Here is a 57,318-nt window from a genome sequence, read left to right on the forward strand (position 1 = left end):
ACCGGTCAACTTGCACACAACTACAGACCACCAACCCGAGAGGAAACCCGGTGAGCACCGACCTCGACAACGCGCCGCCACCGCACGCCGAGGCCGCGCCCCGGCATCGCGGCACCGACCCCCTGGCGCAGGGTTCCGACGGTTCGGATGACAGCCCGTCGAGCGGCGGCCAGTCCGTGGCCGAACTGCTGGCGCGGCTGCAGGTCGAGCCCTCCGGCGGCGGTCGCCGCCGTCGCCGCGACGGTTGAGCTGGGACCTTCCTCACATTGGGCCGCAACTAAGAATCGACTAAAGTCTTAGTGACCGTCCGGTACCCAGTGGGACTGGAACGAACCAAGAAAGCTATGAGGTCGTCTGCGATGGAGCAGCTCGACGGACTGCGCCCGGCGCGGCTCAAGGTGGGGATCATCTCCGCCGGCCGCGTGGGCTCCGCCCTCGGTGTCGCGCTGGAGCGCGCCGACCACGTCGTCGTGTCGTGCAGCGCCGTCTCGCACGCGTCGCGCCAGCGGGCGCACCACCGGTTGCCCGACACCCCGGTGGCGTCGCCGCCGGACGTGGCCGCCAACGCCGAGCTGCTGCTGTTGGCGGTTCCCGACAGCGAACTCGCCGGCCTGGTGTCCGGGCTGGCGGCCACCGCGGCCGTCCGCCCCGGCACGATCGTGGCGCACACGTCCGGCGCCAACGGGGTCGGCATCCTGGCGCCGCTGAGCCACGACGGCTGCATCCCGCTGGCGATCCACCCGGCGATGACCTTCACCGGCTCCGACGAGGACATCAGCCGGCTGCCCGACACCTGCTTCGGGATCACCGCGGCCGACGAGGTCGGGTACGCCATCGCGCAATCGCTGGTGCTCGAGATGGGCGGCGAGCCCTTTTGCGTCCCCGAGGACGCCCGCGTCCTCTACCACGCCGCGCTGGCGCACGCGGGCAACCACCTCGTGACGGTGGTCGCCGACGCGGTCGAGGCGTTGCGGGCCGCGCTGCGCGGCAGCGAACTGCTGGGGCAACAGACGGTCGACGACCAGCCGGGCGGCCTCGCCGAACGCATCGTCGGGCCGCTGGCCCGGGCGGCGCTGGAGAACACCCTGCGTCGTGGGCAGGCCGCCCTCACCGGGCCGGTCGCCCGCGGCGACGCCGCCGCCGTCGCCGAACACCTGGCCGCCCTGGCCGAGGTCGAGCCGGACCTGGCCCAGGCGTACCGGGTCAACGCCTTGCGGACCGCCCAGCGCGCACACGCCCCCGCCGACGTCCTCGAGGTGCTGGCGCGATGACCCCCAAATTCAATCCGGGCGAACTCAACGTCTACTCGGCGCCGCGCGACGTCACCGACGTCAGCCGGGCGCTGCGCCACACCGGCCGCCGCGTGATGCTGGTGCCCACCATGGGCGCCCTGCACGACGGGCACCTCGCCCTCGTCCGGGCCGCCAAGCGGGTCCCCGGCTCGGTGGTCGTGGTCTCGATCTTCGTCAACCCCCTGCAATTCGGGGCCGGGGAAGACCTCGACGCCTACCCCCGGACCCTCGACGAGGACGTGGCGCTGCTGCGCGGTGAGGACGTCGAGATCGTGTTCGCGCCCACCGCGGCGGCGATGTATCCCGACGGCCTGCGCACCACCGTGCACCCCGGCCCGCTGGCCGGCGAACTCGAGGGCGGCGCGAGGCCGACCCACTTCGCCGGCGTGCTGACCGTGGTGTGCAAGCTGCTGCAGATCGTGCGCCCCGATCGGGTGTTCTTCGGCGAGAAGGACTACCAGCAGCTGGTCCTGATCCGTCAGATGGTGGCCGACCTCAACCTCGACGTAGCGGTGGTCGGCGTTCCCACCGTGCGCGAACACGACGGCCTGGCGATGTCGTCGCGCAACCGCTACCTGGACCCGGCGCAACGCGAACTGGCCGTGGCGCTTTCGGCGGCGCTGACGGCCGGGGCGCACGCCGCGACCCACGGTGCCCGGGCCGCGCTGGACGCGGCTCGCGCGGTGCTCGAAGCGACGGCCGGCCTGGTGGTCGACTACCTCGAGCTGCGCGACGTCGACCTGGGGCCGTTGCGCGATAACGGATCCGGCCGGCTGCTGGTCGCGGCCAGGCTCGGCAGCACCAGGCTGCTCGACAACGTGTCAATCCAGATCGGAAACCTCGCCGGCACCGCTGGGCCGGACGAACTCGCCCAATCACATTGGAGGAATTGATGTTACGGACCATGCTGAAGTCGAAGATCCACCGCGCCACCGTGACGCAGGCCGACCTGCACTACGTCGGCTCGGTGACCATCGACGCCGACCTGATGGACGCGGCGGACCTGCTCGAGGGCGAACAGGTGACCATCGTGGACATCGACAACGGCGCCCGCCTGGTCACCTACGCGATCACCGGCGAACGCGGCAGCGGAGTCATCGGAATCAACGGCGCCGCAGCGCATCTGGTCCACCCGGGCGACCTGGTGATCCTGATCGCCTACGGGACGATGGAAGACGCCGAGGCGCGCGCCTACCGGCCGCGGATCGTGTTCGTCGACGCCGACAACAAGCCGATCGACCTCGGCGACGACCCGGCGTTCGTGCCCGACGGCGTCGACGAATTGCTCGATCCCCGGATCGGCGCGAGGTAGCCGTGCTGCTGGCCATCGACGTCCGCAACACGCACACCGTCGTCGGACTGCTGTCGGGATCCAAGGAGCACGCAAAGGTCGTGCAGCAGTGGCGGATTCGCACCGAATCCGAGGTCACCGCGGACGAACTGGCGCTCACCATCGACGGCCTGATCGGCGACGATTCCGAGCGCCTCACCGGCGCCGCCGCGCTGTCGACCGTCCCGTCGGTGCTGCACGAGGTGCGGGTCATGCTCGACCAGTACTGGCCGTCGGTGCCCAACGTGCTCATCGAGCCGGGGGTGCGCACCGGGATCCCGCTGCTGGTCGACAATCCGAAAGAGGTGGGCGCCGACCGGATCGTCAACTGCCTGGCGGCCTTTCACAAGTACCGCAAGGCCGCTGTCGTCGTCGATTTCGGTTCCTCGATCTGCGTGGACGTGGTGTCGGCCAAGGGCGAGTTCCTCGGCGGTGCCATCGCCCCGGGTGTGCAGGTTTCCTCCGATGCCGCCGCCGCCCGCTCCGCGGCGCTGCGCCGCGTCGAGCTGACCCGGCCCCGATCGGTGGTCGGCAAAAACACTGTCGAATGCATGCAGGCCGGCGCGGTGTTCGGCTTCGCCGGCCTGGTCGACGGTTTGGTCCGGCGCATCCGCGAGGACGTCGACGGTTTCGCCGGTGATGACGTGGCCGTCGTGGCGACCGGCCATACCGCGCCGCTGCTGCTGCCCGAACTGCACACCGTCAACCACTACGACCAGCACCTGACGTTGCATGGCCTGCAGCTGGTCTTCGAACGCAACCGCGACGCCGAGCGCGGCCGGCTGAAGACGGCGCGCTAAGGCGGGGCATTCGGCATCGAGTCTGCGTACAGCGCGGCTCCCCAGCCCAATTTCACGCTCTGAGCGCAGGGCCGAAGTCGTCATTTAAGCTGGCACGTCGTGAGCTCCGACGCCCCCGACCTTCCCGAGCAGTTCCGGATCCGCCGGGACAAGCGCGCTCGCCTGTTGGCCGAGGGCACCGACCCCTACCCCGTCGCCATCGAGCGCACCCACACCCTGGCCGAGGTGCGCGCCGCCCACGGCGACCTGCCGACCGACACCGCCACCGACGACGTCGTCGGGGTCGCGGGCCGGGTCATCTTCGCGCGCAATTCCGGAAAACTGTGCTTTGCGACACTCCAGGACGGCGACGGCGCCACCCTGCAGGTGATGATCAGCCTCGACAAGGTCGGCGCCGACGCGCTCGACGCGTGGAAGGCCGACGTCGACCTCGGCGACATCGTCTACGTGCACGGCAACGTGATCAGCTCGCGGCGCGGCGAATTGTCCGTGCTGGCCGACTCCTGGCGGATGGCGGCCAAGTCGCTGCGCCCGCTGCCCGTCGCGCACAAGGAGATGAGCGAGGAGTCGCGGGTCCGGCAGCGCTACGTCGACCTGATCGTTCGTCCGCAGGCCCGCACCGTGGCCCGGCAGCGAATCGCCGTGATTCGGGCGATCCGCAACGCGCTGGAACGGCGCGGGTTTCTCGAAGTCGAAACCCCTATGTTGCAGACGCTGGCCGGCGGCGCCGCGGCCCGGCCGTTCATCACGCATTCCAATGCGCTCGACATCGATCTCTACCTGCGCATCGCGCCGGAACTGTTCCTCAAGCGCTGCATCGTCGGCGGATTCGACAAGGTCTTCGAGTTAAATCGCGTGTTCCGAAACGAAGGGGCCGATTCGACGCATTCTCCAGAATTTTCCATGTTGGAGACCTACCAGACCTACGGAACCTATGACGATTCCGCGATCGTCACGCGTGAGCTTATTCAAGAGGTGGCCGACGAGGCGATCGGAACCCGACAACTGCCGTTCCCGGACGGCAGCGTGTACGACATAGACGGAGAATGGGCGTCAATACAAATGTATCCGTCGCTGTCGGCGGCGCTCGGTGAGGAGATCACCCCCGACACGACGGTCGATCGCCTGCGGGCCATCGCCGATCGGCTCGGTGTGGAGATCCCCGACGACCGCGGCTACGGGCACGGCAAACTCGTCGAGGAGCTGTGGGAGCACACCGTCGGCAATTCCCTGACCGCGCCCACCTTCGTCAAGGATTTCCCAGTGGAGACAACACCTTTGACGCGGCAGCACCGCAGCATTGCCGGCGTGACCGAGAAGTGGGACCTCTACCTTCGCGGGGTCGAACTGGCCACCGGGTATTCCGAATTGAACGATCCCGTCGTGCAGCGCGAGCGGTTCGCCGCGCAGGTCCGCGCCGCGGCCGCGGGCGACGCCGAGGCCATGGCGCTCGACGAAGATTTTCTCGCTGCGCTCGAGTATGGGATGCCGCCGTGCACCGGAACCGGAATGGGTATCGATCGGTTGTTGATGTCATTGACCGGCCTGTCAATTAGAGAGACAGTTTTGTTCCCGATTGTTCGGCCGCACTCCAGTTGAGTTAGCCGTTGCGTCTGGATTGAGTATCCCGCCTGGTTATGGCAGATTGGTGACTTGGGGAGTGAATCCAAACTGCTCAGCAACTGCTCAGGACGAAACGCGAGGGTAAGCTAATGGCGAAAAAAGTGACCGTCACCTTGGTCGATGATTTCGACGGTGCGGGCGCGGCCGACGAAACGGTTGAATTCGGGCTTGACGGGGTGACCTACGAGATTGACCTTTCGTCCAAGAATGCTGCGAAACTGCGCAACGATTTGAAGCAATGGGTCGCGGCGGGCCGTCGGGTCGGTGGCCGCCGGCGCGGGCGTTCGGGCTCGGGACGTGGCCGGGGTGCCATCGACCGCGAGCAAAGCGCCGCCATCCGGGAATGGGCCCGCCGCAACGGGCACAACGTGTCGACGCGTGGCCGCATCCCGGCGGACGTCATCGACGCGTTCCACGCGGCGACCTAAGCGAAGCGCTTACCGGCGCCCGGGTCCCTACGGCCCGGGCGCCGGTTGTTTTCAATTTCGCTGGCGGCGGAACGCTCGCCGGCTCCCGCGGAAACGCTTTGGTGTTTTTCCTCGTTTACCTGTTACGGCCGTGCGCCAACTGGGGTGTGCGGCCGGGACGGCCAGCAACCGCAACGTTAGGAACCGCGGCGGGCCGACCATTACAGTGGAGAGCAGGTACGCGGTTCCGGCCCCTAGGGGCCGGCAATTGGCCATCAAGAGGTCTGTACCGATGGCGAGGGAGAGCAGGTAAGCACCGATGTTCGAAAGATTTACCGACCGTGCCCGCAGGGTCGTCGTCCTGGCGCAAGAAGAGGCCCGGATGCTCAACCACAACTACATCGGCACCGAGCACATCCTGTTGGGTTTGATTCACGAGGGCGAGGGCGTCGCGGCGAAGTCGCTGGAGTCGCTGGGCATCTCGCTCGAGGGCGTTCGCAGCCAGGTCGAGGAGATCATCGGCCAGGGCCAGCAGGCGCCGTCGGGGCACATCCCGTTCACCCCGCGCGCCAAGAAGGTTCTCGAGCTGAGCCTGCGCGAGGCGCTGCAGCTGGGCCACAACTACATCGGCACCGAGCACATTCTGCTCGGCCTGATCCGCGAGGGTGAGGGCGTTGCCGCCCAGGTGCTGGTCAAGCTGGGCGCCGAGCTGACCCGGGTGCGCCAGCAGGTGATCCAGCTGCTGAGCGGCTACCAGGGCAAGGAAGCCGCGGAAGCCGGCACCGGCGGTCGCGGCGGCGAGTCCGGCAGCCCCTCCACGTCGCTGGTGCTCGACCAGTTCGGCCGCAACCTGACGGCCGCCGCGATGGAAGGCAAGCTCGACCCGGTCATCGGCCGCGAGAAGGAAATCGAGCGGGTGATGCAGGTGCTCTCCCGCCGCACCAAGAACAACCCGGTGCTGATCGGCGAGCCCGGCGTCGGCAAGACGGCCGTCGTCGAGGGCCTGGCGCAGGCCATCGTGCACGGCCAGGTGCCGGAGACGCTGAAGGACAAGCAGCTGTACACGCTTGACCTGGGTTCGCTGGTGGCCGGCTCGCGCTACCGCGGTGACTTCGAGGAACGCCTCAAGAAGGTGCTCAAGGAGATCAACACCCGCGGCGACATCATCCTGTTCATCGACGAGCTGCACACGCTCGTCGGTGCCGGCGCCGCCGAGGGCGCGATCGACGCGGCGAGCATCCTCAAGCCCAAGCTGGCCCGCGGCGAACTGCAGACGATCGGCGCGACCACCCTCGACGAGTACCGCAAGTACATCGAGAAGGACGCCGCCCTGGAGCGCCGCTTCCAGCCCGTCCAGGTGGGTGAGCCGACGGTGGCCCACACCATCGAGATCCTCAAGGGATTGCGGGACCGGTACGAGGCCCACCACCGGGTGTCGATCAGCGACTCCGCGATCGTGGCCGCGGCCACCCTGGCCGACCGCTACATCAACGACCGGTTCCTGCCTGACAAGGCCATCGACCTGATCGACGAGGCCGGCGCCCGCATGCGGATCCGCCGGATGACCGCGCCGCCAGACCTGCGTGAGTTCGACGAGAAGATCGCCGACGCCCGCCGCGAGAAGGAATCGGCGATCGACGCCCAGGACTTCGAGAAAGCCGCCAGCCTGCGGGACCGGGAGAAGCAACTGGTCGCCCAGCGGGCCGAGCGCGAAAAGCAGTGGCGCTCAGGCGACATGGACGTTGTCGCCGAGGTGGACGACAACGAGATCGCCGAGGTGCTGGGAAACTGGACCGGCATCCCGGTGTTCAAGCTCACCGAGGCCGAAACCACCCGGCTGCTGCGCATGGAGGACGAGCTGCACAAGCGGATCATCGGCCAGGTCGATGCCGTCAAGGCCGTCTCCAAGGCGATCCGCCGCACCCGCGCCGGGCTGAAAGACCCCAAGCGACCCTCGGGCTCGTTCATCTTCGCCGGCCCGTCCGGTGTCGGTAAGACCGAGCTGTCCAAGGCGCTGGCCAACTTCCTGTTCGGCGACGACGACGCGCTCATCCAAATCGACATGGGCGAGTTCCACGACCGCTTCACCGCGTCGCGGCTGTTCGGTGCCCCGCCGGGATACGTCGGCTACGAGGAGGGCGGCCAGCTCACCGAGAAGGTGCGCCGCAAGCCGTTCAGCGTGGTGCTGTTCGACGAGATCGAGAAGGCGCACCAGGAGATCTACAACAGCCTGCTGCAGGTCCTCGAGGACGGCCGGCTCACCGACGGTCAGGGGCGCACGGTCGACTTCAAGAACACCGTGCTGATCTTCACGTCCAACCTCGGCACGTCCGACATCTCCAAGCCGGTGGGCCTGGGCTTCACCCAGGGCGGCGGCGACAACAACTACGAGCGGATGAAGCAGAAGGTCAACGACGAGCTGAAGAAGCACTTCCGCCCGGAGTTCCTCAACCGCATCGACGACATCATCGTCTTCCACCAGCTGACGCGCGACGAGATCATCCAGATGGTCGACCTGATGATCGAGCGGGTCGGCAAGCAGCTCAAGGCCAAAGACATGTCGATGGAGCTGACCGACAAGGCCAAGGCTCTGCTGGCCAAGCGTGGCTTCGACCCGGTGCTGGGCGCGCGTCCGTTGCGGCGCACCATCCAGCGCGAGATCGAGGACCAGCTCTCCGAGAAGATCCTCTTCGAGGAGGTCGGGCCCGGACAGATCGTCACCGTCGACGTGGACAACTGGGACGGGGAAAGCGCCGGCGAGGAAGCGGTGTTCACGTTCACCGGGACCCGCAAGCCGCCGGCCGAGCCGGATCTGGCCAAGGCCGGAGCGCACAGCGCACCCGAAACGCAGTAGTAGCGGTTAGCGGAAACGGGCGGTTAGTCTCTCACGGGGCTACCGCCCGTTTCTGCTGTGCTCCGGAAGAAGTGTCGGCCTGAGCTCGCGAAATGCGTTCTCCCAGACGGGCGCCGGCTTCAAGGCGATGTTCGGCGGCGAGCTGCAGGGGATGCAAAGAATCCAGGCGGTGCCGGTCACCGAGGGCGCCAAGTACACCGCGGGCCAGCTTGGCTACGGCGCCGCGGCGCCCCAACATTGACGCGCGGTCTACACTGACACCTGTCCTGACGGACCACGGAATCTGGTGAAATTCCAGAACGGTCGCGCCACTGTCGAAAGTCAGACCCGTAGCCCGTCATCCGCAGCGGGGACGCGCAATCCCCGGAAGGAGTGCTCGTGGCAAATCTCGAGAAGGCTGGCGCCCGTACCCGGTCGGTCGATCTGTCGGCGGCAAGCGCCGCGCTCTGGTTGGCGGCGACCACCTTCCTGGCGCTCTTGGCGCTGTACTTCGTCGGGGCCGATCAGGGCGCGGTGTCGCTGTTCGGCAGCGACTCCCACGTGCACGAGTTTGTCCACGACGCGCGCCACCTGCTCGGCTTCCCCTGCCACTGACCCACGGCGTGGAGAAGCGGCTGATCGCCCGCGGTCTCCTGGCGGGGGCCGTCGGCGCGGTGCTGTCATTCCTGTTCGCCCGCGTCTGCGCCGAGCCGGTCATCGCCCGCGCGATCGCTTTTGAGGACGGGCGAAGCGACGTCCTGGACGCTCACGGCGTGCACGAGCACGGCGCCGAGTTGTTCACCCGCGGCGTGCAGGCCAACGCCGGCTTGGGTTTCGGCGTGCTGATTTTCGGCGTCGCCATGGGAGCGCTGTTTTCCGTACTGTTCTGCGTGGTCTCGGTGCGCGCGAGAGCCGTTGGCCCGCGGCGGCTTTCGGTGCTCCTGGCGGCGGGCGCGTTCGTCGCGGCGTACCTCGTGCCGTTCCTGAAGTACCCGCCGAATCCGCCCGCGGTCGGCCAGGCGGACACGATCGGGGCCCGCACCGGCTGGTACCTGGCGATGGTGCTGGCCTCGGTGGCGCTGGCGATCGCCGCCGTGTGGCTGGCCCGACGGCTCGCCGCCCGGTTCGGCGCGTGGAACGGAGGCCTGGTCGCGGCGGCCACCTACGCGCTCGCGGTCGCCGCGGTGGCGGTGCCGCTACCGACGGTCGACGAGACACCACCTCCGATGCGCGACGCCTCGGGCGCGATCGTCTATCCCGGGTTTCCCGCCGATGTGCTCTACGAGTTCAGGCTGCTTTCCCTCGGCGCGCAACTGGTGTTGTGGGCGGCCATCGGCCTGGTGTTCGCGACGCTGGCGGGCCGGCTGCTGGAGGAGCGGGTCCCCGCGTGACCGAGGTGGTCCGCCTGACCCTGGTGTCGCACGCGATGACCGACGCCATGGCGGACGGACGCTTCCCCGCCGACGAGCCGCTCAACGGCATCGGCCTTCGGCAGGCCAAAAAGGCTGGGCGCCTTGACATCGACCGCGCAACGAGGCAACTCACGGGCCCCGAGCGGCGCGCCCGCCAAACCGCGCAACTGCTGGGCCTGCACGCCACGGTCGAGCCGCGGCTGGCCGACCTCAGTTGCGACGGGTGGTGCGGGCAGACCCTGCGCGCCGTCGGCCCCGCGGACCTCGAGACGTGGCTGACCGATCCGGCGCGGGCACCGCACGGCGGTGAGTCGATCGTCGACCTGATGGGACGCGTGGCCGGCTGGCTCGAGAGTTTGACCGGCGAAGCGACGCCCGCGGTGGCGGTGACGCATCCCGCGGTGATCCGGGCGGCCATTCTCGACGCTCTCGGCATGCCGCCGAACTCCTTCTGGCGCATCGACATCGCGCCGGTCGGTCGCGTCGTGATGCACTTTCGCGCGGGCCGCTGGACGCTGCGGTTGTGAGTTCCCAGCGGCTCTCCGGACCATGAGGCTCGCGTCAAAGTTGATAGCGCATACGCTATCGAATTCGTAAGTCATCTATGCCGGCCTGATCTCCACGCCCGGCAGTTCGCGCAGCCACGCGGTGGAGACCGTGGACCACTCCCCGACGCCGACATAGGAGCTGAATCGGGTCGTCGAGATCTTAGGGTGGGCCAGCAGCAATCCCGCGGGCGACAGGTGCACGGCATCCCAGTGCTGTCCGATCGCCGGCCAGTCCGGGTACATACAACCGCCGGCCGTCGCTGAATGCGCGTCGATCAGTTCGGCCCAGTCGCGGGCCGAATCGATCCTTGCCACGCGAACGCGCGTGACGTCGAAACGCAGCTCCCAGCGCGGCATTTCGCGTCTCAGGTTCTCGCCGCAGAGGGTCCACGAGTCCTCGTCCTCGGTGATCGGCGTGGAGGTCCAGAACGCGCCATTTGGTAATGCGCTCAACGGCTCCCGATTGCGAACACTCGGCGCGCGCAGCTCGCTCAAGATCCCCTGATGGATCTGTGGCGAGCCGAACGAGGGTAGTCCCGACAGCGCCGCGCGGCCCCAGCTGTCGTACTTGCGCAGCTCCGGATCGTCCACGTCGAGGTGCGCGACCTCTAGATAACGATCGGAGTAAAGGTAGCCGCCGACGGCCGACACCCCGGCCCCGATCAGCCTCTCGGGTATGGCCAGGCCGCCCGATCGCCGCATGTCCTCGATGAACAGGCGCCCCGGAAAGGTATCCAGCAGCGATTCGCGGGCGCTCACCCGGCTACTTGGGGCCGATCAGCGCGAAGGCCTGCCTGGCGACCTGCAGCATCCAGCCGGTCACCCGGGGGCCATGGTCGCGGGGCCAGTTGAGCTGAAAGCTGACCACCCACGGCTGCTGGTTCTTGTCGACGGCGTACCAGCTGAACGTCAAATCGCCCGGCAGCCCACCGGCTTTCGCGCCGATGTACGGCCACACATTGCGGTCCAGCTGGATGCCGGCCACCGCCGAAAGGATCTGCCGGACCGGCGCCGCGGGCCCCACCGCGTCGGCCTGCAGCGCCGCGTGCACCCGGCAGATGTCCTCGGCGCTGCCGTACCACTCCGCGCCGTAGGCCGACGCGGGGGTGTGGGCATGGGCCGGATCGGGTTGGTAGGGCGTCGAATCCGCCTGCGCCAGCAACTGGGCGCGCACCTGCCTGGACCCCTGCTTCCACTGGTCGCGCAGGTCCGGTTTGCCCCAGCCGACCGAGAACAGCTCATACATCGTGGGGAACGGCGTCATGCTGGCCGGATCGTGATGGCCCGCCGTGGCGAGGGCCTCCTCGATGGCGTGCGTTCCCAACCTTCCGATCAGCAGGTCGGTGGCCATGTTGTCGCTGGTGGCGATCATCTTCTCGGCGGCCGTGCGAACCGAAACATGCGCTCCCACGGGCAGTTCCAGGCCCGACGAGCCGACCGCCCGGCCCTTGTCGGTGACGGTGAGCTGATCGTCCCAGGAGACCGTGCCGTTTCGGACGGCACCGGCGACCGCGTGTAGCACGTACAACTTGAAAATCGATGCCAGGGGCAGTGATTCGCCGGTGTTGGTGCCGGCCACCGGGTCGCAGTGACCGTTGTCGACCTTGGCGGCCTGGTAGGAATAGCGAGCGCCGGTCTTGCTCAGCACCGCGTCGACGTCGCGCCAGGAGTTGATCTTCGGCGGCTGCGTGTCGACGTCGAACCGGTCGACCCGGCCCTCGTCGTCGGTGTGCAGCCGGATGTCTTGTCGCGCGCCATACGACGTGACCAGGTGCAGCGTGGCCGCGCTGGCGCCGAGGTCGACGGCGTTGAGGGTGAAGGGGCGATCCCACCAGAGCCCCTCCATGGTGGTTTCGACCGACTCGACCTTGTCGGGCGCGGCCAGGGTGCCGACCCCGACCGGGCCGATCGGCCAGTCCGAGTTCAGCATGTCCAAGGTCTGCTGCGCGCGGATGCCGGGAGGCGTCCGGGTGTCGATCTGCCGGCCCGGGTTCGCCGCGTTCGCCTGCGGGGAGGGCGAGGGGGCGCAACCCGGCGCCAGCGTCACCACCAGCGCCGCCGCGGCACCCAACGCCGCGACGCGGCGCCGAGCCGAGCGGTCGCTAACTACCCTGCTTGCTGCCGGCAACGTCCATCACGACCTCGAATTCCAGCAACGATGCCCCGGTCGCCACGGGGTTGGCCCGCTCGCCGGCATGGGCTTCGATGGCGGGTCCCTTCGCCCAGGCCTGGAAGGCGTCTTCGGACTCCCAATGCGTCACCACGAAGTAGCGGTTTTCACCCTTGATCGGGCGCAGCAACTGGAAGCCGAGGAAACCGGGCTGGTTGTCCACCGCGTGTGCGCGGTGGGCGAACCGCTTCTCCAGCTCGGGGCCGGCGTCGGCGGGCACCTCGATTGCATTGATCTTGACCACTTGCGGCATTCCGCAAGGCTACCGCGCCGCCCGGCTTGCCCGACTCGCGGGCGGGCCACGCAAGATGGTGATATGTCCAGCGACCTGTTGGCCTGCCGCGGCGGCCAGGGCGAGCCATTGGTGCTGGTGCACGGCCTAATGGGCCGCGGCACCACCTGGTCGCGCCAGCTGCCCTGGTTGGCCCGGTTGGGCACCGTCTACACCTACGACGCCCCCTGGCACCGGGGCCGCGACATCGACGACCCGCACCCGATCAGCACCGAGCGCTTCGTGGCCGATTTGGCCGACGCGGTCGGCGCCCTGGGAATTCCGGCCAGGCTGGTCGGGCATTCGATGGGGGCCCTGCACTCGTGGTGCCTCGCCGCGGAGCGCCCGGATCTGGTTTCGGCGCTGGTGATCGAGGACATGGCGCCGGACTTCCGGGGCCGCACCACCGGGCCGTGGGAGCCCTGGCTGCACGCCCTTCCGGTCGAATTCGACTCGGCCGAGCAGGTGTTCGACGAGTTCGGGCCCGTCGCCGGGCAGTATTTCCTGGACGCGTTCGACCGCACCGAACGCGGCTGGCGGCTGCACGGGCACACGCCGCGCTGGATCGAGATCGCGGCCGAATGGGGCACCCGGGATTACTGGGCGCAGTGGGCGGCGGTGCGGGCGCCGGCGCTGCTCATCGAGGCCGGCAACTCGGTGACCCCGCCGGGCCAGATGCGTAAGATGGCCGAAACGCCCTCCCCGACAACGTATTTGCATGTTCCGCGTGCCGGTCACCTGATCCACGACGAAGCGCCGCAGGTGTTCCGCGAGGCCGTCGAATCCTTCCTGGCGGTCACCGCCGCCCGGTGATCCCGCGCGCGGTGCGCAGCGCCACCGCCATGAGCGTGTTGGTCGGATTCTGGCAGCCCGAGGTGACGAACACGCTGCCGTCGGCGACGAAGACGTTGTCCATCTGATGCATTCGCCCGTTGGGGTCGACGACGCTCGTCGCCGGGGACACGCCCATCTGCATCCCGCCCATCACGTGCTTGGTGTTCGGTGGGGTGCCGCCCCCGAGCTTTCGCTCCAGGCCGTCCGGGACGGCGGCGAACAGCTGCGCGCCGGCCGCCGCCATCATCGCGGTGATGGGCACCAGGTAGAACGTCTGGGCGACCGCCTCGTGCCTGCCGGGCGCCCAGGTCACGCGGGCCACCGGCTGGCCGTTGAGGTCCGTGACCGTCGGGTCGAGGGTGACGTTGTTGGTCAGGTATGGCAGGTCGGTGCCGATGAAGTTCACGCCGGCGAGCCGGTCGCGCAGCAGCGAGGCGCGCATCAGGTCCTTGAACGGGCTGCCGAACAGCTGCACGCCGGGCAGGAATCCGAGGATCTCCTGGTAGAACTTGCCCTCCGTGATCGGGTCCTGGCTGCCGCCCAGCTCGCACAGGCCGCCGCGGATGTAGGGCAGCCCGGCCAGCTTTGCCGCGAGCCGGGCGCCGGGGAAGTTGGGGTCGCAGAAATCCTCCATGCACTGCGTGATCGAGCGGCCGCGGTAGGCGTGCACCCGCTGGTCGAGGTAGATGCCGAACCCGTCGACGAAGTTGTGAAACATCAGCCGGGCGCCGATGCGTCCGCTGGCGTCGGGCAGACCGGACAGCAGCGCCAGGCGCGCGGTCTCGATCGCCGAGGCGGCCAGCACCACCAGGTCGGCGCTCTCCCCGCCGGGATTGCCCAGCGGGTCGAGATAGGACACGCCGGTGGCCCGCCGGCCGGTGAAATTGACCTTGGTGACGGTGGTTTCGGGATGTAGCTGCGCGCGGCCGGTCCGCAGCGCCAGCCGCAGCGGCGCGAGCGCGCCCACCCGGGCCGAGATCGGGCAGCCGTAGTTGCTGCAGAACCCGCAGTTGTTGCACGCGGGGCGGCCGTCGTATTCAACGGAATTGATCGCGGTCGGAAACGGATACGGGTGGAGCCCGATTCGCTTGGCCCCCTTGGCGATCAGCGTCGACGAACGCTGCTGCGGCCCGGGCGGCATCGGGTATTGCCGCGAGCGCGGCGCGTGCTTCAGCGAGAGGGCGGGAATCGTCGCGACGTCGCCCTGCGTCCCGAGCAGCACCTCGATCACGTCGTAATACGGGGCGATCTCGCTGTATTCGAACGGCCAGTCCTGCACGTCCGCGCCCGGCTGCGGGCCCAGCATCGAGAGCCCCTTGAAATCGATGTCCCAGAACCGCGGCACCTTCGCGTCCCAGTGCACGGTTCCGCCGCCGACGGTCACCGGCAGCTCGTTGACCGGGCCGACGTAGCCGGCGGCCTGGGTGGCGTGGGGCCGGAACGTGCGTGGGTAGGCGAGCGGATCGGGCTGCTCGAAGTAGCGATAGAGCGACTTGAGCTCGTCGTTGGCGAATGTCGTGCCGAGCGGGCCGGTGCCCTCCAGGTTGGTGAAGTAGTTCGATCCCTTCTCGAATATCACTACGTCCCAGCCATTTTGGGCAAGCTCCATCGCCACCGTCGACGCGCCGGCGCCGGAGCCGACGATGACCGCCTTAGGCACTCACGCCGCCCCTTCCGCCCAACTTGGAGATGACCTGTTCCCAGCCCCCGCGGCGTAGCCGGTTGATGATGTCGCTGAGGACGACCACATCCCACTGGACCGCCTCCACCTCGGCGGGGGTATATCCGCGCGGCTGCGAGTCGCCGGGGTACTTGATGTCCTTCCAGCCGACCAGGTTCGCGTTGCCGCCGTACTCCGGGACGCTGTACATCGCCTCGATGGTGTGACCGAACAGCACGCCGGCGAAGGTCGCCGCCGGGCCGTGCGCCAGGACGAGGTCCTGCTTCACGCCCGGGATCGCGGTGAAGTCGCCGCCGGCCTGCTGGTCGAGCAGCGCGACGCCACTGGTGTATTGGTTCCGCAGCTGCGTCAGGCGCTGTTGCCATGCGTAGGCCTGGGCCCGGTTGAGCGGGACGAAGGTGGCCATGTAGTCCTGCGAGCCGCCGGCGCGGTTGCTCCACGGGCCGCCGGCGTGGATGTCGGCGGGAGTGACGTCGAAGACAGACAGCATCCGGTCCAGGTAGTTGACCACGTTCGCCTCGTGCGCGCCCGGACCGAACTCGGTCGGGCAGTCCTGCGGACCGGGGATCAGGCGACGAGTGGCGGCGTCGAGCACCGCGGCCTGGTGCGCCGTCAGGAATCGGTAGCCCGGGTCGGCCGACGCGGCGGGCAGGGCGCCGCGCGTGGCGGCGGCCAGCGGCAGCAGGCTGAGGCCGCCGAGTACCGCGCGCCGGGACACCGGCGGCAAGCGGGATCCCTGGCCGGCCTCCTCGCTGGGCACATCGGCAGGGTATGACGCGGATATGAGTCTCACGTGGAACGCGTGCCAGGCGGCGTGTCGGGTTGCGCGGGAACGGGCTTTTGCGGTACCGCCCGGCTATTCCTCGCCGGCCAACGCAAACCGGCCGTCGACGGTCCGGGTCACCAGACCGTCGGCAAGCAGCGAGTCCAGCGCCCGGTCGCGCTGCTGCGTATCGGTCAACCAGGCCACGTCCAGCTCCGCCCGGGTGGCGGGAGAATCCTTGGCGCGCAACACGTCCAGCAATCTCCCTCGCACCTGCCGATCGGTCCCCGCATAGGTCTGCACGCGCTTGGGCGGCCCTTGGGCAGGCGGGTAACCGGCATGCCGCCAGGCGCACTCCCGTAGCGGACACAACCCGCATCGCGGCGCCCGCGCGGTGCACACGATCGCGCCCAATTCCATCAGCGCCACCGAAAACGTCGGCGCCCGTTCGTCATCGGGCAGCAACGCCGAGACGTCGGCGTTGTCGCGGGCCGCGGACGGCGCCGCGGAGTCGGCGAGGCCGTGCACGGCGCGGGCCACCACCCGCCGCACGTTGGTGTCGACCACCGGCACGGGGCGGCGGTAGGCGAAGCAGGCGACGGCGCGCGCGGTGTAGCTGCCGACGCCGGGCAGCGTCAGCAGGGTGTCGACGTCGTCGGGGACCACGTCGCCGTGGTCGCGCGCGATGACGGTGGCGCACTCGTGCAAGTGCTTGGCGCGCCTCGGGTAGCCGAGCTTCCCCCACGCGCGCAGCACGTCGGCCGCACTCGCCGCGGCTGTCGCCGACGCGGTCGGCCAGCGCCGCACCCAATCCGGCCAGATCGACAGGACCCGCGTCACCGGCGTCTGCTGCAGCATGAACTCGCTGACCAGGATCTGCCACGCGGTGACATCCGGCTCCCGCCAAGGCAAGTCACGGCGGGAACACTCATACCAATCTATGAGCTCGCTCGGGCTGACGTTCATGTGCGGGTGCGGCATGATATGGGCCATGCCGAACACCAGCCCGATAACCGCTTGGAAAGCACTCAAAGAGGGTAACGAGCGATTCGTTGCCGGCCAGCCGCAGCACCCCAGCCAAAGCGTCGATCACCGGGCCAGTCTGGCCGCGGGCCAGAACCCGACCGCGATCATCTTCGGCTGTGCGGACAGCCGGGTGGCCGCCGAGCTGATCTTCGACCAGGGTCTGGGTGACGTGTTCGTGGTTCGCACCGCCGGGCAGGCCATCGACTCGGCCGTGCTGGGCTCGATCGAGTATGGGGTGACGGCCCTCAACGTGCCGCTCATCGTCGTTCTCGGTCACAGTAGCTGCGGCGCCGTCAAGGCAACGATCAGCGCGATCGACGAAGGCGCGATACCGGGTGGCTTCGTGCGCGACGTGGTGGAACGCGTCACCCCGTCGATCCTGGCGGGCCGTCGCGAGGGCCTGACCCGCGTCGACGAGTTCGAGGCACGGCACGTGAGCGAGACGCTGCGGCAACTCGTGTCGCGCTCCTCGGCCATTGCCGACCGGGTGGAGGCAGGGACGCTGGCGCTGGCTGGGGTCACCTACAAGCTGGCCGAAGGGAAGGCGGAGCTGGTCGACCACATCGGCGACATCGGCGAATAACGGCTCCGCTTTAACACGGCGGTCCGCCAGCAAACATCGCGACACGCCGGGGCGGATATAACAATTCCGCGTGACCTGGGCCTACGGTGTGATCGTGCTGGATCTGGAACCGCGTGGCCCGCTACCTACCGAGATCTATTGGCGGCGCAGGGGCCTGGCCCTGGGCATCGCGGTCGTCGTGATCGGGGTCGTGGTCGCCACGATCATCGCCTTCATGAGCCACAGCACCGGCGCAAAACCCGCCACCGTGGGCAAGCCCGGCACCGCAGAAAGCAAGCCGGCCGCGCCCCCGGCGGCCCAGGCCCCTCCCCAGGCCGGACCGGAGGGCGTCACCCCGGTGGCGCCGCCGGGGCAGAACCCGGAGTCGCCCACGCCCACCGCCGCGGTGCAGCCGCCGCCGGTGCTGAAGGAGGGCGATGACTGCCCCGATTCGACGCTGGCCGTCAAGGGCCTGACCAACGCGCCCCAGTACTTCATCGGCGACCAGCCGAAGTTCACCATGGTCGTCACCAACATCGGCCTGGTGTCCTGTAAGCGCGACGTCGGGGCCGCGGTGCTCGCCGCCTACGTCTACTCGCTGGACAACAAGCGGCTGTGGTCGAACCTCGACTGCGCGCCGTCCAACGAGACCCTGGTGAAGACCTTCACGCCGGGCGAGCAGGTGACGACGGCGGTGACGTGGACCGGAATGGGGTCGGCGCCGCACTGCCCGCTGCCGCGGCCGGCGATCGGGGCGGGCACCTACAACCTGGTCGTGCAGCTGGGCAACCTGCGCTCGATGCCGGTGCCGTTCATCCTGAATCAGCCGCCACCGCCGCCGGGGCCGGTACCCGGGCAGCCGGGTCAGCCGGCCATGGCGCCGCCGCCGGAGGCGCCGCCCGGGGTCGCCCCGGGCCCGTCGCCCGCCGGCTGACCGAGCTCAGGTGAGCGGATCGGCGATCGTTGACTCCGCCAGTTGCGACAACCCCTCCCGCACGTGGCGCGCCCACATCGTGCCGATGCCGTCGACCGATTGCAGGTCGTTGGCGCTGGCCGCCAGCAGGCCCTGCAGCGTCCCGAAGGTCCGGACCAACAGGTCCGCGTGGGCGAACTGCAGCCGCGGGATGCCGGCCATCGCGCGGTAGCCGCGCGGGCTCAGCGCCGAGTCCTGCGCCTCGGTTGTCGTCGGATACCCGAAAACCTTTGCCAGCGAGGTGAAGTCGAGCAGTTCGGTATCCGACAGCGCGTCCAGTTCGTCCAGGGTTGCGGTCATCTGCGCTTCGGACAACGGCTCGGGGCTGGCGTGGTAGTCGCGCACGATCAGCTCGCGGGCAAGGTCGTTGCCGCCCAACAGCTCCTCGAGCTGCAGCCGCAGCTGCCGACCGTCAGTGCCGAGCTCGACGCAGTCGTAGTCGATCACCAGGCCGATGCGCCGGACCAGCTCGAGCCGCTGCACCACCGTCATCACGTCGCGCAGGGTGACGAAGTCCTCGATCTCCATCCGGGACAGCTGCCTGCTGACCTCGTCGAGCCGGGTCTTGTACCGCTCCAGCGTCGCGATGGCCTGGTTGGCCCGCGACAGGATGGTCGCGGAATCGGCCACCACGTGGCGCTCGCCGTCGACGTAGACGGTGACGATGTTCATCGAGTGGCTGACCGAGATCACCGGGTAGCCGGTCTGGATCGCGGCCCGCTCCGCCGAACGGTGCCGGGTTCCCGATTCGTCGGTCGGTATCGACGGATCCGGAACGAGCTGCACGTTGGCCCGGACGATGCGGCTGCCGTCGGTGGACAGCACGACGGCGCCGTCCATCTTGGACAGCTCGCGCAGCCGCGTCGGCGCGTACCGGACGTCGAGGGCGAAGCCGCCGTCGCAGATGGCCTCGACGTTGTCGTCGTTGCCCAGCACGATCAGCGCCCCGGTGCGGCCGCGCAGGATGCGCTCCAGGCCGTCCCGCAGCCCGGTGCCCGGTGCCAGGCGGGCGACGGTCTCACGCAGTGTCGGACGGGTCACAGCGTGTCATTCTGCGGCCCCACTGCGTTATGCGTCCAGCCATTACCACGCTCGGCGATGGCTTTCATGTGTCGCAGCGCCGCGTCGATGGTCGGCGCGCGCAGCGCTCGCATCCCGCCCGGCACTATCTCGCGGCGGGGATCGTCGCCGTCCGGGATGAGCGCGATGCTGAATCCCTGACGCATCGCCTCACCCAGCCGTCGTTCCATGCCGCTGACCCGCCGCAGGTCGCCCGCCAGCCCCACCTCACCGATCATGACCGCCGTCGTCGGCAACGGCAGATCGGAGTACGCCGAGGCCAGCGCCATCGCCACGGCGAGATCCGAGGAGGGATCGGTCAACCGCATGCCGCCCACGGTGGACAGGTAGATGTCGTTCATGGCGACGGCCAGCCTGCCGTGCTTCTCCAGCACGGCGGTGATCATCGCGGCCCGGGAGTGGTCGATCCCGCTGACGGCTCGGCGCGGCGAGCCGCCCCCCGGCGTCGCCAGCAGCGCCTGCACCTCGCCGATCAGCGGTCGCTTGCCGTCCAGCGTCACGGTGATCGCGGTGCCGGGGACCGGCGCCGGCCGCTGATCCAGGAAGAGGTGCGACGGGTCGGAGACGCCCTCGATCCCGTTGTCGTGCAGCGTGAAGCACCCGACCTCGTCGGCCGCGCCGAACCGGTTCTTGATGCCGCGGACCATCCGCAGCGTGCCGTTGCGGTCGCCCTCGAAGTGCAGCACCACGTCGACGAGGTGTTCCAGGGAGCGCGGTCCGGCGATGGCGCCGTCCTTGGTGACGTGGCCGACCAGGATCATCGCGACGCCGTTGGCCTTGGCGGCCGCGGTGAGCGCGGCGGTGACCGCGCGCACCTGCGTGACGCCGCCGGGGACGCCGTCGGCCTCGGTGGTGGACATGGTCTGCACCGAGTCCACGATCACCAGCGCGGGCCGGACCGTGGCGATGTGTTCGAGCACCGTGTGCACGTCGGATTCGGCGGCGAGGTAGACCTCGTCGCCGCCGCAGTCGATCCGGTCGGCGCGCAGCCGGATCTGGCCGGCGGACTCCTCGCCGGAGATGTACAGGGCGCGGCGGCCCGTCTGGGCCCAGCGGTGCGCGACCTTGAGCAACAGCGTCGACTTGCCCACGCCGGGATCGCCGGCCAGCAGCGTGACCGAGCCGGGGACCACGCCGCCCCCGAGCACGCGGTCGAGTTCCCCTATGCCCGTCGTGCGGTGTTGGCTGGCGGTCGGCTCGATGGAGCTGATCGGGACGGCCCGCGACGCCGTCGCGGCGGGACGGCGGCCGCGTCCGCCCACCGCGGCGAGCGCGGGCACCTCGTCAACCGTGCCCCAGGTGCCGCATTCCAGGCACCGCCCCACCCATTTGGCGGTGACGTGTTGGCATTCCGAGCAGCGGAATTGCGAGCGCGCATTTGCCACGCCACGACCGTATCCGGCGGGTACGACAAAACCCGGCGTGACAGGCCGGTCAGGCGGGCTGCGTGCTCAGCCCCGCCGAAATCGGGACCAGCAAGGTGGCCTGGCCGGCCTTCTCGAAGTTGAAGGTGAAGCTGTAGGTCAGGCCGTTGCTGATGGGCTTGGCCAGCGCCACCGTTGCCTTGACCGCGTTGTTGGCCTCGATCGGCCCCGGCGCCACCTTCGGGCCGTCGGGCGTGCCGATGAACAGCATCCCGCCCGCGGGCAGCCGGCCGTCGCCGCCGATCGTCACCGCGCCGACGTCACTGGTGATGCTGATCAGCCGGTCCGGGACGTCGGGCGACTGGTTGACGGCCACCGCCACCAGGTCCACCGTCTTCCCCGGCCGCAGGAAGTCGCCGGTTTGCACGGCCTGCATGCGGACGTCGCGAAGCGCCACGTTGTTGATCGTGACCTTGTTGCCGTTGACCGCCGGTTCCTGGGTGGCCATCTGGGAGATCTGACCGGCTCCGCAACCGCTGAGCAAGGCGGCGACCAGGGCGACCAGACCGACGACGGCGAAGCGGTTCACTCAATGCCTCCTGCTCGGCTGACCCACCATGTCAGTGGTTCGACTATGCAACTATGCACAGTAGTAGGAAGCTCTTCGCGGCGGTAGCGCAGGGCACCGGACCAGCGCGGCAGGGCACACCAGGGGTGGCTGCTGGGGCCCGATCGGGACCGGCGTAGTGTGACCCCTTGCACGTCCCGCTCCGCCTGTCAACCCCTAATCCGCCCGTGTTGTGCCCCTGACCTGCACCGTTGTTCCGCACGCCTAGGGCCGCCGTGCTAGCATGAAGTAACGAAAGGGGCTCGAATCAGATGATCTTCAAGGTCGGCGACACCGTTGTCTATCCACATCACGGTGCTGCGTTAGTCGAGGCGATCGAAACCCGGACCATCAAAGGGGAGCAAAAAGAGTATCTCGTCTTGAAAGTCGCGCAGGGAGACCTGACCGTTCGAGTACCCGCCGAAAACGCCGAGTACGTCGGCGTTCGCGATGTAGTTGGCCAGGAGGGCCTCGACAAGGTTTTCCAGGTTTTGCGCGCTCCCCACACCGAAGAGCCCACGAACTGGTCCCGCCGCTACAAGGCCAACCTGGAAAAGCTCGCCTCCGGCGATGTCAACAAGGTGGCCGAGGTGGTGCGCGACCTGTGGCGCCGCGACCAGGAGCGGGGTCTGTCCGCGGGCGAGAAGCGCATGCTGGCCAAGGCCCGCCAGATTCTGGTCGGTGAGCTGGCGCTGGCCGAGAGCACCGACGACGCCAAGGCGGAAACCATCCTCGACGAGGTTCTGGCCGCCGCTTCCTGAAGGCCCTGACGCTCTGGTGGCCGAGAAAACCGGCGTCCCGGGCAAAGTAGTTGCAGTTGTTCCGGCCGCGGGGTCGGGCGAGCGGCTGGCCGTCGGCATCCCGAAAGCGTTCTGTGAACTCGGCGGCCGCACCATGCTGGAATGCGCCGTCGCCGGGCTGCTCGATTCCGGCGCCGTCGACCATGTCGTGGTGGCCGTGCCCGCCGACCGCATCGACCAGGCCGGTCGGCTCCTCGGCGACCGTGCCACCGTCGTCGCCGGCGGTGCCGACCGCACCGAATCGGTGCGCCTGGCGCTGGCGGCCCTGCCCTCGTCTCCAGAGTTCGTGCTCGTGCACGACGCCGCCCGCGCGCTGACGCCGCCCGGGCTGATCCTGCGGGTGGTCGACGCGTTGCGGTCCGGCCGCCCGGCCGTCGTGCCCGCGCTGCCGCTGTCTGACACCATCAAGGCCGTGGATGCCAACGGGGTGGTCCTGGGCACGCCTGAGCGGGCCGGGCTGCGCGCCGTGCAGACGCCGCAGGGCTTCGCCACCGATCTGCTGCTGCGCGCCTACGAGCGCGCGGGGACCGCCGCTTTCACCGACGATGCGTCGCTGGTCGAACACGTCGGCGGCCAGGTGCAGGTGGTCGACGGCGACCCGCTCGCCTTCAAGATCACCACCCGGCTGGATCTGTTGCTGGCCGAGACGGTGGTGCGGCGGTGACCGACCTGCCGCGGGTCGGCGTGGGCACCGACGTCCACCCGATCGAGCCGGGGCGGCCGTGCTGGCTGCTGGGGCTGCTTTTCCCGGGCGACGACGGCTGCGCCGGCCACTCCGACGGCGACGTGGGGGCGCACGCGCTGTGCGATGCGCTGTTGTCGGCGACCGGGCTGGGCGACGTCGGGGCGGTCTTCGGGGTCGACGATCCGCGGTGGGCGGGCGCCAGCGGCGCCGACATGCTCCGCCACGTGGTCGCCCTGGTGGCGCGGCAGGGCTATCGGGTCGGCAACGCCGCCGTGCAGGTGATCGGCAACCGGCCGAAGGTCGGCCCGCGCCGCGCCGAGGCGCAGGAGGTGCTGTCCGGGTTGGTTGGCGCGCCGGTGTCGGTGTCGGCGACGACGACCGACGGGCTGGGCCTGACCGGGCGCGGCGAGGGGTTGGCCGCCATCGCGACCGCGCTCGTGGTGCGCAACCGCGTGGGTGTCCTGTAGGCCGCACGCCCCAATTGGGCAGGTAAGCTGGCACGTCGTGACCGATCGCGCCCAATTGCGGCTACACGACACGGCGGCCGGTGCCGTGCGTGATTTCGTTCCGCTGCGCGACGGGCACGTCTCCATCTACCTCTGCGGGGCCACGGTTCAGGGCCAGCCGCACATCGGTCACGTCCGCAGCGGGGTGGCCTTCGACATCCTGCGCCGCTGGCTGATCGCGCGGGGCTACGACGTCGCGTTCATCCGCAACGTGACCGACATCGAGGACAAGATCCTGGCCAAGGCCGCCGCGGCGGGCCGGCCGTGGTGGGAGTGGGCGGCCACCTACGAGCGGGCCTTCTCCGCCGCTTATGACGCCCTGGACGTCATGCCGCCCTCGGCGGAGCCACGCGCCACCGGGCACATCACCCAGATGGTCGAATTAATGGAACGCCTGATCGAAACCGGCCACGCCTATGCGGCCGACGGCGACGTGTACTTCGACGTGCTCAGCTACCCGGACTACGGCGCGCTGTCCGGACACCGGGTCGACGACGTGCATCAGGGCGAGGGCGTGGCGACCGGCAAGCGCGACCAGCGCGACTTCACCCTGTGGAAGGGCGAGAAGCCCGGTGAGCCGTCGTGGCCGTCGCCGTGGGGCCGCGGGCGGCCCGGCTGGCACCTGGAATGCTCGGCGATGGCCCGCACCTACCTCGGGCCGGAATTCGACATCCACTGCGGCGGGATGGACCTGATCTTCCCGCACCACGAGAACGAGATCGCGCAGAGCCGCGCCGCCGGGGACGGCTTCGCCCGCTACTGGCTGCACAACGGCTGGGTGACCATGGGCGGCGAGAAGATGAGCAAGTCGCTGGGCAACGTGCTGGCCATACCGGCGATGCTGCAGCGTGTGCGCCCGGCCGAACTGCGCTACTACCTGGGCAGCGCGCACTACCGGTCGATGCTGGAATTCTCCGAAACCGCCCTGCGGGACGCGGTGAAAGCCTATGTGGGAGTGGAGGAGTTCCTGCATCGGGTCCGCAGCCGGGTCGGCGCCGTCGAGCCGGGCGAGTGGACGCCGAAGTTCGCCGCGGCGCTCGACGACGACCTGGCGGTCCCGGTCGCGCTGGCCGAGATCCATCACGCCCGCGCCGAAGGCAACCGGGCTCTGGAGTCCGGCGACCACGAGGGCGCGCTCAAACACGCCGGCGCGATCCGCGCGATGATGGGCATCCTGGGCTGCGACCCCCTCGACGAACGCTGGGAGACCCGCGACGAGACGTCGGCCGCCCTGGCCGCCGTCGACGTGCTGGTGCAGGCCGAGATCGAAAACCGGGAAAAGGCGCGCCAGCAACGCAATTGGGCCCTCGCCGACGAGATCCGGGACCGGCTCAAGAACGCCGGCATCGAGGTCACCGACACCGCCGACGGCCCGCAGTGGACGTTGGGCGGTGACGTCAAGTAGATGGCCGGCAACTCGCGGCGCCGCGGGGCGGTACGCAAATCCGGCACCAAGAAGGGCCCCACCGTCGGCTCGGGCGGCCAGCGCCGCCGCGGGCTGGAGGGCCGCGGTCCCACCCCGCCGGCGCACCTGCGCCCCAACCATCCCGCCGCCAGGCGCACCCAGTCCCAGCCGCGCCGGGCCGCCAAACGCACCGACGAAACGGAAACGGTGCTGGGCCGCAACCCGGTACTAGAGTGCCTGCGCGCCGGCGTCCCCGCGACCGCGCTCTACGTCGCGCTGGGCACCGAGGCCGACGAGCGGCTCACCGAATCCGTCTCCCGCGCGGCCGATCTGGGCATCGCGATCCTCGAGGTGCCGCGCACCGACCTGGACCGGATGACCACGAACCACCTGCACCAGGGCATCGCGCTGCAGGTGCCGCCGTACAACTACGCCCACCCCGACGACCTGCTCGTGGCCGCTCGTGAGACCCCGCCCGCGCTGCTGGTCGCGCTGGACAACATCTCCGATCCCCGCAACCTCGGCGCCATCGTCCGTTCCGTGGCCGCCTTTGGCGGCCACGGTGTGCTGATTCCGCAGCGGCGGTCCGCCTCGGTGACGGCGGTGGCCTGGCGCACCAGCGCCGGGGCCGCGGCGCGCCTGCGGGTGGCGCGGGCCCCGAATCTCACCCGGGCGCTGACGAATTGGGCCGCCGGCGGTTTGCGTGTCATCGGGCTGGACGCCGACGGCGACACCGCCCTCGACGACCTCGACGGCACCGACCCGCTGGTGGTGGTCGTCGGCTCGGAGGGCAAGGGCCTGTCGCGGCTGGTGCGGCAGACCTGTGACGAGGTGGTCTCGATCCCGATGGCGGGCCGGACCGAATCGCTGAACGCCTCGGTCGCCGCCGGGGTGGTGTTGGCCGAAATCGCGCGCCAGCGCAGGGGCTAACCTCTTTGGCCGAACAGACGCAAAAGCCCCCGACACGCCGACGATTTGGGAGCTTTTGCGTCTGCTCGCTGGTCATCCTGGCGGCGCTCCTCGCGCCGCCGGCCGCCGCGCAACCGTCCGCGTTCGATTTGCAGGCGCACCGCGGCGGGCGCGGCGAGACCACCGAGGAGTCGCTGCGGGCGTTTGCCAAGTCGCTCGAACTCGGTGTCAGCACACTGGAACTCGACATCGTCCTGTCCAAGGACCACCAGCCGCTGGTGTGGCACGACCCGACGATCCAGGCGGACAAGTGCGCCGACACCGGCCCGGCGTTCGCCGGCGACCCGGCCTACCCCTACGTCGGGAAGCTGGTGCACGAGCTCACCCTGGTGCAGATCCGCACGCTCGATTGCGGCAAGCGGCTGCCCGATTTCCCCGACGCCGAGGCGGTGCGGGGCAACAAGATCGCGACCCTGCCGGAGGTCTTCGCGCTCGCCGACTCGTACCGGGCCACTGTGCGCTACAACGTCGAAACCAAGGTCGAGGCCGACCGCCCGGGCTCGTCGGCCGAACCGCAGGAATTCGTCGACGTGATACTGGCGGTCGTCAGGGCGGCCGGCAAGCTCGACCGCGTCGAAATCCAGAGCTTCGACTGGCGAAGCCTGCCCATGGTGCACCGGGTCGAGCCGTCAATTCCGTTGGTGGCCTTGTACGACGAGCAGACCTGGGCGCCGGCTTCGCCGTGGCTGAACGGAATCGACGCCGCCGTCGTCGGCGACCCGGCGATCGGGGCGCTGATGGTGGGTGCCAACGCCGTCTCGCCCCAGTACCAGCTGATCACCGGCAAGCCCTATGTCGATCGCGCGCATTCCTTGGGGCTCAAGGTCATCCCGTGGACGGTCAACGAAGCCGACGCCATGACCCAGCAGATCGAGTACGGCGTCGACGGCATCATCACCGACTATCCGACGGTGGCGCGCGGCGTCATGGCGCAGCTCGGCATGACCCTGCCTCCGGCCTACCGCCGGGGCTAGCGTGGCACGCTGTCGGCCAAGACGTCGCCCGCGGCGTCGAGCCTTTCGGTGCCGTGCCGGCGCGCGCGGGCGGCGCGCCACATCATCCCCGGGCGCAGCAACCGCGTCGCGGGGTCGACCAGCGACGTGACCCTGATGAACTGATCCAGGGCGACCGTGTCGGATTCCGCCGCGGTGAGAATGCGATCCAGGTATCCGTTCAGCAGTCGCGCGGCCAGCGGCTGGCTGCCCTCCACCTCGGGCAGGGCAAGGTCGGGGTTGGTCGACAGTTGCCAGGCCTGGCGGATCGGCACCGCCGCCGCGCGGAAGAAGCGCCACGCCAAACCCTCTGTGCCGCTTGATAAACAGTCACGCAGCGCCAGCGCCTCGAGCGCCGCCACGGTCATGCCTTGGCCGTAAACCGGATTGAAGCTGCACACCGCGTCGCCGGTGACCAGCAGGCCCTCGGGGAAGCGGCGCAGTTTGTCGTAGCGGCGCCATTGGCTGCACGGCATCTTGTGTCGCGCCGGCTCGCCGATTGGTTCGGCGCGTCTCACCGCGTCGAGCAGGTGCGCGGGTGCGCAGTCGTCGACGAAGTCGCACATGGCCGCCAAGCCGCCGCCCGGCTCCTGACCGGCGATACCGATCACGGTGAACATCCATGTGTCGTTCTCACAGTGCAGCAGGCCGACCCCTCGCGGCGTGCCCGGCACGATCCCGACAAGGAAGCCCAATTCGCGCGGCGCGTCCGCCGCCATGCGCAGCAGCTGGCTCGCGTAGGTCAAATGCACCACCACACGATCCTCGGCCGGGCGGTCGTATCCCAGGCCTTCCAGCCACCCCGGGGTGTGGGCGGCGCGGCCCGTCGCGTCGACCACCAAATCCGCCTTCAGCACGGCGCATTCGCCGGTCCGACGGCTGACCACCCGCGCGCCCGTGACGCGCCGGTGGTCGGGCGTCACGGTCAGCCCGACGATGTTGTGCTCGTCCCGCAGGATCACGTTGGGGATGTCGCGCACCCGCCTGCGGACGTGGCCCTCCACGAAGGGCCGGGTCGCGCAGTAGGCCGCAAACGAGGTGGCGGTGCCGCTGCGCGCCAACAGGTGCCCGCCCACGCTGTAGTGGAGCCGCGACAGATCGCGCCCGTCGAAGTACTGCGCGCCGTCGAGGACCAACTCGTCGAGCAGGCCAGGGAAGAATTCCTCGATCACCTGGGCGCCGCGGGCCAGCAGGGCGTGCAGGTGCCGGCCCTGCGGCACGCCCCGGCGGACGTCGTCGGTGTCGGGCAGCGGGTCGCGCTCCACCACCGTCACCGTGTCGAAGAAATCGGCGAGCGACCGCGCGGCCAGCAGACCGGCCATGCTCGCTCCCAACACCACCGCGTGACTGCCGATCTTGATCATGCTTACCGCCTTCGCCGAGCCGCCAGCTGACGAAACCGATGCTCACAGCAAACCGTGGGCGCCGATAGCGTAGTCGGCTACGCAACTTGGTCGCCGGCATTGCCCGGCCGGCACCGAAACGCGGGTGAATGGCCTGTTAGCCGCGGATACAACGGGTTATAGTCGCCGAGTGATCAGCGGCAAACCGCTGACCGGGCGCGACGGCGAACTCGCGATCGTCCGTCGCGCGCTGGGCGGGGCTGGCAACCACTCCGGCGTGGTGATCGCCGGAGCGGCCGGTGTGGGCAAAACCTGGCTGGCCCGCGAAGCGCTGCGCCGCGCGGAGGCGTCGGGCGAGCGCACGCAATGGATCGTCGGCACCGAATCCGCGCGTGCGCTGCCGCTGGGGGCGTTCATCGGCTTGCTGGGCGACGCGATGTCGGATCCGCTGGCCAACGTGCGTCGCGTGATCAATTCGTTTGTCGCACAACAGCGACGCGGTCGCGTCGTGGTGGGGGTCGACGACGCGCACCTGCTGGACGGCCTGTCCGCGATCGTCGTTCACGAACTGGCGCAGTCGGGCGGGGTGCGGCTGGTGATCACCATCCGCACCGGCAGCGAGGAACCGGATGCGGTGACGGCGTTGTGGAAGGAGGGGATGCTGGCCCGCCTGGATCTCGAACCGCTTTCCGCCGCGGCCACGCGCGAGGTCATCGAAAGCACACTGGGCGGTCCCATCGACGCGCGCTGCGCGGCCCGGTTCCGAAAGTTGACCGGCGGAAACACGCTGTTCCTCCGCCAGTTGCTTGCCGATCAGGTCGCGGCGGGACAGATGCGGGAAGTCGCCGGGGTGTGGATGTGGGACGGGGACGTCGCGGTGTCGGCGAGCCTGTCCGACACGGTGGGCCGCCAGCTGGGTCGGTTGAGCCCGAAGCTGGCGCTGGTGGTCGACATGCTGTCGCAGTGCGAGCCGCTCGCCGTCGATGTGCTGTGTGACTTGGTGCCCCGCCGCGACCTCGCGGTCGCCGAAAGCATGGGCCTGGTAAGCGTCGAACGCACCGCCGGCGGGTTGATGGCCCGGCTGGCGCATCCGCTGTTCGGCGAGCTTCGCCGCGCGAGTGCAGGCGAGATGTATTTGTCGTCGATCCGGGGCAAGCTTGCCAGCCGGCTGGCAAAAGATGCCGACGCCGACATGCAGGCCACCGTTCGCCGCGCACTGCTGCGCCTCGAATCGGATCTCGACCCCGAGCCCGAGCTGTATCTGGAGTCGGCGCGCCACGCCATGACGCTGCTCGATCTGGACCTGGCCGACCGGTTCGCGACCGCCGCCGCGCGGGCGGGGGCACCGGGGGCGGCCGGGGTCCGGGCGATGAACCTGGTGCTGCTCGGACGCGGTGAGCAGGCCGAGGCGGCGCTGCGTGAATTGGTCGACGGCCCCGATGGTCACCGCTGGGCCACGATCCGGGCGATCAACCTGATGTGGATCCTCGGCGAACCCGCCGAAGCGTCGGCCATTCTCGATGGGCTTGCCGCGGGCCCGGAGACCGAGTCCCAGGTGGCCGAGCGCCTGGCGGTACAGGCTTGCCAGGACGCGATATTGGCGCGCTGCGAGTCCGCGGCCGAGCAGGCGCGTGCTGCCCTGGCTTTCGGCGGCCTGCCCGATCTACACGCCCTGCTGGCCTCGCTCGCGTTGATCATGGCGATGGGCGCACGCGGTGAGGTCGACGACCTCGCCGCCGTCGCCGAGCAGGCGCTGCGGCGCGCGAACACGTCGTTTCAGGCGTCGCAGTTGCGATTCTGGTTCGGCGCCGTGTACGGCCGGGCCTGCCGCCTGACCGGACGCATCGACGAATTCATCCGTACGGCAAAGCAATTGGCCGATTCGGCCCGCGACGTTCCCGGCCTGGCCTACGCGAACCTGGCCCTGCTGCTCGGCAACGCCGACCTGGCTCGCGGCGCCGTCACCGACGCGGTCCGGTTGTTGCACGAAGCGGTTGCGGGGGTGCAAATGCACGCCGTCAGAACGGGATTGCGCGCGGCGAGCTACTTCGCGCTGGCCGAGGCGCACGCCAAGCTCGGTCAGGCCGGCGAGGCCAACGACGCGGTGGCCGGCGCGCGCTCGGCTGTGCCGGCCGACTACTTGTTCATGCACACTGGCTTGTCGCTGGCCGCCGGCTGGGCGATGGCGGCGAGCGGCCGCCTGGGCGAGGCCGTGGCCGGCGCGCAGGAGGCGGCGCAACTCGCCCGCGACCGCGGCCAGCCCACCCACGAGTTGGCGTGCATACAGGCCGCGGCGCAGTGGGGCGACGCGTCCGGGGCCGCCCGCGCCGCGGAGCTGGCCGAGGCGCTGTCGCTGCCGCTGGCCGACGCGGTTGCATTGCATGCGAAGGCCCTACTCGGCGGGAACGGCGACGGCCTGCTGGCGGCCTCGGGGGCCTACCGCGGAATCGGCGATAAGGCCGCGGCCGCCGACGCGGCGGCGCAGGCCTCCGTCGCGTTCGCCGCGGGCCAGCAGCACAAGCGCGCGCTCTATGCCGCGGCGGTGGCCAGGGAACTGGCCGACGAATGCGGCGGTCTTTGCACGCCGGCCCTGCGCACGCCGGAGGGCCTCAAGTTGTCGGGTCGCCAGCGCGATGTCGTCGAACTCGTCGTCGCCGGTCTGTCCAACCGCCAGATCGCCGAGAAGCTGGTGATGTCGGTGCGCACCGTGGAGGGCCACATCTACCGGGCCTGCCAGCGGGTGGGCGCCCAATCACGTGAGGAGCTCGCCACGATCGTGCGATCGGGACCGGCCGGCACGTAGGCCCGCGAGCAGACACAAAATCGCACGAATTAGCCGCACTCTGTGCGATTTTGCGTCTGCTCGCGCCAAACTATGCGCCCAACAGCCGCACTGACGCCCACAGCGCGACCACCGCGACCACCAAAGCCGCGGGCACCGTGCACAGGCCGAGGCGGGTGTACTCGCCGACGCCGGCATCAACGTCGTGCCGGCGAAGCACGCGGCGCCACAACAGGTTCGACAGCGAGCCCACGTAGGTCAGGTTGGGGCCGATGTTCACCCCGATCAGCACCGCCAGAATCGCCACCGGACCGCCGGGCGCGACCAGCGGGAGCAGTACCAGCGTGGCCGGCAGGTTGTTGACGACGTTGGCGAGCACGGCGGCTATCGCGGCGATCACGAGCAGCGCCGGCAGTCCCGAACCGGACGGCAGCACGGCGGACATGGCCCTGTCCATGCCGTTGAGCATGACCGCCCGCACCACGACGCCCAGCGCCAGCACGAACACCAGGAACGAGACGTGCGCCGAGCGCGCGATATCGGCCACGGAGGTGTGTCCATGGCTCAGGCTGCGCACCGCGAGCACCGCGGCGCCGGCGAGCGCCACCCACGCCGGGGCGACCCCGACGGACTGTCCGACCGCGAACCCGGCGAGGGTCAGCCCCACGACCACCAACACGAACACCGGTGGCCGCTGCGCCGGGCCGAGTTCCTCGGCGTCGGGCTGGACGCGTAGGTCGCCGGCGAAGAACCAACGAAAGATCGCGTAGATCACCGCCACCGCGCCCAGCCACGGCAGCGCCATCAGCACGGTGAACCTGGTGAACGAGACGTTGGCGGTGTGAAAGGCGAGCAGGTTGGTCAGATTCGACACCGGCAGCAGCAGGGAGGCGCCGTTGGCGAGGTGAGCGGTGGCATAGGCGTAGGGCCGCGGCGGGGTGCGCAGGCGGCGGACCGCGGCCAGGACCACCGGGGTCAGCAGCACCACCGCGGCGTCCAGGCTCAGCACGGCGGTGATCAGTGAGGCGACGACGAACACCCGCCGCAACAGGCCGCCCGACGAGACCCGCCCCCGCGAGATCGCGGCGCCCGCCGCTTCGAACAGCCCCTCGTCGTCGCACAGCTTGGCCAGCACCAGGACCGCGCCCAGGAAGGCGACCACTCCCGACAGGCCGGCCACCTCCTGGGCGGCCTGACGCACCGAGATCGCGCCGACCGCGATGACGACGAGCGCCGCCGGAACCGCCGCCACCGCCTCCGGCCAGCCCCTCGGCCGGGCAACCGCGAACACGAGCACGGCAGCGAGCAGCAACAGGCCGAAGGCCAGGGCCATGGCTCAGGTCGCTCCTAACAGCCAGTGTGGCGACAACAAAACGCGATCGCGGATCAGGCGACGGATATTACCTGCCGTAGCGCAATTGCGATGCGGCAGCATCGACTTCGACTGGCGGCAACGTTTCGATTAGCCTTCGGATCGATGACGGATCCAGTTGGCGTAAAGGCGCTTCCGCGGCGAACGGCGCACGCGCTGGACCTGATGGCCTTCTCGCTGGCCGATGTTCGCGACGGCCTGGGCCCGTATCTGTCGGTGTACCTCCTGCTGACCCATCATTGGGATCAGGCGTCGATCGGGTTCGTCATGGCCGTCGGCGGCATCGCCGGGGTAGTGGCACAGACACCCGTCGGGGCCCTGGTCGACAGGACGACTGCGAAGCGTGCGCTGGTGATCGCCGGCGCGGTTGGGGTTGCCGCGGCGGCGTTGGCGATGCCGCTGTTGCCCGGCTTCTACACGATCTCGTTCCTGCAAGCCGTTACCGGGATTGCGGGCTCGATATTCAATCCGGCGTTGGCCGCGATCACGCTGGGGATCGTCGGGCCGCGGCTGTTCTCCAGGCGAATCGGTCGCAACGAATCGTTCAGGCACGCCGGCACTGCGTCGGCCGCCGCCGCCGCGGGCGGCCTCGCCTACTTCTTCGGCCCGGTGGTGGTGTTCTGGTTGTTGGCGATCATGGCGGCGGTCAGCGTCGTCGCGACGCTGCGGGTCCCGCGCGACGCCATCGACGACGACATGGCGCGCGGCATGGACAGGACGGTGGGCGAACGACACAGCCAACCGTCCGGATTCGCGGTGCTGCTGCACAACCGCCCATTGCTGATCTTCGCGGTGGTGGTCTTCGCCTTCCACTTCGCAAACGCGGCGCTGCTGCCGCTGGTGGGTCAGCAGTTGGCGCTGCACAACAAGGAGGTCGGCACGGCGCTGATGTCGGCGTGCATCGTGGCGGCACAGGTCGTCATGGTGCCCGTGGCATACATCGTCGGCGTCAAGGCGGACAGCTGGGGCCGAAAGCCGATCTTCCTGGTGGCATTCGCCGTGTTGACCATCCGCGCGTTTCTCTACCCGCTGTGGGACAACTCGTACTGGCTCGTCGGTGTGCAGTTGCTCGACGGCGTGGGAGCCGGCATATTCGGCGCCCTGTTCCCGCTCGTCGTGCAGGATCTCACGCACGGAACGGGTCGGTTCAACGTCAGCCTGGGCGCGATCACGACGGCGTGGGGCGTGGGCGCATCGTTGTCGAATTTCGGTGCAGGCGGGGTCGTGCTGGCGGCGGGTTACGGCGCTGCGTTCATGTCACTCGGCGCCATCGCCGCAATCGGCTTCGTGCTCTACCTGGTCGCGATGCCGGAAACAGCCCCGACCGCAGGGGCGGAATCCCGCGCACACGAGTAGCTCATTCATTCCCAAGGGTTTTCGCGCCGCCACACCGTCGGCATGTGCAATGTGACACCGTCCTGCGTGGCGAGCCCGTCCAGCACGCGGATCGACACGTCCAAGTCGTCACCCGCATACGGCAACGCCCGCAAGGGCTTTGACAACGGGCTGAAGAAGTCGTCCCAATGGATCAGGATCACCCGGCGTGCCCCCACCGCGCGCACCGTCTCGGCCCAGTAGTCGAGCAGGTAGGACCGTGGCCGAAGACCCAGCTGTCCGACGGAGAGGTAGACCACTTCTGCCCGCCGGCCGGCCAGCGCGCCCGTCACGAACCCTGCGCTGCCCTGGATCAGCACGCGCCGGTCCGACGGCCGATGGTGCACCAGCGTCGACCACGCCTCACCGCAGCGGTAGGCCGACGCCCGCACCGGCGGTGTCACCGGCGCGTCGATCGTCCCGGGGAAGCGGTCCGGCGGGCAGTGGTGGGATTCCACCAGCGTTACCTCGAACGCGCCCAACGGAATTGGTTCGCCGGAGGTCGCGACGACAATGCGGTCCTCGGCCAGTCCGTAACCGCGCCCGACGTTGGCGGCCGACTCGCCACCCACCAGTCGCGCGCCCGTGCGGTCGGCGACCAGCGCGGAATCCAGCACGTGGTCGATGTGGGTGTGCACCGGGATCACGGCCTCCAGCCGGGACACCTTGGCGCGGGTCAGGCAGCCGTCCACGCGGGCCGGTGACGGCGATACCTTGCCGGCGGCCACCCGCGCCAGGCTCGGGCGCGAGAAGTAGCCGTCGGTCATCAGCGCGGACGACCCGTCGTCGAGCAGCAGCGTCGCCACACCCATCCAGGTCGCCGAAAGCGGCGCGTCGGGCCCGGCGGCCGGCACGTCGAACCGGTCCGCGTAGTGCGCGAGGTCGGGCCGGCCGAGCTTGGCCCGCATCAGGAAAACGCCCGCAGCTCGATGCCGGCGGCCGTCAGCCGATCGCGCACCGCCGTCGCGATCCGCACTGCGCCCGGCGAATCACCATGCACGCAAACCGATTCCACTCCGACGGCGATTTGCGTTCCGTCGGTCGCGGTGACCCGACCCGACGTCACCATGGTCAGCACGCGCTCGGCGATCGCCGCCGGATCGTGCAGCACCGCGCCGGGTTCGCGCCGGGAGACCAGTTGACCGTCGGGCCGGTAGGCGCGGTCGGCGAACGCCTCGGCCACCGTGCGCAAGCCGACCCGATCGGCCTCCGCGAAGAGCGCCGAGCCCGTCATCCCCAGCACCGGCAGCGCGGGGTCCACCAGGTGCACCGCCGCCGTGACCGCCGCCGCCTGCTCCCGGTTGGTCACGATCGTGTTGTACAGCGCGCCATGGGGTTTGACGTAGGACACCGCCGAGCCGGACGCCCGCGCGATCGCCTGCAACGCCCCGATCTGATACACCACGTCGGCGACCAGGTCGTCGGGGGCGACGTCGATGAAGCGTCTGCCGAACCCGGCCAGGTCGCGATAGCTCACCTGGGCGCCGATGCGCACGCCGCGCTCGGCGGCTGCCCGGCAGACCCGCAACAGGCCGGCGGGGTCTCCAGCATGGAATCCGCACGCCACGTTGGCGCTGCTGACGATCCCGAGCATGGCGTCGTCATCGCCCAGGCGCCACACGCCAAAGCCCTCGCCCAGGTCGGCGTTGAGGTCGATAGCGGCCACCCGCCTAGCTTATGGGGGGCATTAAGCGGTGGCCCCGCGGCGTCGCCCGAGGAACCAACAAAACAGGTAGATGACAAAGGAAATCGTCGCGACGAATACCGATACCGGAACGCCGGGCGCCAGCGACAGCACGATGCCCCCCACCGCGGCGAACTCGGCGAAGGCCACCGAGGCCACGATCGCGGCCGCCGGCGAGGCGATCACCCGGGCCGCCGCGGCCGCCGGCGTGATCAGCAACGACATCACCAGCAGCGCCCCGACGATCTGCACCGCCTGGGCGGCGACCACCCCGACCAGCGCGGCGAACACGATGCCCAGCACGCGGACCGGCACGCCGCGCGCGGCCGCGACCTCGGGGTCGACGGTGGCGAACAACAGCGGGCGATAGCACGTGCCCAGCACGGCGACCACGAGCAGGCAAACCAGCGCCAGCATGGTCAGGCCGGTATAGCCGACGCCGACGATCTGGCCGGTCAGCAGCGCGAAGGCGGTCCCGGTCCGGCTGGGGTAGAGGTGAATGAACAGCACCGCCAGGCCCATCCCGAACGCCAGGACGACGCCGATCACCGAGTCGCGCTCCCGGGCCCGCTGGCCCAGGATGCCGAACAGCGCCGCCGCCAGGGCGCTGCCGATCAACGCCCCCGCCCCCACCTCGAAGCCGACCAGCAGCGCGAAAGCCGCTCCCGTCAACGACAATTCGCTGGACCCGTGCACGGCGAACGACATCTGGCGCATCACGATGAACGGCCCGATCAGCCCGGCCACCAGCCCCAGCAGCGCGCCCGCCGCCAGCGCCTGCTGGACGAAGTCGTGGCGGAGCAGGTCGGCGGTGAGGTCAAAGGAGTACAAATGGTGCAGCACGTCGGCGAGCCGGCGGTTCATCCCCCGCACCCGTCGTCCGGCTCGCCGACGACCACGTAGCCGTCCCGCACCTTCACCACCTGAATGTCGGCGCGGTACAGCGCCGAGAGCGTCTGGCTGGTCATCACCTGCTCGACGGTGCCGATCTCGAACCGGCCGTCGACGAGATACAGCACCCGGTCCACGTACGGCAGGATCGTGTTGATCTCGTGGGTGACGACGATGACCGTGGTTCCGGCGTCGCGGCGCCGCTGGTCGATCAGGGCCGACACCAGCTTCGCGTTCGCGGGGTCGAGGGTCAGCAGCGGCTCGTCGCAAAGCAGGAGCATCGGGTCACTGACCAGCGCCTGGGCGATGCGCACCCGCTGCAGCTCGCCGCCGGACATGACGCCGACCCGGACGTCGGCCAGGTGTTCGCCGTTGACCTGGCGCAGCGCCTCGGACACGGCCGCGCGGCGGCGGGCCCGTCCGGCGGATCGCAACGGCGCGGCGCCCCAACGTCGTCCGTCGATGCCCAGCCGAACCAGGTCGCGGCCGCGCAGCATCACCTCGCGGTCGATCGGGCGGTGTTGCGGGACATAGCCGATGCTGCCGCTGCCGGAGGTGATCGGCCTGCCGTCGACCAACGCGACGCCGCCGCTGAGGCGCAACTGGCCGAGCAGGACCCTGAGCAACGACGTCTTGCCGCTGCCGTTGGGGCCCAGCACGGCGATGAACTCGCCGGGCTGCACCGACAGGTCGAGGTGGTCCCACAGGACCCGGTCGCCGAACGCCAGCTGCGCGCCGGAAAGCGAGACGGTGTGGGCATGGCCGTGGACGGCGGGCACCGCTTCGACAGTCACGGCCGCGCTTATCGGCTCGACCGCAGCGCGGCCAGCAGTTGGTTGACGGTGTTGCGCTGCCAGGTCAGGTAGTCGGTGCCGTCGGGCAGCGTCTCGCTCACCTCGGTGACCGGAACCCCGGCGCGCCGCGCGGCGTCCTGCAGGCCGTTCACCGCGGAGCTGGACGTCTGCGGGTTGATCAGCAGCGCGGACACCTGCCGGTGTTTGATCATGTCGAGCACCTTCGCCATGTCGGCCGGCGACGGGTCGGTCTCGTTCTCGCTGGCCGCGGCGAACGCGGCCGGGGTGCGATTCACCAGGCCCGACGCGGCCAGCAGGTAGTCCACGTCTGGCTCGGTCGCGATCACTCCGGCGTCGGGATACGCGCCGGCGATGGCCCGCTCGGAGCTCGCGATCGCGTCGGCGGCCCGGCTGAACGCGGCGGCGTTGGCCCGGTAGTCGGCGGCGTTGGCCGGGTCGATGACCGCCATCCGGTCGGCGATCGACGAGGCCACCGACTTGGCGACGCCCAGGTCGTAGAAGACGTGTTCGTTCGGCGGGTCCCCGCTGCCGGCCGGGACGAACGAGTAAGCGTCGACGGATTTGATGCCCGGATGCCTGGTGAGGACCTGGTCCACCCAGGGGTCGTAACCGCCGCCGTTGTAGACGACCAGGGCGGCGTCGGTGATCGCGGCGGCGTCCGAGGGGCTGGCCGCGTACGAGTGCGGATCCGTATCGGAGCCGGTCAGGATGGACTTGACGGCGACGTGGCGGCCGGTGACGGCGCTGGCCACGCTGCCCCACACGTCGGTGGACGCCACCACGGTGGCCGCCTGGGGGCGCGAACCCGCGCAGCCGGTGAGCGCGGTCAAGCCGGCCACGGCAATCAGGACGGCCGAAAGCCAACGCCCGAAATTGACTGCCATTTACGTCCTCTCGCGCCGCGGCCGACCCATAATACTAATGAAAATCGTTTCCATTAGAAAGTGCCCAGCGGAGCCTCGGGTGCCTCGCCGACGACCCGCTGTAGCGTCACCGAACGTGAGGAGTCCCACCCCGCGGCGGCGTGCGACTCTGGCGTCGTTGGCGGACGAACTGAAGGTTTCGCGCACCACGATCTCGAACGCCTTCAACCGGCCGGATCAGCTTTCCGCCGACCTACGCGAACGGGTGCTCGCGACCGCGAAGCGGCTGGGATATCCGGGACCCGACCCGGTGGCGCGATCGCTGCGGACCCGGAAGGCCGGCGCGGTGGGTTTGGTGATGGCCGAACCGCTGACCTATTTCTTCTCCGACCCGGCCGCACGGGATTTCGTCGCCGGGGTCGCGCAGTCGTGCGAGGAGCTCGGGCAGGGACTGCTCCTGGTCGCGGTCGGCGCGAGCCGCAGCCTCGAGGACGGGACGGCCGCGGTGCTCGGGGCCGGGGTCGACGGCTTCGTGGTGTATTCGGCCTGCAACGACGACCCCTACCTGGAGGTGGTGCTGCAAAGGCGCCTGCCCGTCGTGGTGGTCGACCAGCCCAAGGGCCTCGCGGAAGTGTCCCGGGTGGGCATCGACGACCGGGCGGCCATGCGCGAGCTGGCCGACTACGTGCTCGGGCTCGGGCACCGCGAGATCGGTTTGCTCACCATGCGGCTGGGCCGGGACCGGCGGCAGGGCCTGGTGGACGCCGACCGGTTGCGGTCGCCCGCATTCGACGTGCAACGCGAACGGATCGTCGGCGTTTGGGAGGCGATGACGGCCGCCGGCGTCGACCCGGATTCGCTGACCGTCGTGGAAAGCTACGAGCATCTACCCGAATCGGGTGGCGCCGCCGCCAGGGCCGCGCTGGAGGCCAATCCGCGGATCACCGCGCTGATGTGCACCGCGGACATCCTGGCCCTGTCGGCAATGGATTACCTTCGCGCGCATGGCATTTATGTGCCGGGTCAGATGACCGTCACCGGATTCGACGGTGTGCCCGAGGCGATCGGCCGCGGATTGACCACCGTGGCGCAGCCCAGCCTGCAGAAGGGCCATCGGGCGGGCGAACTGCTGCTGAGGCCGCCACGGACGGGCCTGCCTGTCGTCGAACTGCTGGACACCGAGCTGATCCGGGGGCGCACCGCCGGACCGCCGGCTTAGCCGGGGTGGTGTTCGCCGAGCAATAACCGCACGGCCAGGTCCAGCCGTTTGCTGACGTCGGTGGCCGAGGCGCGGCGGGTGAGCCAGGCGAGCAGGTTCGACAGCCACACGTCCGAGATCACCCGGGCGATGTGGTACTGGTCCTCGGTCGGTTCGCCGTCCGACATCGCGCGGGCGAACATGCTGTCGATGAGCTTCTCGACCTGGTCGACCTCGCTGGCCGCCGAGGCGTCGGCGAAGACGTAGGCGCGCGTCATGGCCTCGGTGAGCAGCGGGTTGCGCTGCATCGCGCGGTTGAGCTTGCCGACCATGAAGTTCAGCCGCTGAAATGGGGTGCCGCCGGCGACCGCGGAGCGGTCGGTTTTCGCGTCGATCCGGCCGAACTCGCGGCCCAGCGCCGACACCAGCAGATGCACCTTCGACGGGAAATACCGGTACAGCGTCCCAACCGCCACGTCGGCCCGGTCGGCCACGGCGCGCATCTGGACCGCCTCGTAGCCGCCCTTGGACGCGATGGCCATGGTGGCGTCCAGGATGCGCTTGCGGCGTTCCCGCTGCGCCTCCGAGCCGAGCTCGGACTCGGCCAGTACCGCCACGTTCATGACCTCGCGCGGCTGCGAGTCAGGAACGTCGGGCGAGTCTGGGTTCGCTGACGACATTTGGGGGCGCGCTCCTTAGTCGGGTGGCTCGTTCGCAAACGATACGCATGCTGGGCGTAAATTTCCCACCTCCCCGCAGCAAGGACAACCACGTGTACTGCTGTAATGGCGTTCGACTTGACGCTCGATCGCTGGCACTATTAGAACACGTTCTAGTGGGCTTTCAAGTAGACGAGTGCCCCCTCAACTCGAACCAAGCGCGCGGAGGACCAAAGGGTGGTAGCGACCGTCACCGACGAGCAGTTCGCCGCGCGCGCGCTGGTGCGCGACTGGGCGCGCAATACGACGTCGGGACCCGGTGGCACGGCGGCGACCCGCGATATCGAGCAGGGCAACCCCGACGCGTGGCGACCGGTCTACGCCGGCCTGACCGACCTGGGGCTTTTCGGTGTCGCGATTCCGGAGGAGCGCGGCGGGGCCGGCGGCAGCATCGAGGACCTGTGCGCGATGGTCGAGGAAGCGGCCAAGGCGCTGGTTGCCGGGCCGGTGGCGACCACGGCCCTGGCCACCCTGGTTGTCGAGGACACCGCATTGTTGGACGCGCTTGCCGCGGGGGAACGCTTCGCCGCGCTCGCGCTGGACGGCGACGTGCGGTTCGACGGCGCGACGTCGCGGGCGACGGGCACCCTGCCGTGGGCGCTGGGCGCCGCGGAAGGCGCCGTCGTGATCCTGCCCGCCGACGGGGCGTGGCTGCTCGTCGACACCGGCGGCGAGGGCGTGCAGCTGGAACCGCTGCCGGCCACAGACTTCTCCCGGCCGCTGGCCCGGGTGGTGCTGACGTCGGCGCCGGCCACCGTCATCGCCGATTCGCGGCGGCGGGTCGAGGAACTGGCCGCGACCGTCCTGGCGGCCGAGGCCGCCGGCGTCACCCGATGGTCGCTGGAGACCGCGGTCGCCTACGCCAAGGTGCGCGAGCAGTTCGGCAAGCCGATCGGCAGCTTCCAGGCCGTCAAACACATTTGCGCGGAGATGCTGTGCCGCGCCGAGCAGGCCGAGGTGGCGGCGGCCGACGCCGCCCGGGCCGCGGCCGAGCCCGATGACGCCCAGTTCTCGATCGCGGCGGCCTTGGCGGCGAGCACGTGCATCGCCGCGGCAAAGGCCAACGTCAAGGACTGCATTCAGGTGCTCGGTGGCATCGGCTGCACCTGGGAGCACGACGCGCACCTGTATCTGCGCCGCGCGCATGCCATCGGGCGGTTCCTCGGCGGGACCGAGCGCTGGTTGCGGCGCATCACCGAGCTGACCCAGGGCGGGGTGCGGCGCCGGCTGGGTATCGATCTCAGCGACGTCGAGGACCAGCGGGCCGAGATCGCCGCGGCCGTCGCCGAGGTCGCCGCGCTGCCGGAGGAAGAGCGCCAGGTGGCCTTGGCCGAGGCCGGGCTGCAGGCGCCGCACTGGCCGGCGCCGTACGGGCGCGGCGCGTCGCCGGCCGAGCAGCTTTTGATCGACCAGGAGATGGCGGCGGCCGGGGTGGTGCGCCCCGACCTGGTGATCGGCTGGTGGGCGGCGCCGACCATCCTCGAACACGGCACACCCGAGCAGGTCGAACAGTTCGTCCCGGCCACGCTGCGCGGGGAATTCCTTTGGTGCCAACTGTTTTCCGAGCCGGGGGCCGGCTCGGACCTGGCGTCGCTGCGCACCAAGGCGGTGCGGGGCGACGGCGGCTGGTTGCTCACCGGGCAGAAGGTGTGGACGTCGGCCGCGCACAAGGCGCGGTGGGGGGTGTGCCTGGCGCGCACCGATCCCGACGCCCCGAAGCACAAGGGCATCACCTACTTCCTGGTGGACATGAAATCGCTCGGCCTTGAGATCCGGCCGCTGCGCGAGATCACCGGCAACGCGTTGTTCAACGAGGTCTTCCTGGACAACGTATTCGTCCCCGACGAGATGGTGGTCGGCACGGTGAACGACGGCTGGCGGCTGGCCCGCACCACCCTGGCCAACGAGCGGATCGCGATGGCCTCCGGGACCGCGCTGGGCAACCCGATGGAAGAGCTGCTCGGGGTGTTGGCGGAGATCGATCTCGATGTCTCCCAGCAGGATCGGTTGGGGCGGTTGATTGTCACCGCCCAGACCGGCGCCCTGCTGGACCAGCGCATCGCCCAGCTCGCGGTCGGCGGTCAGGACCCGGGCGCGCAGTCCAGCGTCCGCAAGCTCATCGGCGTCCGCTACCGGCAGGCGTTGGCCGAATACGCGATGGACGTCGCGGAGGGCGGCGGCCTCGTCCGCAACCAGGCGGTCTTCGACTTCCTCAACACCCGCTGCCTCACCATCGCCGGCGGCACCGAGCAGATCCTGCTGACCGTCGCCGCGGAGCGGCTGCTCGGCCTGCCTCGTTAGCCCGTCGATTTCGCCGAGCCTGTAATTTTGCAGGCCCTTACTCGCACTTTGTCTACCGATTTACAGGCTCGCCGACTACGAGAACGTCGTCTGCGCGCAGGTGCTGGGCGAGGTGATGTTGACCCCGCCGTAGACCACCTGGATGTGGGTGCACACGATGACGCTGATGTCGGTCTTGGACTGGCCGGTCTGCCAATCGGCGGAGTCGATGCGGCCGGTCGTCTGGTATTTGTCCGGCGGTCCGTCACCGAAGTAGACGGTGGTGATCTCGTCGGACCCCATCGCTTTGTGGACCCTCTCGAACTGGCCGTTGGCGTGGGTGTCCAGGTAGGCCATCCGGTTCGGCGACCGAACCTCGGTGGTCTGGCGGGCCCAAAGCCCGGGCGGGAAACCGGTCACGCCGTCGGGCGTGCGCGTGTCGGCCCCGACGATGAAGTCGCAGTGGCCGTCGGCCTTGAAGCAGTTGAGGAAGGCGTGCGTCTCCAGCTGGTTGGGCCCGTCCAGCGGAAACAGGGTGGTGGCCTCGTTGCTCGCGGCCGAGGCGACCGGACTCGGCAGAAACGTCAGGATGGCCCCGACGACCGCAAATCCCGGTATCAGCCGGTTCATCGGCGCCCCCTTCCGGTTCGCTGTGCGACTACTCGTCGTAGGTGACTTCTACCGAATCAGATTCGGGGCGAGATTGACAGGCCAAAATCAGGCCTTCGTCGAGGTCCTGCTGCTCCAGGACGTCGTTGACCTCCATGTTGACCTTGCCGCCGCGCAGGGTGCAGGCGCACGCGCCGCAGTGTCCTTCGCGGCAGGAGAAGGGGGCATCCAAGCCCTTGGCGAGCAACACATCGAGCAGCTTGGCGTTGCGCGGCCAGGACACGGTGTGTGTCTCGCCGTCCAGCTCCACCACCGCGGTGGCGGGCGGCTGGTCTCCCTCGGCGGTGTCCTCGATCTTGACCGCCGCGAACGGGTCGGACTCCAGCGACTTGAACACCTCGATATGCACCTGCGCCGCAGGCACTTTCAACCCCTCCAGCGCGGCGCGCGCCGCGTCCATGAAAGGCCCTGGCCCGCAGATGAATACGGGCCGGTCGGTGTAGGGGGCGGCCAGCTTCGCGAGCGACGTCGCGCCGGGCAACCCCTGCAACGATTCCAGCCAGTGCAGCACCGTGAGCCGGTCGGGGTACTTGGCCGACAGCTCGCGCAGCGCCTCGGCGAAGATCACCGAGCGGTCGTCGCGGTTGGCGTAGAGCAGCGTCACCTGGCCGCTGCCCTCGGCGAGCGCCGACTTGCAGATCGACATGATCGGGGTGATCCCACTGCCGGCGGCCATCAGCAGGAAGTCGTCGTCGAGGGTCTTGGGCACGAAGTTGCCCGACGGGGCCAGCACGTGGATGCGCATGCCCGCCTGCGCGTGCTCGCACAGCCAGTTGGAGGCGTACCCGTCCGCGGTGCGCTTGATGGTGACCGTCAGCGCGTCATCGGTGAACGGCGAGCTGCACAGCGAATAGCAGCGCGCCACCGACCCGGTGCGGTCGCTCGGGACGCGCAGCGTCAGGAACTGGCCCGGCGCGTACCGCAGCCGCTCCGGCGGGATGCCCGGATCGCCCGGCGCGTCCGGCACGGCGAAGACCAGGGACCGCGCCTCGTCGGTCTCGGCGACCACCTCGGCGATCTGCAGCTCCAGGACGTGGTCACCCAGCGGCTCGTCTGGAATCGCTTCCGTCAAGACCCGTCCCTTCCTTTCCGCACAACTAGAACATGTTACAGAAAACCCGATATATACCGCTACCAGCCGCAGGAATACCCTGCTCGACACCAATCGGAACGTGTTCTAGTCTTCTGGGTAAGTCCGCACTCCCGGGAGGCAACGTAAGTGACGTCCATTCAACAGCGTGACGCGCAGTCGGTGTTAACTGCCATCGATGATCTGCTGCCGCAGATTCGGGAGCGCGCCCAGGCGACGGAGGACCTGCGCCGGCTGCCCGACGAGACGGTGCAGGACCTCGAGGACATCGGTTTCTTCACCCTGTTGCAGCCGCAGCAGTGGGGCGGGCTGCAGTGCGACCCCACGCTCTTCTACGAGGCCGTCCGCCGGCTGGCGAGCGCGTGCGGATCGACCGGCTGGGTGAGCTCAATCATCGGCGTGCACAACTGGCACCTGGCGCTCTTCGACCAGCAGGCCCAGGAGGACGTCTGGGGCGACGACGCCAAGACGCGGATCTCGTCGTCGTACGCCCCGATGGGCGCCGGGGTCGTCACCGACGGCGGCTACCTGGTCAACGGCGCGTGGAACTGGTCGTCGGGCTGCGACCACGCCACATGGACGTTCGTCGGCGGCCCGGTCATCAAGGACGGCCGTCCGGTGGACTTCGGCAGCTTCCTCATCCCGCGCAGCGAGTACCGCATCGACGACGTGTGGCACGTTGTCGGCCTGAAGGGGACCGGCAGCAACACGTTGGTGGTCAAGGACGTCTTCGTGCCCCGGCACCGCTTCCTGTCCTACAAGGCGATGAACGACGGCACCGCCGGGGGATACCAGACCAACACCGCCCCGGTCTACAAGATGCCTTGGGGCACAATGCATCCCACGACAATCTCGGCACCGATCGTCGGCATGGCCTACGGAGCGTACGACGCGCACGTCGAGCACCAGGGCAAGCGGGTCCGGGCGGCGTTCGCCGGCGAAAAGGCCAAGGACGACCCGTTCGCCAAGGTCCGCATCGCCGAGGCGGCCAGCGACATCGACGCCGCGTGGCGCCAGCTGTCCGGCAACGTCGCCGACGAGTACGCGCTGCTGGCCGCGGGCAAGGAGATCCCGTTCGAGCTGCGGGCCCGCGCGCGCCGCGACCAGGTGCGCGCCACCGGCCGCTCGATTTCCGCGATCGACCGGCTGTTCGAGGCGTCCGGCGCCACCGCGCTGGGCATTGACCAACCGGTGCAACGATTTTGGCGCGACGCGCACGCCGGTCGGGTGCACGCCGCCAACGATCCCGAGCGCGCCTACGTGATCTTCGGGAACAACGAGTTCGGGTTGCCCCCCGGCGACACGATGGTCTGATGACCACGACGACGGGGGAGTTGACGTTCGAGGCCACGTCGCGCTTCGCCGACGTGGACGTGGACGGGCCGCTGAAGCTGCACTACCACGAGGCCGGCGTCGGCAATGATCAGACGGTGGTGCTGCTGCACGGTGGCGGGCCGGGCGCGTCGAGCTGGACGAACTTCTCGCGCAACATCGCGGTGCTGGCCGAGCGTTTCCACGTGCTGGCGGTGGACCAGCCCGGCTACGGGCATTCCGACAAGCGCGCCGAGCACGGCCAGTTCAACCGCTACGCCGCCCGGGCGCTCAAGGGGCTCTTCGACCAGCTGGAGTTGGGACGCGTTCCGCTGGTGGGCAATTCGCTGGGCGGGGGCACCGCGGTGCGGTTCGCCCTGGACTACCCCGACCGGGCCGGGCGCCTGGCGTTGATGGGCCCCGGCGGGCTATCCGTGAACCTGTTCGCACCGGACCCCACCGAGGGCGTCAAGCGGTTGGGCAAGTTCTCCGCCGAGCCCACCCGGGAGAACCTGGAGGCCTTCCTGCGGGTGATGGTCTACGACCAGAAACTGATCACCCCGGAGCTGATCGATCAGCGTTTCGCGCTGGCCAGCACGCCGGAATCGCTGACGGCGACGCGCGCGATGGGAATGTCGTTCGCCGGGGCCGATTTTGAGCTCGGCATGATGTGGCGCGAGGTGTACCAGCTGCGCCAGCCGGTGCTGCTGATCTGGGGCCGCGAGGACCGGGTCAACCCGCTGGACGGCGCGCTGGTGGCGCTGAAGACCATTCCGCGTGCGCAGTTGCACGTTTTCGGGCAATGTGGGCACTGGGCGCAGGTGGAAAAGTTCGACGAATTCAACAAGCTGACCATTGATTTCCTGGGAGGCGCGCGATGAGTATCCGGTCGCTGGGCTACCTGCGCATCGAGGCCACCGACATGGCGGCCTGGCGCGAGTACGGCCTGAAGGTGCTCGGCATGGTCGAGGGCAAGGGCAGCACCGAGGGCGCGCTCTACCTGCGCATGGACGACTTCCCGGCCCGGCTGGTCATCGTGCCCGGTGAGCACGACCGGCTGAGCGAGGCCGGCTGGGAATGTGCCAACGCCGAAGGGCTGCAAGAGATCCGGAATCGGCTCGACGTGGAGGGCACCCCATACAAGGAGGCCACCGCGGCCGAACTGGCGGACCGCCGGGTGGACGAGATGATCCGCTTCTCCGACCCGTCGGGCAACTGCCTCGAGGTGTTTCACGGCGCCGCCCTGGAGCACCGCCGCGTCGTCAGCCCGTACGGGCATAAATTTGTCACCGGCGAGCAGGGTCTGGGGCACGTCGTCCTGACCACCCGCGACGACGACGAGACGCTGCACTTCTACCGGGATGTGCTGGGTTTCAAGCTGCGCGACTCGATGCGCCTGCCACCGCAGCTGGTAGGCCGGCCCGCCGACGGGGCGCCGGTCTGGCTGCGGTTCCTGGGCTGCAACCCGCGTCACCACAGCCTCGCCTTCATGCCCGGGCAGACGCCCAGCGGCATCGTGCACCTGATGGTCGAGGTCGAAAACGCCGACGACGTGGGCCTATGCCTGGACCGGGCGCTGCGCCGCAAGGTGCCGATGTCGGCCACGCTCGGCCGCCACGTCAACGACCTGATGTTGTCGTTCTACATGAAGACGCCCAGCGGGTTCGACGTCGAATTCGGTTGCGAGGGGCGGCAAGTGGCCGATGACGACTGGATCGCCCGGGAAAGCACCGCGGTGAGCCTGTGGGGTCACGACTTCACGGTTGGCTTCCGCAGCTAACCTAAGACGATGTCCGGCGCACAGATCGATCCGCGGGCCTTCCGGCAGGTGCTGGGTCAGTTCTGCACCGGGATCACCATCATCACCACCGTGCACGACGACGTGCCGATCGGCTTCGCCTGCCAATCCTTCGCGGCGTTGTCGCTGGAACCGCCGCTGGTGCTGTTCTGCCCGACGAAGGTGTCGCGGTCGTGGAAGGCCATCGAGGCCACCGGCCGGTTCTGCGTCAACGTGCTGACCGAGAAGCAGAAGGACGTGTCGGCCCGGTTCGGCTCGAAGGAGCCCGACAAGTTCGCCGGGATCGACTGGCACCCTTCGGAATTGGGTTCGCCGATCATCGACAGGTCGCTGGCCTACATCGACTGCACCGTGGCGTCCGTCCACGACGGCGGGGACCACTTCGTGGTGTTCGGTGCGGTGCAATCGCTGTCCGAGGCTCCCAAGATCAAGCCGCGGCCGCTGCTTTTCTATCGCGGTGACTACACGGGCATCGAACCGGACAAGACGACGCCCGCCCAGTGGCGCGACGACCTGGAAGCGTTCCTCACCACGACCACCCAGGACACCTGGCTCTAGCGCGACGCGCGCCGATGTTTGGCGGCCCGGGGTCGCCGGGAATGCGTTTCGGTATGCGCTCATCAGCCAGTCGAGCGTTGACCGATTACCTCAACGCTCAAATCGACCAGATAGAAATCGGCGACGCGGAACTGCGCCACGGCGTGGGTGAAGATCCCGTGCACGACACCCGCGTGGCCATCCGGCGGTTGCGCAGCACCCTGCGGGTATTCGGCAAGCTGCTGGACGGGCCGAAGGTCGGCGATGTGGACGGCGAACTGAAGTGGTTCGCCGCGCTACTCGGCGACGTCCGCGATTGCGAGGTCCAGGAGCGCCGCTTCAACAAGGCGCTGGACCGCATGCCCGACGAGCTGATCCTGGGCCCGGTCCGGTCACGGATCCGCAACGATCTGCGGGCGATCGAACTGCCCGCCCGCGCACGGCTGGGCGAGGCCATGGACTCCGACCGCTACCGCGCGCTGCTGGCGGTGCTGCGCGGTTGGCGCGAAGAACCGCCCGTCGCGCAATGGATCTCGGCCACGGCGCTGCGCAAGCGGTCCCGGCGCGCGAGGCGCAAGGCGGATCGGCGGCTGGCCGCGGCGCTCGAATCCGGCGACGACGCGATGCTGCATCGCGCGCGCAAGGCCGCCAAGCGCGCCCGCTACGCCGCCGAGCTGCGCAAGCCCCTTGACAAGCGGGCCAAGCGGACCGTCAAGCACTACAAGCGGATTCAAAGCCTGCTCGGTGACCACCAAGACACCGTCGTCGCCACGGAGACGCTTCGGCACATGGCGTTGGCCGCGGGAACGGCGATAGGGGAGAACGGCTTCAGCTACGGCATGCTGTACGCCCGCGAGCAGCAGCTCGCCCGCCGATGCCGGGAAGACGCGTTGCAGCTCGTGTAGCCGGCGCGCCCCGGTGGCCCGCTGAGGGGGCGGGCCACCGGGTCTGGCCGGCCGGCCCGGTTAGTCCGATGCGCGATGGTGCTGATGAACCGGCTCGACGGATTCGTCATGACCGTCGGCCGGCGATTCACGCGCTTCGTTCTTGGCCTTCGGGTCGATCCTGTCGGCACGCTTCAACTGGTCGTCGAGTTGCTCGCGCGACGTCGCCGCTTCGCTCTGATGGGCGGCCGCGTGTTCCTGCAGCCTGGCGGCTTCGGCGGCCTTGACTTCGGCCTCGGCCTGGGCGGCACGCGCCTTGGCGGCCGTCTCCTCGGCGAGCGCTTCCCGCCGTTCCACCCTGGTCGTCGCGACCTTGGCCTGCTCGCGAATCTCCTCGGCCTGCCGCTGGCGGCGTCGACGCGCCGCCGCGCTGGCCGCCACGATCACCGCGGCAATCACGAGGACCGCGACGACCGCGGCGATGACAATCCAAGTAGTCGTACTCATGGTGGCTCCGTCGGTTCGTGTGGGTGGATACAGCTGCCCGTGCGTACCGGTTCCCCATATTCGACAGGAATAAAACAAGCGGGCGTTTCCCCAGGCAGGGGCTGCGGCTACTTGAAGTCGAGGGCCTCAACGGTCGCGATGGGGCCCTCGTGGGTCGGCCGATTCGCGCCGCCGATGCAGTAGACGGTGTTGCCGACCGTCGCCACCACCTCGGCGTGACGCGGCGTCGGCATGGGGGCCAGCGTGCTCCATTTGCCGTCGGCGATGTCGTACATCTCGACCACGTTCAGCACCATCGTCGGTTCCTCGCCACCGACCACCACGATCCGGCCGTCGATGTACGTGGCGCCGTAGCTACCGCGCGGCGTCGGCATGCCCACCAACCGGGCCCACGACCCCGATGCCGGATCGAAGCGTTCCAGCGCCGCGGAGTTCTTGTCCGAGGACAGGAACCTGCCCCCGATGGCATACACGTAGGTGCCATCCGACACCGCGGCCAGATGTTCGCGCGCGGTGGGCATATCGGCGGCATCGGTCCAGGAACTTCCGTCGAAGACCTCGGTCTGCGGAACGAGCTGCTTGGCGTTCTGCCCGCCCACGACGACGAGCTTGTCGCCGGCCACCGCCGCCGCCGGCGCCGCCCGGGCGTGCGTGAGGCTGGGCAGCTCCACCCAGCTGCCGCCGCGCAGCGCGAAGACCCGGTTGGACCCGTCCGCGATGTTGTCGCTGGCACCCCCGAGCACGACCACCTCGCCGCGGTAGGTCGCCGCGGTCGCGTGGTGCAGCGGGATGGGCAACGGGGGCCCGGTCTCCCAGGCGCCGGTGCGCGGGGCGTAGCTCTCGACCGTCGTGAGCGCGACGCCGTCCCGCAGGCCGCCCATGATCCAGATCTTGTCGTTCAGCACGGTCCAGGCCATCATCAGCCGCGGCGTCGGCGCGTCGGGCAGGGAACGCCATTGCGACGCGGGCTGGATCTGGCGGGCCGGCAGCTTCAAGGCTTCGGCCGCCGCAATCACCTGGCCGTCCCCGACGGCCGTTGAACCGCCGATCGCGTACACGGACTTTTCCACGGCGGCCACGGCCATGCCGTGGCGCGCCATCGCCATGTCGGGCAGGCCGTCCCAGTGCCGAGTCATCAGGTCGTACACCGCGACACTCTTCAGGACCTGTCCCCCCGACACGCCCCCGACGGCGACCAGCCGCCCGTCCGCGATGGCCACGCCGAGGTCGCTGCGGGACTGCGGCAGCGCGGGCATCGTCGTCCAGGTTTTCGCGGCCGGGTCGTACGCCTCGACCGTCGTCAGGTCCGAATCCCCGGTGGTTCCGCCCACCGCATACACCAGCTTTTCGTCCGACGCCGCGGAGAGCATCTGGCGCGGGGTCGGGATAGGCGCGCCCAGGGTCCAGGTGTTGCCGTCGAAGACCTCGGTGGTGTTCAGCAATGCGCCGCCGGCGTCGACCCCGCCGGTGACGACCAGGCGATCCCCCACCACCGCCGCGGCCGCCGCCGCCCTGGGCTGCAACAGGTGCGGCAGTTCCACCCACCGGCTGTTGACCACCCGCCAAACCTGGTCGCTGGCAACCTTTTTGCCGTTGACAGACTTCCAGCCGCCGAGCACGACCGGGTTTCCCATCCACGTGACGGCCATGGCATGTTGTAGCGCCACCGGCAGGTCGTCCCCGCCCTTCCATTCGTCGATGGCGGGGTCGTAGCCCTCGTGCCTGGTGGTGGCGGTGCCGTCGCTTCGGATACCGCCGAACACCCAGATCGTGCCGTCGGCCTGGGTGGTGGCGACCGCATCGCGGGCGACGCGGGCGTTGGTGATCGGCTTCCACGCGGCCGGCGCCTGCGTCGGCGGGCCCGCCGCGGTCTTGTGAGTTCCGTTGTCGGGCCGGAGCCAGAGGAAGACGGCGCCGACGACCAACAGCGCGACAACCGCGACCACGCCGGCGACCAGGGCGATGCGACCGCGCCCGTTGCCCGCTTGCGCGAACCACTCCTGGATCCGCAGTGCCACGGGTTTGCGCCAAGGGGGCGGAGCCGGTTCGGGACCGCCCGGCGGGCCGTCGGCGGGCAGGTGCGGTTCCGTCTCCGCGGCGTGCCCGCGGCGCAGCACGCTGGCCGCCTGCGAAAACTCGTCCCGGCCGGAGGGTCCCGACGGCGCGGGCGGCGCGGCCGCCACCGCGTCCTCGTGGGCTACCGGCGCGCCGATCGCCGAGGTCGGACCTTCGTGGGCTGCGATGCCCCGGGTGGGCGGGATGCTCGAGGTGAGCGGCCGTGTTTCCCCGCCGTTGGATGAGGGCGTGGCTTCCGCCGTCGCACGACCCAGGCCGCCGATCGCCATCGCATCGGGTTTGAGGCCGTTGATTCGCTGCGCGGCTTGCAACTCGCGGCCGAATTCTTCGGCCGAGGCGGGCCGGTCCGCCGGATCGAGCGACATCGCCCGCTCGATCGCCGAGCACACCGCGTCCGGTATTCCGTCGGGGCGCATGTCCGGGACCCCGGTCGTGCTGATCCGCAGGTACTGCGCGATCAGGTCCTCGCCCTTCCTGCGCTCGTGGGCGGCGTTGCCGGCGATGAGCGCATAAATGGTGGCGCCGAGCGAGTACATGTCGGCCGCCACCGTCGCCGGGCTGCCGGTCATCACCTCGGGCGCGGTGTAGTCGATGGTGCCGGAGAAGAACCCGGTCGCCGTCTCGTAACCGCCTTCGATGTGGGCGATGCCGAAGTCGCTCAACTGCGGTTCGCCGTAGTCGTTGATCAGGATGTTCGCCGGCTTGATATCGCGATGCAGTGTCCCGGCCCGGTGCGCAGTTTCCAGTGCGCCGCAAAGCTTTACACCGATGCGCAGGGCCTCGGGCCAGGGCACCGGTCCCTCCCTGCGCAACCGCACGGCCAGGGAATCCGCGGCGTGGTAGGGCATCACGATGAATGGCCGGTTGCTGGTGGTCACCCCGACCCGCAGGATGTTGACGATGTTCGGGTGCCCGGACAGCCCGCCCATCGCGTAGCCCTCGCGCAGGAAACGTTCCCGGCTCTCCTCGTCCATGTGCGACGGCAGCAGCTTTACCGCGACGTTTCGGCCCAGCGCCGTCTCGTAACAGCGGTAAATCACCCCGGCCCCGCCGCGGGCCACCTGATGTGCATCCTCGAATCCGGCGGCCGCCAGCTCCGCGGCGATCCCGCCGGATACCGACGCCACGCCGTCGGACCTGGGTTCTTCGGGCATTCCTTGGCGCTTAACCTCCCGTACATACAGCTCGGAGAGCTCAAGAGTATCCCCCGCTACCGCGCGGGAGTATCTTTCGGCGATCATCGTTATCAAGCCAAGATGCAACGGGTTTGACACAAGCGATCGGCGCGGACCTCGGGCCAGAATGGCGATATGACGTTGGATCTGAACGGATATCTCGAACGCATCGACTTTCGCGGCGTCGCCGAGCCGACGCTCGACGCGCTACGGGCTCTGGTGAGCGCCCACACGCGCGCGATCCCATTCGAGAACCTCGATCCGCTGATGGGAACGCCCGTCGACGACCTCGGCCCAGATGCGCTGACCGACAAGCTGGTTCACCGCCGCCGGGGCGGCTATTGCTACGAGCAGAACGGGCTGCTGGGTCACGCGCTGTCGGAACTCGGCTTTCGGGTGCGGCGGCTGGCGGGCCGGGTGATCTGGATGCAGCCCCCCGACGCGCCGTTCCCCGCGCAGACCCACACCGTGTTGGCGGTGACCTTCCCCGGCTCGCAGGGGGCCTACCTCGTCGACGTCGGCTTCGGCGGGCAGACACCGACATCTCCGATCCGGATCGAGACCGGCAGCGTCCAACAGACCACGCTCGAGCCGTACCGACTCGAGGACCGTCGCGACGGGCTGGTGCTGCAGGCCCAGATCCGCGGCGAGTGGGCGCCGCTCTACGAGTTCACGACGCGGACCGCACCGGCGATCGACCTGAAGGTCGGCAGCTGGTTCGTCTCGACCCACCCGTCGTCGCACTTCGTGACCGGCCTGATGGCCGCGCGGGTCACCGACGACGGCCGATTGAACCTCGGGGGGCGCTACCTCACCGTCCACGGCGCCGACGGCAGCGAGAAAATCCGGCTGGATGACGCCGCCGCCGTCGTCGACACCCTCACCGAACGGTTCGGCATCAACGTGGCCGATCTGGGGGACCGTGGCGCGCTCGAGGCCCGCCTCGACAAGGTTCTAGGCGCGTAGGCGGTGCCGATGTGATCCGCAACGGGGCCAATCTTCGACGTGATGACCGCCATACACGCGCAAATGCGGCAAATAATAAGAGCGTCTATTAACCTGTCCCAACGTGAGTCGGGATCGCGGGTCAACCAATGTTGTCGGGGCCGCCTCGGGCAGTGTAGACGCCAGCGCTGTCCCCGGCGGCGGGATTGTGGTGCCCGAGGGCGTCACGTTGACCTCGAATTTCGACCAAAACCGGGCCCTGTTGGGCGACAGTCCGGCGTACCGGTTCATCGACTATTCGCAGGACCAGGACGGGCGGATCCTCGAGCTCAGCTGGAACGAGCTGTGGTCGCGCGTCTGCGCCATCGGGGCCCGGCTGCAGCAGGTCACCAAGCCCGGTGACCGGGTGGCGATCCTGGCCCCGCAGGGCCTCGACTACGTGGCGGGTTTCTTCGGTGCCATCCACGCGGGCAATGTCGCGATCCCGCTCTTCGCGCCGACGTTGGCAGGACACGGCGAGCGGCTGGCGGCGGTGCTGGCCGACGGCCGGCCCGCGGCGGTCTTGACGACGACTTCGGCGGCCGAATCGGTGCGGACGTTCATCCGGAGCTTGCCCCCGCAGGAGCGGCCGCGGATGATCGCGGTGGACGCGGTGCCCGACACGCTCGGCGCGACCTTCACCGACCCCGTCCGGGATACCGACGACCTCGCCTACCTGCAGTACACGTCGGGCTCGACCCGCACGCCGGCCGGGGTGGAGATCACCCACCGCGCGGTCTACACCAACGCGATGCAGATGATCCTGCACGGCGGGTTGAACACCGACGTGCAATGCGTGAGCTGGCTGCCGCTGTATCACGACATGGGACTGATGATGATCGTGTTCACGGCGTATTTCGGGGCGCACGTCGCGCTGATGGATCCCATGGCGTTCCTGCGCCGGCCCTACCGATGGATCAAGCAGCTGGGCATCGCGGCGACCCGCGGCCGCACAATGGCGGCGGCGCCGAACTTCGCCTTCGAGCTGACGGCCCAGCGGGGTTTGCCGCCCAAGGGGGAGGATCTCGACCTCAGCAACGTGGTGTGCCTGCTCAACGGGTCGGAGCCGGTGAGCATGGCGGCCATCGAGCAGTTCACCGACGCCTTTGCCCCGTATGGTCTGCCGGCGACGGTGGTCAAACCGTCCTACGGCATGGCGGAAGCGACGCTGTCGGTCGCCAGCATCGCCTCGGACGCCGCGGCGAGCGCGATTTTCCTCGACCGCGAGCAGCTCGGTGCCGGCTGCGCGGTGGTCGTCGACCCGACCTCGCCCGGGGCGCTCTCGCTTGTCTCGTGCGGCCAGCCGATCCTCGAGCAGTGGGCGGTGATCGCCGATCCGGACGGCGCGGAGGTGCCCGACGGCACGGTGGGCGAAATCTGGTTGCACGGCAACAACATCGGCCGCGGATACTTCGGCCGCGAGGACGAGACACGCCGGGTGTTCTGCAACAAGCTGCAGTCCCGGCTCGAGGTCGGCAGCCACGCCGAGGGCGCCCCGGACAACGGGTCGTGGCTGGCCACCGGCGACCTCGGCGTCTACGTGGACGGCGAGCTATACCTGACGGGCCGGATCAAGGACCTCATCATCATCGATGGCCGCAACCACTACCCGCACGACATCGAAACGACGGTGAGCGAGGCTTCGACGGCCATCCGCACCGGCTATGTCGCCGCGTTTTCCGTTCCCGCCGAGGCGGTTTCATCCCTTACCGGCAGCGGTGGCTCCGGGGAGCAGGTGGTCGTCGTCGCCGAGCGCGCCGCCGGGGCGGGCCGCGAGCTGGGGCCGATCGCCGACACCGTGCGCGCCGCGATCTCGCGGCATCACCAGATTCGGGTCGCCGACGTCCGGCTCGTGGCGGCCGGGGCCATCCCCCGCACGACGAGCGGCAAACTTGCCCGCAACGCGTGTCGCGCCGAGTACCTCGAAGGCCGATTCAACCGCTGACCGGCAGCCACGGCCCGATCCGGCGCAGCGCCTCCTCGATGTCGCTCGTGGGTCCCGCGAACGAGAGCCGGACGAATGAATGGCCGCGCGCCGTGTCGAAGTCGATGCCCGGCGCGATCGCAACGCCGGTGTCGGCCAACAGCTTTGAGCAGAAACCGAGCGAGTCGTCGGTGAAGTCCGATACGTCGGCGTAGACGTAGAACGCGCCGTCGGTGGGGGCCAGTCGGTCGATGCCGATCCGGCGCAGCCCGTCGAGCAGCAGCGAGCGGTTGATCGCGTAGTGCCGCAGGTTGCCGTCCGCTTCGGCGGTGGCCTCCGGGGTGAACGCCGCCACCGCGGCGCGCTGCGAGAGCACCGGCGGGCAGATGGTGAAGTTGCCGGTCAGGCAGTCCACCGCCCGGCGCAGCTCGCCCGGCACCAGCAGCCACCCCAGCCGCCAGCCCGTCATCGCGTAGTACTTGGAAAAGCTGTTGACCACCACCGCGTCTCGCGAGGTCTGCCAGGCGCAGCTGGTCTGCGGCGCGCCGTCGTAGACCAGGCCGTGGTAGACCTCATCGCTGATCAGCCGCGCCCCGGACGCCTCGCACCAGGACGCGATGGCGGCCAGCTCGGCCGCCGGGATGACCGTCCCGGTGGGATTGGCGGGACTGGCCACGATCACGCCCTTCACCGGAGGGTCGAGTTCGGCGAGTATCCGCGCGGTCGGCTGGAACCGGGTCTCGGGCCCGCATGCGATGTCCACCACCTCGCATCCGAGCGCCGACAGGATGTTTCGGTAACACGGGTAGCCGGGGCTGGCGAGCGCGACCCGGTCGCCCACGTCGAAGCAGGCCAGGAAGGCGAGCAGAAACCCACCCGAGGAGCCCGTGGTCACGACGACCGCATCGGCCTCGACGTCGATCCCGTGTTTGCGTTGGTAATCGGCCGCGATCGCGGCGCGCAGCTCCGGAATGCCCAGCGCGACGGTGTAACCCAGCTGGTTGGCCTCCAGCGCGGCGACCGCGGCCGCGCGCACCGGCTCGGGCGCTCCGACGCTGGGCTGGCCCGCCGACAGGTTGACCAGGTCGCCATGGCTGCGCTGGCGCTCCGCGGCGGCCAGCCAGACATCCATCACGTAGAAGGGAGGGATGCCGGCGCGCAGCGCGACGTGATCGGTCACGTCGGCAATACTTCAGATTCCAGCCGGCGCAACAGCTCTCGCGGGGAGTCGAGCAGCTGCTCGCTGCCGTGGGCGCGCTTGAAGTACAGGTGCATGTCGTGTTCCCAGGTGATCGCGATGCCACCGTGCAGCTGAATCCCCTCGGCCGCCACCGCTTTCAGGGCTTCCGTGGCGGCGAGGCGCGCGGTGGCCGCGTTGGTGGGCGTGGCGTCCTCGCACGCGTCGGACACGACGGCCTTCGCCGCCGAGACCGTCACGTACAGGTCGGCCATCCGATGCTTGAGGGCCTGGAAGCTGCCGATCGGCCGCCCGAATTGCACCCGGCTCTTGGTGTATTCGACGGTCAGCTCCAGGCAGCGTTCGGCGGCGCCGATCTGTTCGGCCGCCAGCAGGACGGCCGCGACGTGCGCGATGCCCGGGTCCGCTCCGATGGGTTCGGTCTCTTCGGGCCGCAGGCGGGCGAGCCGGCGGGTGGGGTCCATGGTGACGACGGGCTGCGCCCTGAAGCGCGTCCACCTGCTTAGCTGGCCGTCGGCGACCGCGACGACGACGTCGGCGATGTCCCCGTTGACCACGTAGTCGCGGTCGAGCACCAGCGCGCCGATCGAAGCGCCTTCCGCCAGCCCCGCCAGGGTCTCGGCGTCCGGGTCGGCCGCCGCGAGCAACGCCAACTCCGCCAGCGTCGTGCCCAGCAGGGGGGACGGGACCAGGGCCCGGCCCAGCTCCTGCAAAACGGCTGCGGCGTCGGCCAATTCGCCGCCCGCCCCGCCTAGCTCCTCGGGGATCACCAGCGCGGCCGCGCCGACCTGCTCACACAGCAGGCGCCACAGCGCCTCGTCGTAGCCGCGGTCGGACTCCGTCGCGGCCCGGACCGCCGCCGGTTCCGCGTGCTTGGCGACCAGGGCCGCGACGGTCTCCCGAAGCAGGTC

General features: G+C 69.5%; 54 protein-coding genes and 1 pseudogene (1 of these 55 only partly in view). 32 read left to right on the top strand and 23 right to left on the bottom strand.

The annotated features are described in order from the left end of the window. Nucleotides 1-71 precede the first annotated feature (71 nt). The 12 genes and pseudogenes from A5655_RS29390 to A5655_RS15575 form a co-directional block, all read left to right on the top strand. Nucleotides 72-248: pseudogene (locus A5655_RS29390) on the top strand (hypothetical protein); the annotation flags it as partial. A 111-nt stretch (nt 249-359) separates the two neighbouring features. Next, nucleotides 360-1,271: a Rossmann-like and DUF2520 domain-containing protein gene (locus A5655_RS15530; RefSeq protein ID WP_067011373.1), complete on the top strand. Its 912-nt coding sequence runs from the start codon at nt 360-362 to the stop codon at nt 1,269-1,271. Next, nucleotides 1,268-2,185, top strand: a complete 918-nt coding sequence (gene panC / locus A5655_RS15535) for a pantoate--beta-alanine ligase (RefSeq protein ID WP_067011374.1) — start codon at nt 1,268-1,270, stop codon at nt 2,183-2,185. The genes A5655_RS15530 and panC overlap by 4 nt, the downstream gene beginning before the upstream one ends. Further along, complete coding sequence (gene panD / locus A5655_RS15540) at nt 2,185-2,604, top strand: aspartate 1-decarboxylase (protein ID WP_067011375.1); 420 nt, start codon at nt 2,185-2,187, stop codon at nt 2,602-2,604. The genes panC and panD overlap by 1 nt, the downstream gene beginning before the upstream one ends. A gap of 2 nt (nt 2,605-2,606) precedes the next feature. Next, nucleotides 2,607-3,422: a type III pantothenate kinase gene (locus A5655_RS15545; protein WP_067011376.1), complete on the top strand. Its 816-nt coding sequence runs from the start codon at nt 2,607-2,609 to the stop codon at nt 3,420-3,422. 99 nt (nt 3,423-3,521) lie between these two features. Beyond that, a complete protein-coding gene (lysS, locus tag A5655_RS15550; protein ID WP_067011377.1) occupies nt 3,522-5,021 on the top strand; it encodes a lysine--tRNA ligase in 1,500 nt (499 codons plus the stop codon). Nucleotides 5,022-5,134: 113 nt separating this feature from the next. Further along, nucleotides 5,135-5,473, top strand: coding sequence for a histone-like nucleoid-structuring protein Lsr2 (gene lsr2, locus A5655_RS15555; RefSeq protein WP_036363110.1), 339 nt, complete (start codon nt 5,135-5,137; stop codon nt 5,471-5,473). Between the two features lie 298 nt (nt 5,474-5,771). Continuing rightward, nucleotides 5,772-8,306, top strand: coding sequence for an ATP-dependent protease ATP-binding subunit ClpC (gene clpC1 / locus A5655_RS15560; protein ID WP_067011378.1), 2,535 nt, complete (start codon nt 5,772-5,774; stop codon nt 8,304-8,306). A gap of 52 nt (nt 8,307-8,358) precedes the next feature. Further along, nucleotides 8,359-8,547 (top strand): hypothetical protein, encoded by a 189-nt coding sequence (locus A5655_RS29395; RefSeq protein WP_156764874.1) that lies wholly within the window; start codon nt 8,359-8,361, stop codon nt 8,545-8,547. 137 nt (nt 8,548-8,684) lie between these two features. Further along, nucleotides 8,685-8,900 (top strand): CbtB-domain containing protein, encoded by a 216-nt coding sequence (locus A5655_RS15565; RefSeq protein ID WP_067011426.1) that lies wholly within the window; start codon nt 8,685-8,687, stop codon nt 8,898-8,900. Nucleotides 8,901-8,908: 8 nt separating this feature from the next. Next, complete coding sequence (locus A5655_RS15570) at nt 8,909-9,676, top strand: CbtA family protein (RefSeq protein WP_067011379.1); 768 nt, start codon at nt 8,909-8,911, stop codon at nt 9,674-9,676. Next, entirely contained in the window at nt 9,673-10,224 is a 552-nt protein-coding gene (locus A5655_RS15575; RefSeq protein WP_067011380.1) for a histidine phosphatase family protein, read from the top strand. Before A5655_RS15570 ends, A5655_RS15575 begins: the two co-directional genes overlap by 4 nt. A 75-nt stretch (nt 10,225-10,299) precedes the next feature. Here the strand turns inward: A5655_RS15575 and A5655_RS15580 are convergent, their stop codons facing one another. Genes A5655_RS15580 through mhuD form a run of 3 tightly spaced genes read right to left on the bottom strand, consistent with a single transcriptional unit; the run spans nt 10,300 to nt 12,668 of the window. Then, nucleotides 10,300-11,004 carry a hypothetical protein gene (locus A5655_RS15580; protein ID WP_067011381.1) on the bottom strand — a complete coding sequence of 235 codons (705 nt, stop codon included), beginning with the start codon at nt 11,002-11,004 and terminating at the stop codon, nt 10,300-10,302. A 4-nt stretch (nt 11,005-11,008) separates the two neighbouring features. Beyond that, nucleotides 11,009-12,373 carry a serine hydrolase gene (locus A5655_RS15585; protein ID WP_067011382.1) on the bottom strand — a complete coding sequence of 455 codons (1,365 nt, stop codon included), beginning with the start codon at nt 12,371-12,373 and terminating at the stop codon, nt 11,009-11,011. Further along, nucleotides 12,348-12,668: a mycobilin-forming heme oxygenase MhuD gene (mhuD, locus tag A5655_RS15590; RefSeq protein WP_067011383.1), complete on the bottom strand. Its 321-nt coding sequence runs from the start codon at nt 12,666-12,668 to the stop codon at nt 12,348-12,350. The genes A5655_RS15585 and mhuD overlap by 26 nt, the downstream gene beginning before the upstream one ends. A 63-nt stretch (nt 12,669-12,731) precedes the next feature. Between mhuD and A5655_RS15595 the strand changes: the two genes are divergently transcribed. Continuing rightward, a complete protein-coding gene (locus A5655_RS15595) occupies nt 12,732-13,499 on the top strand; it encodes an alpha/beta fold hydrolase (protein ID WP_067011384.1) in 768 nt (255 codons plus the stop codon). Here the strand turns inward: A5655_RS15595 and A5655_RS15600 are convergent. From A5655_RS15600 to A5655_RS15610, 3 genes are all read right to left on the bottom strand, one after another. Beyond that, a complete protein-coding gene (locus tag A5655_RS15600; RefSeq protein WP_067011385.1) occupies nt 13,483-15,180 on the bottom strand; it encodes a GMC oxidoreductase in 1,698 nt (565 codons plus the stop codon). The genes A5655_RS15595 and A5655_RS15600 overlap by 17 nt on opposite strands. Continuing rightward, on the bottom strand, nt 15,173-15,961 hold the full coding sequence (locus A5655_RS15605) for a gluconate 2-dehydrogenase subunit 3 family protein (RefSeq protein ID WP_067011386.1): 789 nt from the start codon (nt 15,959-15,961) through the stop codon (nt 15,173-15,175). Before A5655_RS15605 ends, A5655_RS15600 begins: the two co-directional genes overlap by 8 nt. Before the next feature lie 96 nt (nt 15,962-16,057). Beyond that, nucleotides 16,058-16,957 (bottom strand): A/G-specific adenine glycosylase, encoded by a 900-nt coding sequence (locus tag A5655_RS15610; protein WP_067011387.1) that lies wholly within the window; start codon nt 16,955-16,957, stop codon nt 16,058-16,060. On the opposite strand from A5655_RS15610, the gene A5655_RS15615 reads away from it, so the two are divergent. Both A5655_RS15615 and A5655_RS15620 read left to right on the top strand, forming a co-directional pair. Beyond that, nucleotides 16,956-17,573, top strand: a complete 618-nt coding sequence (locus A5655_RS15615; protein ID WP_067011388.1) for a carbonic anhydrase — start codon at nt 16,956-16,958, stop codon at nt 17,571-17,573. The genes A5655_RS15610 and A5655_RS15615 overlap by 2 nt on opposite strands. A 94-nt stretch (nt 17,574-17,667) precedes the next feature. After that, nucleotides 17,668-18,486, top strand: coding sequence for a hypothetical protein (locus A5655_RS15620; RefSeq protein WP_156764875.1), 819 nt, complete (start codon nt 17,668-17,670; stop codon nt 18,484-18,486). Nucleotides 18,487-18,492: 6 nt separating this feature from the next. Here the strand turns inward: A5655_RS15620 and disA are convergent, their stop codons facing one another. Genes disA through A5655_RS15635 form a run of 3 tightly spaced genes read right to left on the bottom strand, consistent with a single transcriptional unit; the run spans nt 18,493 to nt 21,558 of the window. Further along, nucleotides 18,493-19,566: a DNA integrity scanning diadenylate cyclase DisA gene (gene disA, locus A5655_RS15625; protein ID WP_067011390.1), complete on the bottom strand. Its 1,074-nt coding sequence runs from the start codon at nt 19,564-19,566 to the stop codon at nt 18,493-18,495. Continuing rightward, nucleotides 19,563-20,990, bottom strand: coding sequence for a DNA repair protein RadA (radA, locus tag A5655_RS15630; RefSeq protein ID WP_067011391.1), 1,428 nt, complete (start codon nt 20,988-20,990; stop codon nt 19,563-19,565). The genes disA and radA overlap by 4 nt, the downstream gene beginning before the upstream one ends. Before the next feature lie 49 nt (nt 20,991-21,039). Beyond that, on the bottom strand, nt 21,040-21,558 hold the full coding sequence (locus tag A5655_RS15635; protein WP_067011392.1) for a hypothetical protein: 519 nt from the start codon (nt 21,556-21,558) through the stop codon (nt 21,040-21,042). A gap of 290 nt (nt 21,559-21,848) precedes the next feature. Here A5655_RS15635 and carD point away from each other — a divergent pair, with 290 nt between their 5' ends. The 6 genes from carD (at nt 21,849) to A5655_RS15665 (ending at nt 26,915) form a co-directional block, all read left to right on the top strand. Further along, entirely contained in the window at nt 21,849-22,337 is a 489-nt protein-coding gene (gene carD / locus A5655_RS15640) for an RNA polymerase-binding transcription factor CarD (protein WP_003419482.1), read from the top strand. Between the two features lie 16 nt (nt 22,338-22,353). Next, complete coding sequence (ispD, locus tag A5655_RS15645; RefSeq protein WP_067011393.1) at nt 22,354-23,040, top strand: 2-C-methyl-D-erythritol 4-phosphate cytidylyltransferase; 687 nt, start codon at nt 22,354-22,356, stop codon at nt 23,038-23,040. Next, nucleotides 23,037-23,528: a 2-C-methyl-D-erythritol 2,4-cyclodiphosphate synthase gene (ispF, locus tag A5655_RS15650; RefSeq protein WP_067011394.1), complete on the top strand. Its 492-nt coding sequence runs from the start codon at nt 23,037-23,039 to the stop codon at nt 23,526-23,528. The genes ispD and ispF overlap by 4 nt, the downstream gene beginning before the upstream one ends. Before the next feature lie 37 nt (nt 23,529-23,565). After that, a complete protein-coding gene (gene cysS, locus A5655_RS15655; protein ID WP_067011395.1) occupies nt 23,566-24,972 on the top strand; it encodes a cysteine--tRNA ligase in 1,407 nt (468 codons plus the stop codon). After that, nucleotides 24,973-25,902 carry a 23S rRNA (guanosine(2251)-2'-O)-methyltransferase RlmB gene (rlmB, locus tag A5655_RS15660; RefSeq protein WP_067011396.1) on the top strand — a complete coding sequence of 310 codons (930 nt, stop codon included), beginning with the start codon at nt 24,973-24,975 and terminating at the stop codon, nt 25,900-25,902. Between the two features lie 68 nt (nt 25,903-25,970). Next, nucleotides 25,971-26,915 (top strand): glycerophosphodiester phosphodiesterase, encoded by a 945-nt coding sequence (locus A5655_RS15665; protein ID WP_369807221.1) that lies wholly within the window; start codon nt 25,971-25,973, stop codon nt 26,913-26,915. On the opposite strand, the gene A5655_RS15670 is transcribed toward A5655_RS15665, so the two are convergent. Next, nucleotides 26,912-28,297: an NAD(P)/FAD-dependent oxidoreductase gene (locus A5655_RS15670; RefSeq protein WP_067011397.1), complete on the bottom strand. Its 1,386-nt coding sequence runs from the start codon at nt 28,295-28,297 to the stop codon at nt 26,912-26,914. The genes A5655_RS15665 and A5655_RS15670 overlap by 4 nt on opposite strands. A gap of 169 nt (nt 28,298-28,466) precedes the next feature. On the opposite strand from A5655_RS15670, the gene A5655_RS15675 reads away from it, so the two are divergent. Beyond that, the gene (locus A5655_RS15675; RefSeq protein WP_067011398.1) at nt 28,467-31,079 is read left to right on the top strand and encodes a LuxR family transcriptional regulator; all 2,613 of its coding nucleotides are present in this window, start codon (nt 28,467-28,469) and stop codon (nt 31,077-31,079) included. A gap of 70 nt (nt 31,080-31,149) precedes the next feature. Here the strand turns inward: A5655_RS15675 and A5655_RS15680 are convergent, their stop codons facing one another. Beyond that, nucleotides 31,150-32,391, bottom strand: coding sequence for an SLC13 family permease (locus A5655_RS15680; RefSeq protein ID WP_067011399.1), 1,242 nt, complete (start codon nt 32,389-32,391; stop codon nt 31,150-31,152). Nucleotides 32,392-32,535: 144 nt separating this feature from the next. Between A5655_RS15680 and A5655_RS15685 the strand changes: the two genes are divergently transcribed. After that, the gene (locus A5655_RS15685) at nt 32,536-33,786 is read left to right on the top strand and encodes an MFS transporter (RefSeq protein WP_067011400.1); all 1,251 of its coding nucleotides are present in this window, start codon (nt 32,536-32,538) and stop codon (nt 33,784-33,786) included. 5 nt (nt 33,787-33,791) lie between these two features. Here the strand turns inward: A5655_RS15685 and A5655_RS15690 are convergent, their stop codons facing one another. Genes A5655_RS15690 through A5655_RS15710 form a run of 5 tightly spaced genes read right to left on the bottom strand, consistent with a single transcriptional unit; the run spans nt 33,792 to nt 38,078 of the window. After that, complete coding sequence (locus tag A5655_RS15690; protein WP_067011401.1) at nt 33,792-34,712, bottom strand: MBL fold metallo-hydrolase; 921 nt, start codon at nt 34,710-34,712, stop codon at nt 33,792-33,794. Next, nucleotides 34,712-35,470: a LamB/YcsF family protein gene (locus tag A5655_RS15695; RefSeq protein WP_067011402.1), complete on the bottom strand. Its 759-nt coding sequence runs from the start codon at nt 35,468-35,470 to the stop codon at nt 34,712-34,714. The genes A5655_RS15690 and A5655_RS15695 overlap by 1 nt, the downstream gene beginning before the upstream one ends. Nucleotides 35,471-35,491: 21 nt before the next feature. Further along, nucleotides 35,492-36,352 carry a metal ABC transporter permease gene (locus tag A5655_RS15700; protein WP_067011403.1) on the bottom strand — a complete coding sequence of 287 codons (861 nt, stop codon included), beginning with the start codon at nt 36,350-36,352 and terminating at the stop codon, nt 35,492-35,494. Next, nucleotides 36,349-37,173, bottom strand: coding sequence for a metal ABC transporter ATP-binding protein (locus A5655_RS15705; RefSeq protein WP_067011404.1), 825 nt, complete (start codon nt 37,171-37,173; stop codon nt 36,349-36,351). The genes A5655_RS15700 and A5655_RS15705 overlap by 4 nt, the downstream gene beginning before the upstream one ends. Nucleotides 37,174-37,181: 8 nt before the next feature. Further along, complete coding sequence (locus A5655_RS15710; RefSeq protein ID WP_067011405.1) at nt 37,182-38,078, bottom strand: metal ABC transporter solute-binding protein, Zn/Mn family; 897 nt, start codon at nt 38,076-38,078, stop codon at nt 37,182-37,184. Nucleotides 38,079-38,193: 115 nt separating this feature from the next. Here A5655_RS15710 and A5655_RS15715 point away from each other — a divergent pair, with 115 nt between their 5' ends. Next, entirely contained in the window at nt 38,194-39,276 is a 1,083-nt protein-coding gene (locus A5655_RS15715) for a LacI family DNA-binding transcriptional regulator (protein WP_067011406.1), read from the top strand. On the opposite strand, the gene kstR is transcribed toward A5655_RS15715, so the two are convergent. Beyond that, on the bottom strand, nt 39,273-39,872 hold the full coding sequence (kstR, locus tag A5655_RS15720) for a cholesterol catabolism transcriptional regulator KstR (protein ID WP_197508711.1): 600 nt from the start codon (nt 39,870-39,872) through the stop codon (nt 39,273-39,275). The genes A5655_RS15715 and kstR overlap by 4 nt on opposite strands. A 279-nt stretch (nt 39,873-40,151) precedes the next feature. On the opposite strand from kstR, the gene A5655_RS15725 reads away from it, so the two are divergent. After that, nucleotides 40,152-42,275 (top strand): acyl-CoA dehydrogenase, encoded by a 2,124-nt coding sequence (locus tag A5655_RS15725; RefSeq protein ID WP_067011408.1) that lies wholly within the window; start codon nt 40,152-40,154, stop codon nt 42,273-42,275. 75 nt (nt 42,276-42,350) lie between these two features. Here the strand turns inward: A5655_RS15725 and A5655_RS15730 are convergent, their stop codons facing one another. Both A5655_RS15730 and A5655_RS15735 read right to left on the bottom strand, forming a co-directional pair. After that, nucleotides 42,351-42,884: a hypothetical protein gene (locus A5655_RS15730; protein WP_067011409.1), complete on the bottom strand. Its 534-nt coding sequence runs from the start codon at nt 42,882-42,884 to the stop codon at nt 42,351-42,353. A gap of 28 nt (nt 42,885-42,912) precedes the next feature. Further along, nucleotides 42,913-43,995, bottom strand: a complete 1,083-nt coding sequence (locus A5655_RS15735; protein ID WP_067011410.1) for a ferredoxin--NADP reductase — start codon at nt 43,993-43,995, stop codon at nt 42,913-42,915. A 147-nt stretch (nt 43,996-44,142) separates the two neighbouring features. On the opposite strand from A5655_RS15735, the gene hsaA reads away from it, so the two are divergent. Genes hsaA through A5655_RS15760 form a run of 5 tightly spaced genes read left to right on the top strand, consistent with a single transcriptional unit; the run spans nt 44,143 to nt 48,564 of the window. Further along, nucleotides 44,143-45,327 (top strand): 3-hydroxy-9,10-secoandrosta-1,3,5(10)-triene-9,17-dione monooxygenase oxygenase subunit, encoded by a 1,185-nt coding sequence (gene hsaA / locus A5655_RS15740; protein ID WP_067011411.1) that lies wholly within the window; start codon nt 44,143-44,145, stop codon nt 45,325-45,327. Beyond that, a complete protein-coding gene (hsaD, locus tag A5655_RS15745; protein WP_067011412.1) occupies nt 45,327-46,205 on the top strand; it encodes a 4,5:9,10-diseco-3-hydroxy-5,9,17-trioxoandrosta-1(10),2-diene-4-oate hydrolase in 879 nt (292 codons plus the stop codon). The genes hsaA and hsaD overlap by 1 nt, the downstream gene beginning before the upstream one ends. Beyond that, on the top strand, nt 46,202-47,104 hold the full coding sequence (gene hsaC / locus A5655_RS15750) for an iron-dependent extradiol dioxygenase HsaC (RefSeq protein WP_067011413.1): 903 nt from the start codon (nt 46,202-46,204) through the stop codon (nt 47,102-47,104). Before hsaD ends, hsaC begins: the two co-directional genes overlap by 4 nt. 9 nt (nt 47,105-47,113) lie before the next feature. After that, entirely contained in the window at nt 47,114-47,680 is a 567-nt protein-coding gene (gene hsaB, locus A5655_RS15755) for a 3-hydroxy-9,10-secoandrosta-1,3,5(10)-triene-9,17-dione monooxygenase reductase subunit (protein ID WP_067011414.1), read from the top strand. Between the two features lie 53 nt (nt 47,681-47,733). Beyond that, nucleotides 47,734-48,564, top strand: coding sequence for a CHAD domain-containing protein (locus A5655_RS15760; RefSeq protein ID WP_231999172.1), 831 nt, complete (start codon nt 47,734-47,736; stop codon nt 48,562-48,564). A 60-nt stretch (nt 48,565-48,624) separates the two neighbouring features. On the opposite strand, the gene A5655_RS15765 is transcribed toward A5655_RS15760, so the two are convergent. Together A5655_RS15765 and A5655_RS15770 are read right to left on the bottom strand one after the other, a co-directional pair. Continuing rightward, the gene (locus A5655_RS15765) at nt 48,625-49,002 is read right to left on the bottom strand and encodes a hypothetical protein (protein ID WP_231999173.1); all 378 of its coding nucleotides are present in this window, start codon (nt 49,000-49,002) and stop codon (nt 48,625-48,627) included. Nucleotides 49,003-49,157: 155 nt separating this feature from the next. Further along, nucleotides 49,158-52,280 (bottom strand): serine/threonine-protein kinase, encoded by a 3,123-nt coding sequence (locus A5655_RS15770; RefSeq protein ID WP_067011417.1) that lies wholly within the window; start codon nt 52,278-52,280, stop codon nt 49,158-49,160. Nucleotides 52,281-52,436: 156 nt separating this feature from the next. On the opposite strand from A5655_RS15770, the gene A5655_RS15775 reads away from it, so the two are divergent. Beyond that, a complete protein-coding gene (locus tag A5655_RS15775; RefSeq protein WP_067011418.1) occupies nt 52,437-53,267 on the top strand; it encodes an arylamine N-acetyltransferase in 831 nt (276 codons plus the stop codon). A gap of 184 nt (nt 53,268-53,451) precedes the next feature. Further along, nucleotides 53,452-55,230, top strand: a complete 1,779-nt coding sequence (locus tag A5655_RS15780; RefSeq protein ID WP_067011428.1) for a fatty acyl-AMP ligase — start codon at nt 53,452-53,454, stop codon at nt 55,228-55,230. Here A5655_RS15780 and A5655_RS15785 read toward each other — a convergent pair. Both A5655_RS15785 and A5655_RS15790 read right to left on the bottom strand, forming a co-directional pair. Further along, nucleotides 55,220-56,389, bottom strand: coding sequence for a pyridoxal phosphate-dependent aminotransferase (locus A5655_RS15785; protein ID WP_067011419.1), 1,170 nt, complete (start codon nt 56,387-56,389; stop codon nt 55,220-55,222). The two genes, A5655_RS15780 and A5655_RS15785, sit on opposite strands and share 11 nt — an antisense overlap. After that, a protein-coding gene (locus A5655_RS15790) for an acyl-CoA dehydrogenase family protein (protein WP_067011420.1) crosses the window boundary here: on the bottom strand, nt 56,386-57,318 show its 3' portion. 15 nt of this gene lie beyond the right edge of the window; 933 of the gene's 948 nt are visible here — the last part of the coding sequence; the start codon falls outside the window, past its right edge — the gene reads right to left on this strand; the stop codon is at nt 56,386-56,388. The genes A5655_RS15785 and A5655_RS15790 overlap by 4 nt, the downstream gene beginning before the upstream one ends.

It is taken from the genome of Mycobacterium sp. 1081908.1 (assembly GCF_001673535.1).
Classification (GTDB): Bacteria; Actinomycetota; Actinomycetes; order Mycobacteriales; family Mycobacteriaceae; genus Mycobacterium.

Bases quoted from the DNA above. Each gene is read 5' to 3' on its own strand.
- rlmB (WP_067011396.1), top strand. From the start codon at position 24,973: ATGGCCGGCAACTCGCGGCGCCGCGGGGCGGTACGCAAATCCGGCACC.
- A5655_RS15700 (WP_067011403.1), bottom strand. From the start codon at position 36,352: ATGAACCGCCGGCTCGCCGACGTGCTGCACCATTTGTACTCCTTTGAC.
- A5655_RS15530 (WP_067011373.1), top strand. From the start codon at position 360: ATGGAGCAGCTCGACGGACTGCGCCCGGCGCGGCTCAAGGTGGGGATC.
- A5655_RS15770 (WP_067011417.1), bottom strand. From the start codon at position 52,280: ATGCCCGAAGAACCCAGGTCCGACGGCGTGGCGTCGGTATCCGGCGGG.
- lsr2 (WP_036363110.1), top strand. From the start codon at position 5,135: ATGGCGAAAAAAGTGACCGTCACCTTGGTCGATGATTTCGACGGTGCG.
- A5655_RS15610 (WP_067011387.1), bottom strand. From the start codon at position 16,957: ATGGCCCATATCATGCCGCACCCGCACATGAACGTCAGCCCGAGCGAG.
- A5655_RS15730 (WP_067011409.1), bottom strand. From the start codon at position 42,884: ATGAACCGGCTGATACCGGGATTTGCGGTCGTCGGGGCCATCCTGACG.
- mhuD (WP_067011383.1), bottom strand. From the start codon at position 12,668: ATGCCGCAAGTGGTCAAGATCAATGCAATCGAGGTGCCCGCCGACGCC.
- hsaC (WP_067011413.1), top strand. From the start codon at position 46,202: ATGAGTATCCGGTCGCTGGGCTACCTGCGCATCGAGGCCACCGACATG.
- A5655_RS15690 (WP_067011401.1), bottom strand. From the start codon at position 34,712: ATGCGGGCCAAGCTCGGCCGGCCCGACCTCGCGCACTACGCGGACCGG.
- panC (WP_067011374.1), top strand. From the start codon at position 1,268: ATGACCCCCAAATTCAATCCGGGCGAACTCAACGTCTACTCGGCGCCG.
- A5655_RS15685 (WP_067011400.1), top strand. From the start codon at position 32,536: ATGACGGATCCAGTTGGCGTAAAGGCGCTTCCGCGGCGAACGGCGCAC.
- panD (WP_067011375.1), top strand. From the start codon at position 2,185: ATGTTACGGACCATGCTGAAGTCGAAGATCCACCGCGCCACCGTGACG.
- A5655_RS15775 (WP_067011418.1), top strand. From the start codon at position 52,437: ATGACGTTGGATCTGAACGGATATCTCGAACGCATCGACTTTCGCGGC.
- hsaB (WP_067011414.1), top strand. From the start codon at position 47,114: ATGTCCGGCGCACAGATCGATCCGCGGGCCTTCCGGCAGGTGCTGGGT.
- A5655_RS15680 (WP_067011399.1), bottom strand. From the start codon at position 32,391: ATGGCCCTGGCCTTCGGCCTGTTGCTGCTCGCTGCCGTGCTCGTGTTC.
- A5655_RS15595 (WP_067011384.1), top strand. From the start codon at position 12,732: ATGTCCAGCGACCTGTTGGCCTGCCGCGGCGGCCAGGGCGAGCCATTG.
- A5655_RS15760 (WP_231999172.1), top strand. From the start codon at position 47,734: ATGCGCTCATCAGCCAGTCGAGCGTTGACCGATTACCTCAACGCTCAA.
- clpC1 (WP_067011378.1), top strand. From the start codon at position 5,772: ATGTTCGAAAGATTTACCGACCGTGCCCGCAGGGTCGTCGTCCTGGCG.
- hsaD (WP_067011412.1), top strand. From the start codon at position 45,327: ATGACCACGACGACGGGGGAGTTGACGTTCGAGGCCACGTCGCGCTTC.
- A5655_RS15615 (WP_067011388.1), top strand. From the start codon at position 16,956: ATGCCGAACACCAGCCCGATAACCGCTTGGAAAGCACTCAAAGAGGGT.
- A5655_RS15710 (WP_067011405.1), bottom strand. From the start codon at position 38,078: ATGGCAGTCAATTTCGGGCGTTGGCTTTCGGCCGTCCTGATTGCCGTG.
- carD (WP_003419482.1), top strand. From the start codon at position 21,849: ATGATCTTCAAGGTCGGCGACACCGTTGTCTATCCACATCACGGTGCT.
- A5655_RS15670 (WP_067011397.1), bottom strand. From the start codon at position 28,297: ATGATCAAGATCGGCAGTCACGCGGTGGTGTTGGGAGCGAGCATGGCC.